This window comes from Glycomyces sp. NPDC046736, assembly GCF_040645615.1.
Taxonomy (GTDB): domain Bacteria; phylum Actinomycetota; class Actinomycetes; order Mycobacteriales; family Micromonosporaceae; genus Glycomyces.
The window spans coordinates 280,700-327,408 of the sequence record NZ_JBEYYO010000003.1 but is presented as its reverse complement, the minus strand read 5'-3'; the positions used below and the strand labels follow the sequence as shown (position 1 = coordinate 327,408).

The following is a 46,709-nucleotide window of genomic DNA, read 5'->3' as shown; positions in this document are numbered from 1 at the left end:
GCCGGGTTCGGGTTGGCGAGTGATACTTGGGCGCATGTCTGATTCGACCATCGAACTGTGCTGCACGCTGCGGGCCCGTCCCGGCCTCGAAGCCGACATGCGCGCCTACGAGGACGAGGTTCTCGCCCTGATTCCCGAGCACGGCGGAGCACTCGTCTCCCGTGTCGTCGGGGACGGCGCCGACGGGCGGCCGCACGAGATCCACGTGTACCGCTTCACCGGGCAGGCCGCCCTCGACTCCTATATGACCGACCCGCGCCGGGCCGCGCGCGCCGCAGAGCGCGACCGCGTCATCGAGTCGACCGACCTCTTCCCAGTCCAGATCGCCTGAGTCTCAAGCGAAGTACCGCTCCAGCAGTGCCGACAACCGCTCGCCCGCCTTCCCCTGCGCCGCCTGGACCGTGGCCGCCGCCAGTGCCGCCAGCGCCTCGCATTCAGTGTCCAAAGTGGCGTTGGGGACCAGGAACCGGAACCCGGTGAGCCGCCCCTCCAAGTCGACCTCCGCGGCGCACAGCTCGTCCTCGGTCATGTGCTCGAACCGCTCGTGCGAGCTCCTGGCGATGAGGTCGCGGATCTCGTCCCCCCTCGGGTCGGGGACCCGCGCGGCCAGGATCGCCGGGTGGCGCTTTTCCAGGTCGAGGACGCGCTCGGAGCGGGCCGCCTCTGCCGCCGTCCAGGCCGCCTCGATCGCCTCGGCCACCGCGCGGTTGCTCAGGCGGTCGATCGTGGGGCTCAGGGCGAGCGAGCGCAGGCGACCGGTGAGGTCGATGCGCAGCCAGGCGACGCGGTCGGCGTCGGTGCCGTCGAACTCGGCGGACTGGAGGTCCTCGGTCAGCTCGGCGGCCTCGGCCGCGAGGGCCTCGGCCTGCTCGAAGCGCTCACGCGTCGGGGCCTGGTCCAGGGCCCGCTCGACCGCGTCGCGCACCGGCCCCGCGGGCAGACTCGCGGCCGCCCGCCGGCCCTCGGTCAGGCGGGCGTCGTAGTCCTCGGGGATCTCGATCCGCTGCATCGGTGTTCCTTCCGCTCCGCGGCGGCTGCGGGCCGCCCCCTCCAGGAGGCGTTCGCGCACCCCTTGGCCGACGATCCTGCCCCGGACGCTCACGGATCGGTCACCGATCGGTCATGCTTCGGGATCGACGCCCGGCGAAGCCCTGTGGGACAATCGAACCCCCCGGTAACTTGGAGCCGGCCCGGCACCCGACGGCCGCGACCCGGCCCGTCCGCCCGGCGGTCCCTTGACGCGAAGGCGGACGAACATGCCTACCCTCGACGTGCGGTTGCTCGGCCCCCTGGAGGTCCGGATCGACGGCGCGAGCGTGGCCGTACCCCGCGGGAACACCGCCACCGTCCTGGCGATCCTCCTCGACGACGCGAACAACGTGGTCCCCCTGGAGAGCATCGTCCGCGCCGTCTACGGCCTCGACGTCCCCCAAGACCCCGAGACCCAGGTCCAGAACACCATCGGGGTCCTGCGCCGCAAGCTCGGGGCCCTGCGCGACCGCGTCGAGACCGTCGGCCGCGCCTACCGGTTCCGCATCGACACCGCCGAGCTCGACACGTTGCGCTGCAAGGCGGACGACGACGAGTCGCGCCGCCTCAAGGCCGAAGGCCGCCTCGGCGAGGCCGCCGCCGCGCTCCGCCGGGCCCTCGCCGAATGGCGCGGCCCCGCGCTCGCCGACCAGGCCGGGCCCACCGTGGAGGCCGTGCGCCGCCGCTACGACGAGCACCGCCTCACCCTCCTGGAGCGACGCATCGCCCTCGACCTCGAACTGGGCCGCCACGCCGAGGTCGTCGAGGAACTCGGCCAGATCGTGGCCGTCCACGACACCCGCCAGCGCTTCACCGCCCTGCTCATGCGGGCCCTGCACGCCGCCGGGCGCACCGCCGACGCGCTCGCCGCGTTCGAGGCCCTCAAGACCCGCCTCGCCGAGAAGCTCGGCGCCGACCCCAACCGCGAGATCACCGACGTCCACACCGGGATCCTGCGCGACGAGTCCCCGCCCCCGCCCGAGGCCCCCGCCGCGCCCGCGCCGAGGCGCGTCCCCGCGATGCTGCCGAGGGCGAACTCCCGCTTCACCGGCCGCGAGAGGGAGATCCGGCTCCTCGACGGCTTCCTGGAGACCTCCGAAGGCGAGGCCGGGCTCGCCGTCATCACCGGCATGGGCGGGGTCGGCAAGACCGCGCTGGCGGTCCGCTGGGCCCACCGGGTCGCGCACCGCTTCCCCGACGGGCAGCTGTACGTGAACCTGCGCGGCTTCGACCCGCTCGCCGCGGGCACCGACGCCGCGGCCGTCATCGGCGAGGTGCTCGCCGCGCTCGGTGTGGAGCCGCACCGCGTCCCGGCGGGCCTGAACGAGCGGATCGGCCTGTACCGCACCGTACTCGCGCAGCGGCGCATCCTGGTCGTCCTCGACAACGCCAGGGACGCGGCGCAAGTGCGCCCGCTGCTGCCGGTGGCCCCCGGGAGCTTCACGCTGGTCACCAGCCGCGACCGCCTCGCCGGGCTCGACGCCACCGAAGGCGCCGACTCGATCGCCCTCGAACTGCTCTCCGAGGCCGACGCCTGGGCGCTCCTGGTGCGCCGCATCGGGATGCAGCGGGCCCTGGAGGAGGAGAAGCCGGTCAAGCGGATCGTGGCCTCGTGCGGGCGGCTCCCGTTGGCGCTCACGCTCATCGGGGCGTGGGCCGCCGCGCATCCGGGGTTCTCGTTGGCGGCGTTGGCGGCCCGCCTGGAGTCGACCACGAACGTGTTCCGGGTGCTCACCTCCTCAGACCTCGCCTCCGACCCGCGCTCGGTGTTCGCGTGCTCCTACCAGGAACTCGGCACCCGTGCGGCGCAGGCGTTCCGGATGTTCGGGCTGCACCCGGGCACCGACCTGACGGTGCCAGCGATGGCCAGCCTCATGGGCGCCTCCACAGAGGACGCCGAGGCCGCGCTCGTCGAACTCACCGGGGTCCACCTGGTCGACCAGCTCCGCGAAGGCCGCTACTCGATGCACGACCTGTTGCGCGCCTACGCGAAAGAACGCCTGAACGCCGAGGTCGCCGCCGAGCTCCGCGAGGCCGCAGACCAGCGGCTCGTGGCCTACTTCCTGCACTCGACGCACCTGGCCGACGAACTGCTCACCCTCCACGGCGGCGGCGTCGATCTCGGTGAGCCCGCCGCGGGTGTGGCGCTGGAACCGATCGGCGACGCCAAAGAGGCCGCGGCCTGGTTCGCCACCGAATACGAGGTCCTCATCGGACTGATGAAGCGCGAGTCGACCCCCGGCGAGGGCACCCGGACCTGGCAGCTGGCGTGGTGCCTGGCCGAGTTCATGATCTCCCACGGCCTGGGCCGGGAGCTGCGCGAGGCGCAGGCCGCGGCGCTGGAGGCGGCCGAGCGGGCCGGGGACGTGTTCGGGCGCATCGTCTCCCACGGCTACCTGGCGGCGGCGATGACGCTGCTCGGTGACGTGGACGAGGCGGGGGCGCAACTGCGGCGCGCGATCGCGCTGAGCGAGGAGTACCGCGAGCCCTGGGCGAGCGGGTTCGTCTACTTCGGACTTTGTGTCGAAGCGGCGCGCCTCGACCGCGAGCAGGACGCCCTCGACGCGGCCCGCATGGCGCACCGGCATTTCACCGAGGCCGGCGACTGGTTCTGGGAGCACCGTTCACTGTGGGCGATCGGCTGGCACGCCGCGCGGGTCGGACTCGCCGACGAGGCCCGGGCCTGTTTCGAGCGGATCGCCCGGGCCGCCGAGGCGGCCGGGTTCCCCAGCGGAACCGGCCACGCGCACATGGGGTTCGGGCTCATCGCCCACCTGGAGAAGGACTTCGACGGCGCGCTCGCGCACTACGAGCGGGCCCGCTCGGTGTTCTCCGGCGCCGAGCACGAGCCGTCGGCGGCGTACGTGCGCGAACTCGTGGGCGACGTCCTGTGGACGAGAGGCGACGGCGCGGCGGCGTGCGCCGAATGGCGCGAGGCCGAACGCGTCTACATCGAACTCGGAGCCCTGCGCGAACTCGACCGAGTACGAACCAAACTCTCCGCCAGGTGACCCACCCTTTCCAGCTTCAGGGTTGGTGGTGGGGAAAGTCAAAGGCGGCAGCGACGAAGAGGCGGCGGCCCGGCGGGGTCGGTTGGCGGCCTTGGGTTTGTTGTGGGTGAAAGTCAAAGGCGGCGGCGACAACGGGATGAGTGGATGGGCGGGGTCGGTGGGTGGGGGTCGGGTGTGGATGTGGTTGGGGCGCTTGGGGTTCGGGGTCGAACGTGAGGGTCTTCTAGTCGTGTGGGTGATGACGGTCGGTGTGTCACATGGGATCATTGAGGTACGCACAGGGATATGACATTAGTGCAGGTGGCACGAGGTGTAAGCAGACTGAGACAAGCCTCTGGCCGGCGTGTACTCCGTGCATGATGTCGACTTCGTTGCTGTTGTCAGTCCTGTTTGTGCTATCGGGTTCTACATCGGGTCGCGCCTCGAAAAGCGGACTTGGGGGTGTAGGAGACGTTCGGCCGGGATCACCTCGAGCCGGATTGCGAGTGTCCTGAACGAGGCACAGAAAACAGGCTGCTGGCTCGACCCACACATCGGGCACAACCACGGCAAGCCTGCCCCAGACAACGCAAGGAACGTCTGGCACCGCAAGACAGCACCACCGCAAGACCGTAAGACGGTAAGACAGGCACCGCTCCTGCGACCGTGCCCTCATGCACGGGCACCGGGCGGGGTCTGGCACGGCACGGGCTCGACACCGAAAGGTCAGGGCCTGAGGAAGCATGGGCTGGGTACCGAAAGGTCAAGGCCCGAAGCAGGATGGGCGCAAAGCCGAAAGGCGAAGCGTCGCAGCAGCATGGGCCAGCGCCGGGAGGCACAGGGCCCGAGGAAGTGTGGGCGCGAAGCCGAAAGGCCGAGGGCCGACACAGTATGGGCTAAGACCGAAAGGGTCAAGGCCCGAAGCGGCATGGCCCGGGATCGAAACCCGAAGGCCACCAGTGAAACCGCCACCGGGCGAGGGGCCCACAGGCAGGAAGGCGAAGGGGGTGAACAGCGATGCAGCAGACCACGACCATCAGCGTGTCCGGCACGGCCTCCCACCGGGGAGACGCGACCGGAGATTCCGCCATGTCCACCGCCACGACCGCCCACACCGCCGCCACCGGCACCGCCACGGCGGGACAAACCCACACCGGCCAGGCCACGGCAACCCAAGCCGCGCCGCCCTCCACCAGCTTCCGTCGCTGCCAGCCCTAACCTCGAACCGAACGGGCCCGGCCCCGACAAACAACCCGCAGCACTCCCTCACTCCTTCGTCGCTGCCGCCCGAACCCAGGCCCAAACCGGCCCGGCCTCGACAAACAGCCCGCGACACTCCCCCACCCTTTTGTCGCTGCCGCCTGAACCCCGAATGGGACGAGCCCGCGCTCAGGCACCCCCCTCGGGCTCGGGGAACGGCGAAGGGACCGCCCCGCAGGAGCGGTCCCTTCGCGAATCCTTGCCGCTCAGGCAGTTTCGGTGTCGAAGACCGTTGCCAGCAGTGCGTCGACCGCCGGTTGGTAAGAGGTCACTGCGGACTCTGAGACGCTCGCGATGCCCAGGAACGCGTTCACGCCGTCGACGTCGACGATGAGCATCGCGGTGTCCTCGTACAGGTCGGGGGAGTACTCGCCCGCCGAGGTCCAGGAGTTGCGCCACTCGGCGAGCACGCCGGGGCGGCCGTCGACCTCGACCTCGGTGTAGGTGATCTCGCCCTGCACGTAGCCCTCGACCGAGTCGAACGCGCCGTCGAGCCACACCGCCGCCGCGCTCTCGGCGCTCGCGTTGAGGTTCGCCGGGTCGTACACCGCGGCCGCGCCCGAGTAGACGCCCGTGCCGAAGAACGAGATCCACCATTCGGTGTGCTGGATCTGGTACACCTCGGAGTCGACCATCGGCCCGTACATCGCGCCCGGCCCGCTCGCGTACTGCCACTCCGGGCCCGGGATCGGCGTGACCGCGCCCAGCGAGTTCACCGTCAGGTGCGTGCCTGAGGGCGCCGGAGGCTCGTCCTCGCCGGTCTCGCCGCCGTCGTCGCCCTCAGGGGTGCTCTCCTGGGACTGGGACGAATCGTCCGAGGCCCCCAGGTTCCCCTCGTCGCGGTCGCCGCCGAGCAGGAAGAACCCCGCCACCCCGCCCACGGCCATGAGCAGGACCACCACGACCACCAGGACCGCGGTGCCGCCGCCGGACTTCTGCGGCTGCACCGGCGGCGGCCCGTACTGGCCGTACTGCGGCGCGTAGCTCGGACTCTGCTGCCCGTAGCCGGGCTGGGCGTACGCCTGCGTCGGGTCGTACGGCTGCTGCCCGTACGCGGGCTGCTGCGAGGTCGGGTACGCGGGCCCGACCGAGCCCGGGGCATAGCCTCCCGCAGGGGGCTGCGCGCCCGGCTGCGACTGCATGTAGGGGTCACCGCCGGCCGTGCCGGGATCTTGCGGGGGGTACGTCATGATCCGATCGTATCCGGCAACGCCAACGCGCGGACCGTTCGGATTAAGTGAAGACGCTAAACCGGGACGGGTGCCGCACCCGCCCCGGTTTCAGGGATCCGATACTGATCCCCAGTATTCACGGCCTGTCAATGCCGAAACCGTGAGCGATCGATCGCACTCCGGCGTATCAGGACACGAACACCGCCACCGTGCGCCCCGGCACCCAGAAGGTGCCGCTCGCGTCCTCGAACGCCGCCTCGGCCACCAGCGGATCCACCGAATCGGCCAGCGCCGGATGCAGCGAAGCGCCCGAACCGGCCGCTTCGGCCACCACCGTGCCCGATCCCTCCGGCGAAGCGTTGAAGACGACCGTGACCGCCTCGAACTCCTCGCCCAGGCCGCTCAGGTCGATCCGCATCGCGATCACGCCCGGCTCGGCGAGCGGGAACGAGACCCGCTCGGCCACCTCCCCGGCGTCCCCGAGGCTGAACGCCGAAGTCGACGAGGCGACCTCCAGCAGCTCCAGGTACCGGCCCTGCGCCAGAGCGATGTCCTCGCACGAGGGAGCGTCGACCGCCGCGATCGCGGCCTCGGCGTACGGCCACTTCTCCTGCGAGGTCCACGCCGGGGGCAGCCCCGCGTCGAACCCGTTGCTGGAGGGCCCGAACCCTTGAGTCCCGGTGCAGTCCCAGCGGATCGCGTTGAACCAGTCCCCCGAGTCGTACGAGTCCCGGTCCAGCGACTTCGACCGCAGCAGTTCCGAACCGGCCGTGGAGAACCCGGTGCCCTGGCTGAGCACCGCCGTGGCCATGCTCAGCACCTGCATCCGCGCCCTGTCCTCACTGGACACTTCACCCAGCTTGTACGCCAAGGCGTCGAACAGGATCTCGTTGTCGTGCGCGTCCACATAGTTCACCGCCTCGCCCGGCTGATCGGTGTACCCCGCCGCGGACCCGTTGTAGTCCAGGTCCCGGCCGGTCACCGTCGAACCGTCCGAGGCGGTGAACGTGTAGTCCGCGAGGTTCCCCACCAAGCCCAGCTTGGTCAGATCCTGCGCGTGCAGCAGCGCCGCCAGGTCCGCCTCGGTCGGATCACCCGCATTGTCGTCGGTCCACAGGCCCGAACCGAACCCCTGCGTGGTGGGATCCTCGTCGAACGGCCCGCCGCCGCGCACCGCGTCCCGCATCCGGTCGTTGAACGTCCCGATGCCCGTCCCGGCCATGTTCACCTGCGTGGCCTGCTCGAACAGGGCATCCCCGGCGACCTCGCCGAAGTCCCAGCCCTCCCCGTACAAGAGCACGTCCTCGTCCATCGCGGCCTGGACCGCCAGCAGGTTCGACTTCGGGTGGTGCCCCATCAGATCGAACCGCAGACCGTCCACGTGGTACGCGTCCTGCCACAGCACCGCCGACTCCACGATGAACTTGTCGAACATCGGCGCCTCGGTGGCCGTGTTCGCGCAGCACGTCGAGTTGTACACCTCACCGTCCGCATCCAGGCGGTGGTAATACCCCGGCACGATCCGGTCCAGCACGGACTTCTCGGCGGTCCCCGACGCGGCAGTGTGGTTGTACACCACGTCGTTCACCACCCGCAGCCCCATCGCATGCAGCGAGGCAACCATCTCCCGATACTCCAGGATCCGCTGCGCCCCATCCGGATCGGTCGCATACGACCCCTCCGGGGTGTTGAAGTGCAACGGGTCGTAACCCCAGTTGTAGGCGTCATCGGCCCGCACCGCGCCCACGCACTCCTGCTGCTCGGTCGAGTTCGCCGCCATCAGGTCCATGTCGCACGCGACCTCGGCCTGCCCGGTCTCGGGGATCGACGCGATGTCGAACGTCGGCAGCAAGTGCACATGCGTCAACCCGGCCCCGGCCAGCTCCTCCAAATGCTGCACCGCCACCGAGTCCTCCTGGCCGAACGCCGCATAGGTGCCGCGCAGACCCTCGTCGACCGACAAGTCGGCGATCGAGAAGTCCCGCACGTGCAACTCCCACACCTGCGCCTCGGCCGGATCCACCTCCGCGGGCGGCACCTCAGCGTCCCAACCCTCCGGCTTCAAGTCGGCGTCGTCCAGGTCCACGATCTGGCTGTGCGTCGAATCGGCCGCCAGAGACACCGAATACGGGTCGGTCACCGAATACGACTCCACCGCCTGCGAGGCCGGATGCCACACCTCGACCGCGAACCGATAGAACTTCCAGTCCCAGTCCTCACCGCCCTCGACCGACCACACGCCCGTGCGCTCCGAGAACGACATCGCCTGCACCGCAGGCGAATCGTCCTGCGGCGAGTCGAACAGCTCCAACGCCACCGAACGCGCCGTGGGCGCCCACAACGCCACCTCCGGCACCGAACCGCGCCACGTGACGCCCAGATCCGCGCCCAGCGCCTCCGAATACACGTCGTCGATCGCGCCCGAGGCCTGCACGCCCGTCGCGTACCAGACCGCGCCCGCGTGATCGCGCTCGACGGCCACGAGCTGCCCGCGCAGGGCCTCCCGCACCCCTTCGCCGTCCGCGTCCACCGCGAACGCCCGATAACCCCAGTACTGCGGATACGCGCGCCGCTGCTCCTCGGTGAGACCACCGACCGGCGTCAGACCGATCGTGGTGAAGTCCCCGGCCACGGCGCCGTCCTCGATGCGGATCGAGCCGTCCGCGCTGGCGAGCAGCTCGAAGACCTTCCCGTCGGTCGAATCGACGTCGAGGGCGATCGTGTCGGCGTCGAGCCAGATCGCCTGCTCCTTGCCCAGGTCGAGGTCCGCGCCCCGCGAGGCCGAGGCCCCGGCCGGGCGCACGTAGCCCTCGGTCGCGGCCCGCAGCCACACCTCCTGGCCGTATTCGGCGAAGTCGAGCCGCTGGTCGGTGGGCAGGTCCTTCTCGTCGCCGCGGTGGAGGATGTACGAGAGCGCCTCGGCGTCCTCGGTCAGCTCCACTTCGAACACGAGCCCGTACGCGTCGGTGCGCACCGGCTCGAGCCCGGCGTTCCAATCCGTGGGGTCGGCCGCGCCCTCCCAGGTGTGCAGGGTCCAGCCGTCGAGGTCGCCGTCGGGGCGCTGGTAGTGGATCACGGCCTTGCCCTCGGCCGCGGCCTGCGAGGCGTGCGCCCCGGCCGCGGTCACCCAGGTCTCGCCCAGCTTCGACGGGGTGAGGAGCAGGTCGCCCTCATGGAGCTTCGTGTCTCCTGAGTGGACGATCGCGCCGAGTTCGGCGTCCACGTCGCCCACGGGGACCTGCCAGTACAGGCCCCACGCGTCGGTCCCGTCGGGCGCGCGCGGGGAGTCCCATTCGGTGGCCGCGCCTTCGGCGAGCGCGTCGCCCCACAGGTGCAGGCCCCAATCGGTGCCCTCATCTGGGGCGTGGACGGTGACGTGCCCGTTGGCCTCGGCCAGCGAATGCGCCACGTCCCCGGTCCCGGCGCTGAGCCAGATCTCGGGGGCCCGGCTCGGGTCGAAGGTCCGGTCGGCCTCGTGGTCCTTGTTGCCTTCGGCGTCGATCACCAGGTACCCGACCGAGCTCGCGCCCTCGGCGAGCTTGATCGGCGCGAAGGACCCGTACGAGTCCTCACCGGAGAACCGGTTCGATTCCGGCCAGGTGGTCACCGACTCCTCGGCCACGTCGCCCCACGCGTACAGGCCCCACTGCTCGGGGTCGCCGTCGTAGTGGACGTTTGCCCAGGCCAGCGAACCGCCCGCCTGGTCGGGAGTCGCCACGGCCGTGGCGGTCTTCGCCGAAGCCGTGCGGCCCTTGCGGTCGACGACCACGGCCTTGAACTCGACGCTCTGGTCGCCGCGCAGCCCGGCCAGGTCGTAGGCGATCCGGTGGTCGGGGCCCGGGGAGGTCCCGATGTAGGTCCACTCGCCCCCGTCCACGGACGCCGCGAACGCGACCCGCGCGAGCGGGTCGCCGCTCACCTCGGCGTTCACGTAAGCCGTGGTCGCGGACTCTTCGGCGGTGGTGAGCGTGATCTTCGGGGCGCTCCCGGTCTTCACCTTCGCGTCGGCGCGGAAGACCACGGCCGACAGCGGCGGCACGGTGATGCTCGCCGAACCGCCCGAGGCCTCGATCGAGCCGTCGCCGTAGACCGCGCTGAAGGAGTTCGAATAGGTCTCGACCTCGACGGTCTGCTCGACGGTCGCGTTCGAGACCGCCACCAGGTACTCCACGCCCTCGGCGGACTCGACGCGGGAGAACGCGAACACGCCGTCCTCGGCCGAGCGGGTCACCTGGGCGCCGTTCGCGAGCGCCGGGTGGTCCTTGCGCAGCTGCCCGAGCTCGGCGATCGCCTCGTAGATCGGGTGGGAGGTGTCGAAGTTGTCCTCGGCGTGGGTCGCGTCGGTGCCGATGAGGTCGTCGTCGAGGTACTCCGCGACCTGCGAGGCGAACATGGACTGGCGCGCGTAGTCGTCGCCGCCCTCGCCGGTGAAGCCCTGCTCGTCGCCGTAGTAGACGACCGGCTGGCCGCGGGTGAGGAACATGAGCTCGTGCGCGAGGATCGCGCGGTCGGTCCAGGTGTCCTCATCGGTGGTCTCGGCGATGGTGCGGCCGACGCGGCCGATGTCGTGGTTGGACACGAACGTCGGCATCGCCAGAGCGTCGGTGCCGCCCGAGGTGAACAGCGGGTCCGAGGCGTACAGCGTGGCCAGGCCCTGCGCCGAGGAACTCCCGGTGGTGAAGCCGGTGGCCGCGCCGTGGAACCCGAAGTCGAGCACCGCGTCGAGCTCGCCTTGGCGCACGAAGGTGCTGGTGTAGCCCGGGTCCCCGGAGTAGACCTCGCCGAACGCGAAGAAGTCGATGCCCTTCGCCTCGGCCGCTTCGCGAACGCCCGCAAGGAATTGCGGCCAGAACTCCAGGTTCACGTGCTTGACGGTGTCGATGCGAAACCCGTCCACCCCGGAATCGGCGATCCAGTCGGCGTAGACGTCGATCCAGCCGTCCACGACCTCGGGCCGCTCGGTCCACACGTCGTCGAGGCCGGAGAAGTCGCCGTAGGTGTTCGACTCGCCGCTGTAGGTCGAGTCGCCCCGGTTGTGGTACATGGTCGGGTCGTTGAGCCAGTCGGGGGACTTGAGGGTCTCCTCGCCCGCCTCCAGGACCGGCGTGTACGCCGAGGAGTCGGCGGTGACCTCGGGGAAGGCGTCGGATTCGGCGTAGTTCGCGTCCTCGAACGGGCGGCCCTCGGCGTCGGTATACGGGGCGTCCTTCTTGGACACGTACGTGTTCGCGCCCTCGGCGTACTCGATCACGTCGGCGGTGTGGTTGACGACGATGTCGAGGTAGATCTCGATGCCGCGGTCGTGCGCGGCACCGATGAGGCTCTGGAGTTCGGCGTCCGAGCCCAGGTGGGGGTCGACGGCGGTGAAGTCGGTGCCCCAGTAGCCGTGGTAGCCCGCCCCGGTCCAGGTCTCGGAGACCTGCACGGGCTGGTTGACCACGACGGGGGTCAGCCAGATCGCGGTGGTGCCGAGGCCTTCGATGTAGTCGAGGCGCTGCTCGACCCCGGCGAGGTCGCCGCCCTGGTAGAACATCCGCTGCGTGGGGTCGTAGCCGGTGGTCAGGGCGTCGCCTTCCAGCCCGCCGGTGTTGTTGGCCGGGTCGCCGTCGGCGAAGCGGTCGGTCATCACGAAGTAGAACTGCTCGGCGTCGCCGGTCGGGGTCGCGGCGAGCGCGGCGAGCTGCTTGTCGGTCGGCTCGCCGGTCCACGAGCCGTCATCCGGTGGCGGGCTGGTGCAGGCGGTGAGTGCGAGGGCCGTGACCAGCACTCCCGCCGCGATTCGGGCGGTACGCGGCATTGCGCTTCAACCTCCGGGTCGATCGGGGGGTTCGAGGCGCGCGTGTAAGCCCGCGCACCCCGTGTGCGCAAGAACATACCACTTCTGAAATTTCCTTACAACATTCTGATAATCCATTGCGACGGTGCGCGACCAGGCGTGCAACGCGAAAGGGCCCTCCGCCGAAGCGGAAGGCCCTTCGCAAGAACTTGCGTCAGTCGCGCTCGTCTTCGAGGATGCGGGTGGGCACCGGCCCGGTGTGCTCGAAGTAGACCGTGCGGGCCGGCAGCGGGAACGCGGACGTGCCGAACGGCGAGGAGGCCCCGATGATCCCGGAGGTGAACTCGCCGATCTCCAGGTGCCCGGGCTTGACGGTGCGGTTGCGGGTGGGGCGGTCGGCTTCGCGCTTGGCCAGGTTCGAGTCACTCATGACCGGGAGTGTATCTGCCCCTCTCGCGGCCCCGGAGCCGATCTTGGGTGCCTGGCGTCACGTGCCGAAAGGTGTCGATTGAGGACCGTTATGGGTATGCACCGCCCGTTATGGGTCGAACACCCGTGTATCAGGGAATTGCCAGGTTCGGCACAGGGCGCGCTCAGCCTCGTGGCCCACGGTGGGGGCCTCGGGGAATGAGGGGTTCCCGAGGGGTTATGGACCCGGTGGGGCCGTCGGACTCATCCTCCACTGACGATCGCCGCTGGCCCCACCGGGCACTCACCGGTACCGTTCCGGGTCCGCCAGGAGCTCGTTCATCGAGCCCGAGCGGAAGCCCCTCTCGTCGAGGTCCACCTGAGCGAAGCCTTCGACGCTTGCGAGCACTTCGGGTTTCGCGGCCGCCGCGGCCACCAGTTCGGCGTCGATCTCGACGCGGGCCGCGTCGCCCCCGAGGTCGCGGACCCGCAGGTTGCGCACTGGAATCGCCGCTTTCGCGAACGCGCGCCGCAAGGTCTCCTCGGCGTTCGCGACCCGCTGGAGCCCGTCCGCGGTGACCTCCACGCCGTACGCGATGCGACTGGCCAGGCACGCCGCCGCCGGTTTGTCCCAAGTGGGCAGTCCCCAGGCCTTCGAGGCCGCCCTGATCTCAGGTTTCGTCAACCCCGCGTCGGCCAGCGGCGTGAGCGCGCCCGCGTTCGCGGCCGCACGGATGCCGGGCCGGAACCCGGCCGCGAGGTCGTCGGCGTTGGTCCCGGTGGCCACCGCGGCGATGCCGCGCTCGGCGGCCAGCGGCCCGATGACGCTCATGAGCTCGGTCTTGCAGAAGAAGCAGCGGTCCCCCGCGTTGGCCCGGTAGCCTTCGCGCGCAAGCTCATCGGTGGTCGGCGCGTGGTGGGCGACCCCGAGGTCGGCCGCGAAGGCGCGGGCCCGGTCGAGCTCTGCGGGCGGCAGCGACGGCGAGAGGGCCGTGGCCGCCTCGACCCGTGCGGGCCCGAGCGCGCGCACGGCCGCGGCCAGCAGGAACGCCGAGTCGGCGCCCCCGGAGAACGCGACCATGAGCGAGGGTAGGGCGGCGAGCCGTTCGAGCAGCGCGTCGACGCTATTGCGGGGCTGGGTAGTCACGCCCCCAAACCTAACGCGCAGCGCGCGCTATTCGAGGTCGCTCGCGACGGCCCGCAGCAGCTCGGCGATCTTCGCCCCGGTCTTGCGGTCGGGCCTGCGCCCGCGCGAGAGCGGGGGCATGACCTGCTGTTCGAGCACGCCGATGAGGTCTTGGAGGAGGCTGTTGAGCTCCTCTGGCGAGCGCTTGGGCGTCTCGGCCGCCGCGGCCGGTCCGGCCGGGGGCGCGGCGAGCACGTGGAGGCCCATCGCCTGGACGCCGCGGCGGGTGTCGATGATGCTGTACTCGACCTTCGTGCCCTTGGCGAGCTCCTCGACGCCTTCGGGCAGCGCGTCGCGATGCACGAACACGTCCTTGCCGCCGTCGTCGCGGGAGACGAATCCGAATCCCTTCTCGGCGTCGAACCATTTCACTCGACCACTGGGCACCGCTGAACCTCGAACTTCTCTGCCGCTCGGAACTGATGGATCGTTCAAGCCTAGCTTGACATCGGGTGGCCGCCCCTGAACGATGGCGCGACCATCCGTTACGTCTTAAGGGATCGCGAGCCGCAGCTGGGGTACGAGCCCGAGCTCGGCCGCGCCGCCGAGCAGCCGCTCTATCGCGGTGCGGCCCTCGTCGCCGAGGTCGCGCGAGAACTCGTTGACGTACAGCTCGATGTGCTGCCTGCACACGTCGGGCGACATCTCCTGCGCATGAGCGGCGACGTAGTCCCTGCTGGCCTCGGGGTTGGCCCACGCGTAGTCGAGCGAGGCGCGGATCGCGGCCGTGATCGCCTCGGTGTCGAGGTGGGCCTTGGCCACGATCGCGCCCAGCGGGATCGGCGCCCCGGTGCTCGACTCCCACCATTCGCCGAGGTCGACGAGCTTGTCGAGCCCGTACTCGCCGTAGGTGAACCGGGCCTCGTGGATGACCAGCCCGGCGTCGAAGCGGCCTTCCCGGACGGCGGGCATGATCTGGTCGAACGGCACGACCTCCACGCTCACCTCGGGGCCGCCGAGCTCGCGCAGCCACAGGTTGAACAGGAGGTACGCGGTACTGCGATCGGAAGGCACGGCGATCTTCGCGCCTTCCAGCGCGTTCAAGCCCTTCGCTCCGGTGAGGACCAGCGGCCCGCACCCGCGCCCGAGCGCCCCGCCCGCCGGGAGCAGCCGCCATTCGTCGCCGAGGTGCGGCAGGGCCGCGTACGAGACCTTCGCCACGTCGAATTCGCCTCGGGCGCAAGCGGAGTTGGTGACGTCGATGTCGGCGAACGTCAGCCGCGTCGCCGGTCCTTCGACCAGGCCTGAGGTCCAGGCGTGGTAGATGAACGTGTCGTTGGGGCACGGGGAGTGCGCCAGGTGGAGGGCCATCACAGCTCCCTGACCGCGGCGGTGAGGGATTTGAGGGCCGAGCCCCAGTCCCAGGTGGCGACCTCGCGGTTGCCGATGTAGTTGGAGACGGTGCGGATCTCGGCGAACGGCAGGCCCGCCTGCTGCGCGGCGGTGGCCACGCCGAAGCCCTCCATGGCCTCCCCGACCGCGTCGGGGTAGCGGTGGGCGAGGTTGGCGGCCAGGCCGTCGGAGCCGGTGATCGAGGAGAGGGTGAGGATCTCGCCGCGCACGCCCTCGACCGCGACGGTCAGGACGGTGTTGCAGCCGATCCGGTTGGTGCCCAGGCCGAGTTCGTCGAGCGGCTGGAAGCGCCACGGGAGCGCCACGCCGAGTTCGGCGGCCACGGAGTCGGTGGCGATCAGGACGTCGCCGATCTTGGCGCGGCCTTCGAACGCGCCGCAGATTCCGGCGTTGATGACCACGTCGTACGCGCGGCCCATCTGGCTGTTCTGGGCGATGGTCCGCGCGGTCTGCGCGGCGGCGGCGGCGGGGCCGACCCCGCACACCAGGACGTCAAGCTCATGCCGGAGCGAGCGCCCGGCCTCCACGGCCTGCGCCTCCTCGGCCACCGCGCACACGACGAGTATTCGCATGGCATCAAACTTACCGGGTGGCTAGGGACGACGGCGACGCCGAGAGGCCGGTGTCGCGAACGCGCCCGCGCCGCGCTTCGCGGCGGGCGCGCTCGGGTTCGCGGCGCTTCGTTTCCGGCGACGCCGCGAGGGCGGTGCCATGAAGGCGCCCGGCGCCGCCGTTGCCGCGCTTCGCGACGCCTCGTTTCCGGGGCACCCCGAACACCGCTTCGACCTCTGGGAAAGGGCCCCCGGTTTCAAGCGTCGCCGAGGGGTACGACATTTCAGCCCCTCCGGAGCGGGAGTGTGGCGCATGCCGCTCTTCGGGGCGTGCACCGTCCTCGGGTTCGGGGCGCGAGCTGGCCTATGCTTGGGGGCGTGCCTGACAGCTCCACCGCAACCGCCGCCGCCAAGACCCGGACCCGCAAGCCGAAGCTGGACCGCGTCCTCGCCGATGCCGTCGACCTCGCCCGCGAGGCCGCCGAAGAGGCCGGCGAAGGGGTCGGCGAGCACCGTACGGTCGAGGCCGAGACCGACCGGGTCGTCACCCACTACTTCGAGTGCACCCTTGCGGGCTACCGCGGCTGGCGCTGGGCCGTCGTGCTCACCCGCGCGCCCCGCGCCCGCGTCGCCACCGTCTCCGAGACCGCGCTCCTGCCCGGCCCCGACGCGCTCCGCTCCCCCGCCTGGGTCCCGTGGTCCGAACGCCTCACCGGCGGCGAGGTCGGCACCGGTGAAGTCCTCCCCACCGACGAGGACGACGACCGGCTCATGCCCGCCTACCAGTACTCCGACGACGACGCCGTCGAGGACATCGCCGCAGAGCTCGGCCTCGGCCGCGAACGGGTGATGAACCGCGAGGGCCGCGCCGAGACCGCGCAGCGCTGGTACGACGGCGACAGGGGCCCCACCGCGCCCATCGCCGAGGCCGCCCCCGCGCCCGCCCGCTGCGGGACCTGCGGGTTCTTCCTGCCCCTGGCCGGTTCGATGCGCCTGGCATTCGGCGCGTGCGCGAACCTCTACTCCTCCGAGGACGCCCGCGTGGTCTCCGCCGACCACGGCTGCGGCGCGCACTCCCAGATCAGCGAATTCGTCGACACCACCCCGCAGGGCGTGGACAAGTCCGAGATCGTCTACGACGACGAGGGCTCCGAGCTCCTCTAACGAGCGCTCGGCCTTCCCGAAGTGCCGCTTGTCGGCCACCGCCATCATCGCGGTGCCCAGCAGCCCCAGCCCCACCCCGGCCAGGGCGCAGGTCGCCCACCAGCCGCGGCCGGTTGCGTCGAGGTCGTCGCGGAACACCTGGGTCAGGATAAGAGCGATCGTCCACAGCAGAGTCCCGCCCGCCGCGATCGGCGTCATCCGCATCTGGACCGCGTCGGGCGCGGGCAGTTCGGGCGAGCGACGCACGCGCTGGTAGGCCTCGCGCGGGGTCGATCCGGACGCGGCCGGAGGCTGAGAAGTTCCTTCGGTGGACACGCAGCCAATGTACGCTGCGTCAGTGCCCGCGACAATCGGTCAGGGCCACATGAAGCGGTGTCGCGTCACCCGAACCGGTACGCGGGCCTCGCAACGCTCTTTCGGGGGAAGGCGATCCTTTATCGGCTCCCCGCCGGTTGTGGTCCGCCGGTAGGGTTGGGCGTACGCTCGGATGAGCTGGCGTTGCGGTGCTGACGAGACACGCGAGGGGTGGAAGGCATGAGGCCGGTACGGTTCGTAGCCCTCTCTGAGGACGGTCATGCGCTGGTGCTCGCCGACGAACTCGGGAGGCTGCTCGCGCTGCCCATCGACGAGCGGGTCGCCGCCGTCGTGGACGTCCCCGAGGACGGCAAGGCCCTCCGCGCCAAGAACGAAGGCGCGCAAGGCAAGCCCGAAGCGCCCCGGCGGCCGGTGCCGCAGCGGCCCGCCCCCGTCAGCCTCTCTCCGCGCGACATCCAGACCCGCATCCGCTCCGGCGAGAGCGCCGAGGACATCGCCGCCTCCGCGCAAGTGGCCGTCGACCGCGTGCTCCGGTACGCCGGTCCCGTGCTCCAGGAGCGCGCGATGCTCGCCCAGGCCGCCCGCCGCTCGCGGCTGGCGACCTCCGAGCGCGGCGAGCGCATGTCCAATGTGGTCGACGTGAAGCTCGGCACCCACGGGGTCGACCCCGAGGCCGTGTCGTGGGACGCGTGGCGCACCGAGGACGGGTCCTGGCTGGTCCAGGCCTCGTGGTCCTCGGGCAAGACCACCGCGCGGGCGCGCTGGAAGCTCGACCGGGCCCGCCAGACCGTGACGCCCGACGACGAGATGGCGCAGTTCCTGTCCACGCCGCTGCCGGTCCAGGTGGCCGCGCCGAAGGAATCGGTCTCTGAGCTCGGCGTGCGCGCCGGCGACCCGGTCCGGCCTTCGCGCGACCCGCTGCACGGCCTGCGCGGATCCGAGGACGAGGGCCGCGGCGACCCGCTGCGGCGCGACCGCCTCCGCGAGGTCCTCGAACGCCCGCTCGACGACGGCCAGCGCGGCGGCAAGCGCACCTCGCAGCTGGGCCTGCCGGGCACGTCCTCGCAGGAGCAGCGCGAGACTCCCGAGGTCCCCTCGCTGGCGGTCCTGCGCCCGGCGAAGCGCTCGGCGGCCGAAGACGACCACAACACCCCGCCTTTGGCGGCGGCCGGCTCGAAGCCGCGCAACCAGCTCCCGGGCTGGGATGATGTGCTGTTCGGCGGAGCCGGAAAAGACTAGCTCAGCGGCGGAGCCGGAAAAGACTAGAGCGAACGCGACTGCGGGGCGGGCCGAATGGCCCGCCCCGCAGTCGCGTCGCGGTCCGGACCGTGATGAGGGCAGCGCTACGCGAAACGGAAAACGCTGGGCCCCCGATGCAATAACCCTGACATAAGGGTCCGACATCGGTCGCCGTGATCGTTTCGAGGGCAGCACGCATTGCCGGGCGGGCGATGGGCCCCCGTTCGACAACCCTGACATGGGGGTCCGACAGGGCTGGGTTCGAATCGTAGGGGCCGTCCCAACCCTCGGAACGGGGGGAGAGAAGTCGGTCATAGTTACTGGCTTGCCGACCGGTAAGTAAATATCATTGGGTGCAATGTCCCCGGTCATCGTGTCCCAGTTGCAGCGCACCTTCCGTGCGCTCGCCTATCCCGGCTTTCGCGTCTACGCCGCCGGGCAGCTCGTCGGCACCCTCGCGTTCTGGCTCCAGACCACCGCCGTCAGCTGGCTCGTGCTCGAACTCTCCGGGAACTCCGGGACCGCCCTGGGGTGGACCCTCGCGCTCCAGTTCGGGCCCTACCTCCTCTTCGGCCTCCAAGGCGGCCAGATCGCCGACCGCTTCGACAAGCGCCGGATCCTCCTCTTGTGCTCGCTCGGCTCGGCCGCCGTCACCGCCACCCTCGGGGCGGTGGTCCTGACCGGGCACATCGAACTGTGGATGATCTACGTCGGCATGTTCGCCTTCGGCTCCGTGGCCGTCATCGAGGGCCCGGCCCGCCAGGCCTTCTACTCCGAACTGGTCGACACCGAGGCCCTCCCCAACGCCGTGGGCCTGGGCAGCGCCATCTTCAACGTCAGCCGCATCTCCGGCCCGGCCCTCGCGGGCCTGCTCATCGCCTTCACCTCCACCGGGACCGTGATCATGGCGTGCGCGGCGATCTTCCTCGGCCCCGCGCTCGCGTGCGCCGTGCTCCTGCGCCGCGAGCTGTCCAACCCCGTGCGCCGCCGCGCCGACTCCGGCGGCGTCCGCTCGGCCCTGCGCTACACCGCCGCCCGGCCCGACATCCTCGCCGTCCTGGTGGTCTCGCTCCTGGTCTCGGGCTTCACCTTCAACTTCGCCCTGACGCTCTCGATGCTCGCCCGCACCGAGTTCGAGACCGGCGCCGACTCCTACGGCCTGCTGCTGACCGCCCTCGCCGTCGGCGCGCTCACCGGGTCGCTCGCCTCCGGGCGCCGCACCGGCCGCCCGAGCCTGAACACGATGCTGCTCTCCTCGGTCCTCCTGGGCGTCGGCACCCTCGTGGTCGGCTTCGCGCCGAGCCTGTGGAGCGCGATGATCCTCCTGGCCCCCACCGGGTTCGCCATGGTCTACTACGCTCAGGCCGCGAACCAGCGCGTCCAGATGGGCGTCCGCGCCGACTACCGCGGCCGGGTGCTGAGCCTGTACATGCTCGTGTTCCTCGGTTCGACCGCCGTGTTCGCGCCGATCGTGGGCTGGTTCATGGAGCTGTACGGGGCCCGCGCGGGCCTGTGGCTCGGCGGCCTGATCGCGATCATCGTGCCCGTCGCGGTGGCGCTGGCCAAGCGCGAGCAGATCCGCCGCCGCGCGATGGTCCTGCCCGGCAAGGCCATGCCGTAAGACTCGGGGGCGATTCGCCCGATTCACAGCGGCATCAGTTTTCCGTCGTTTCCCAGTGGTTGAACGGCGTTCACTTCAGGGCCACCACCGGTCGCCCGGCTTCTCCCCAAGCGCCCGGAACCTCCTGCGCCTCCGTCGCCTCAGCAGCGAACATGAGCGTTACGTGCACGAAATTACTGTCCCGTTCCCTGGGATTTCACTGAATGAATCACAGCGGTTGCTGCGAGGATAGGTCACATCGTGACAGCCCCCGACCACGCCGCGACGACACACCACTCGCCGCAGGCCAGCGTCACTCACCCCGAATGAGCCTCTGGAGGTAATCCAGTGAGTGCTTCCGCCACCGCGGCCGTGCAGGCCGCTCCCCAGGTGCGGACCGAGCGCCTCTTCGCCGCGCTCCCGCTTCCCGACAACGCCGTCGCGGATCTGTCAGAAGTGGTCGCCGACCTCAACATCGCGCGCCGCGGTGCGCCCAGCCGCCCCGGCTCCTCAGGCCGCCGCACCGGCCCCGGACGCCTCGTCCGCTCCTCGAACTGGCACTTGACCGTGGCCTTTCTCGGCGAAGTGCCCGCCGACCGCTGCGCCCTGGCCGCCGCGATCATGACCGAAGCGGCCGCCGAGTCGGCCCCGATGCGGCTGTGCGTCTCCGGCGGCGGCCGCTTCGGCCGCGGCCGCTACTCGGTGGTCTACGCCGGGCTCGACGGCGAGGTCGAATCCCTGGTGAGCCTCGTGCACCGCCTGCGGGCCGGATTGGTCGAGGGCGGACTGCCCGTCGACCTCAAGCAGTACCGTCCCCATGTGACGCTCGCGCGTCCGGGCGACCGGGTCACCAACCAGCAGGCCGCGCAGGACCTGCTCACCCTCCGCCGCTACTACGGTCCGAGTTGGACGGCCGGCGAGGTCGTGCTCTACAAGTCCGACTTCGGCAAGGGCCCGGTCGGCGCGCCGCCGCACTACACGCCGATGGCCTCGGCGATCCTCGGCGGCATCTGACCGAAGACTCGACGGCGGCGCGGCACCGGCCGCGCCGCCGCTTCGCGTCCCGACCGGCCTCAAGGGAGAAACCCGCTCGCGATCTGCGCGAAAGCCCGGCTCCCGGGACCGCTGGCCGGTAGAAAGAGGGCATGTCCCACACCGGCACCGGCCGTCACCACCGCGATGCGTCCCAGGCGACTCCGAACGGGTCGCGCTCGGCCAGGCCGGTCGCGCGCGTGTTCCTGCGCGCCGCCGGGATCACCGCGCTCGTGTGCTGGGCGGTCCTGCTCACCTGGGCCTCGTTCGGCACCGGAGCGTCCACCGGCTCCTCGGGCGCGTACATGATCATCGGCACGGTGTCCTCGGTGATCGTGGTCGCGCTCGTCGTCACCACCGCCGTGACCTACGCGGGGCTGCGCAAGATCATCGGGGCCCTGTTCGCCGCGGTGTTCGCCGCCGCCGCGGGCTGGGCCGTGTACTCCTCGATGCCCGAGGCCGGGCCCGACCAGTTCATCACCCACCGCGCCGGGGTCGCGGTCCTCGCCTACGGCTTCGGCGTGGTCGGCGGGGGCCTGCTCGCCCTGTCCGAGTTGGTGGTCGAAGGCTACTCGGGCGGGCGCAAACCCGCCCCGAAGGCGTTGCGCCGCAAGGTCGCCGTGCTCGCCGCCGCGATCGTGCTCATGGCCGCCGCGGCGCTCGCCCCGGCGATGTCGCGCTGGGCCGAGCTGGCGAACCAGGACGTGCGCGTCGGCGCGGTCGCCACCGAGGCCGGGCTCGACGGCCTCGCCGACCTGGCCGGGGTCGAGCGGTTCACCGACACCCCGTACGGGCTCCTGCGCACCGACCACCCCGCCAAGCCGACCCCGCAGGCGGTCACCATGCTCGACCCGGCCTCGGGGGCCGCGATCTGGTACCACCGCCGCTGGAACTGGGTCTCCTCCCAGGCCCCGGTGCTCTCGCACCCGCAGGACCTGGTGGCGCTCACGGGCCCGCGCGCCGACAACGGCGCCGACTTCCAGACCCGGGTGCTCAGGGCCCGCGACGGCAAGGAGATCGCCACCGCCGACTTCGACGGCTCCCCCGGCACGCTCCTGGCGCTCGCCAAGGACCGCCTGCTCTACGCCGAGGCCAGGGCCTCGGTCTTCCACGCCTACGACTTCGACGGCGAGCTGTTGTGGGACGCCGAGATGCCGCCGGGCTGCGAGGGCACCGCCGCCGAGATCGCCGCCTCGCGTGTGCTCATGCTCGCCGACTGCGTCCCGGCCCCCGACCGCCCCGTCGCCCGCGACTACGTGCTGGCCTTCGACCTCGACGACGGGGCGGCCGCGTGGGAGCAGGCCATCGAGGTCGGCGCCGAGGTCGTCCCCGAGTCGTTCCTGGTGACCGGCGGCGACGTGATCGTCGACAGCCGCGTCGAGCACCGCGTCACCGACGGCCCGTTCTCGGCCCGCCGCTTCGAGCACCAGCTCATCGCCTTCCAGGTCGAGAACGGCGAGGAGCACTGGCACATGGGCGGCCAGAGCTTCGGGTCCACCAACTCCTCGGCCTGCGGGGGCACCCTGCACCTGTCGCAGCCGACCGCCGAGCAGGCCACCGGCGTGGCCGCCGCGGGCGAGGCCAAGGCCCAGGTCCCGGTGGCCGAGCGGCGCACCGTCCAGATCATCGAGTGCTACACCGCCAAGGACCGGCCCGGCTCGTGGCTCGGGGTCATCGCCTACGACGCCGACACCGGCGAGCGGCTCTACCGCAAGTCGGTGCGCCTGGGCTTCACCCCGCTCGACCCCGAGGTCGCGCGCGGCTGGGGCGTCGTGCTCCCCGACAACCGGGCGATCCTCGCCGCCGACCTCTCGCTCGACCAGAACAAGCCCGACTGCCGCCTCTACCAGATCGCCGGGGGCGAGGTCGCCGAGATCGAGTTCGCGACCGAGCTCGCCGACGGGACGCAGGTGCCCGCCGCCTGGTGCCACGACGCGCAGCTGAGCGCGGTCGGCACCGGGGCGGCGATCAGCTACGTGGGCGAGGACGGGACCAGGGGCATCTCCGTGGTGTCGTGACTCGCTGTCGATCCAGTAATGATCAATCTATGTGATCGATTCACCGTCATCCGCGCATGAGTGATGCGCGAAACTGCGGTAGGGTTTCTCGCATGTGTGGAATCGTTGGATACGTCGGCCGCCGCAGCGCCGTCGACGTCGTGCTCGAAGGCCTGCGCCGTCTCGAATACCGCGGCTACGACTCCGCGGGCGTCGCGCTCGTCCCCGAAGGCGGCGGCCTGGAGGTCGACAAGCGCACCGGGAAGCTCGCGAACCTCGAAGCGGCCCTCGCCGACCACCCGCTGCCCGAGTCGTTCTGCGGGATCGGGCACACCCGCTGGGCCACCCACGGCGTCCCCTCCGACCGCAACGCCCACCCGCACCTGTCCGGGGACGGCCGGATCGCGCTGATCCACAACGGCATCATCGAGAACTTCGCGCAGCTGCGCACCGAGCTGGAGACGGCCGGCGTCGAGTTCGCCTCCGACACCGACACCGAGGTCGCCGCCCACCTCCTGGGGCTCGAGTACGCCGTGGACGGGAACCTCACCGAGGCCATGACGCGCGCGTGCGGGCGCCTCGAAGGCGCGTTCACGCTCCTGGCTGTGGCCGCCGACGACCCCGAGACCGTGGTCGGGGCCCGCCGCAACTCCCCGCTCGTGGTCGGCCTGGGCGAGGGCGAGTACTTCCTGGCCTCGGACGTGGCCGCGTTCATCGCCTATACGACCGACGCGATCGAGCTGGGCCAGGACCAGATCGTCACCATCTCGGCCGCGGGCGTGGCCGTGCGCGGCTTCGACGGCGCCGCCTCCGAAGGCAAGCAATTCCGCGTCGACTGGGACATCGCCGCCGCCGAGAAGGGCGGCTTCGAGACGTTCATGCGCAAGGAGATCCACGAGCAGCCCGCCGCGGTCGCCGACACGCTCCGCGGGCGCATCGACGAGCTCGGGCAGATCGTCCTCGACGAGGTCCGCATGTCCGACCAGGACTTCCGCGACATCGACAAGGTCTTCATCATCGCCTGCGGCACTTCGTACCACGCCGGACTGGTCACCAAGTACGCCATCGAGCACTGGACGCGCATCCCCTGCGAGGTCGAGCTCGCCAGCGAGTTCCGCTACCGGGACCCCGTGCTCGACCGCTCCACACTGGTCGTGGCGATCTCGCAGTCGGGCGAGACGATGGACACGCTCATGGCCGTGCGCCACGCGAAGGACCAGAAGGCCCGGGTGCTGTCGATCTCGAACACCGTGGGCTCGACGATCCCGCGCGAGTCCGACGCGGTGCTGTACACGCGGGCCGGGATCGAGGTCGCCGTGGCCTCCACCAAGGCCTTCCTGACCCAGCTGGCCGCGTGCTACCTCGTGGGCCTGCACCTGGCGCAAGTCCGCGGCATCAAGTACGCCGACGAGGTCTCGGCGGTGCTCGACGAGCTCGTGTCGGCCCCCGGCAAGATCGCGAAGGTCATCGAGCATCTCGACCCGGTGCGCCAGATGGCCCGCGACTGCGCCGCGGCCGGGACCGACCGGGTGCTGTTCATCGGCCGCCACGTCGGCTACCCGGTGGCGCTCGAAGGCGCGTTGAAGCTCAAGGAACTCGCGTACCTGCACGCCGAGGGCTTCGCGGCCGGGGAGCTCAAACACGGCCCGATCTCGCTGATCGAGGACGGCACCCCGGTGATCGCGATCGTGCCGAGCCCGCGGGGCCGCTCACTCCTGCACGACAAGATCATCTCGAACATCCAAGAGGTCAAGGCCCGCGGCGCGAAGGTCATCGCCGTCTGCGAGGAGGGCGACCGCATCACCAACGCCCACGCCGACCTGGTGATCGAGACGCCCGCCTCGCCCACGCTGCTCGCGCCGCTGCTCACTTCGGTGCCGCTCCAGGAGTTCGCGGCCGAACTGGCCACGGCCCTGGGCCGCGACATCGACCAGCCGCGGAACCTCGCCAAGTCCGTGACCGTGGAGTAGACGCTCCACTGAGGAACGACGGGCGGTCGCCGAGAGGCGACCGCCCGTTTCGCATACGCCTCCCGAAGCCGTTTCGATGCATGCGTATGCGGCGATATTCGCCACTTCCGATGGGGCTCGCGCAAAGCGCGCGAAAGCGCATATGCTCACGCGATGAAGAAACGCACCCTGATTTCGGGCGCCGTCGCGGTCACCGCCGCCGCCGCGCTCACCGTCGCGGGGACCGTCGTCGCTCAGGCGCAGGAGACCGGCAACGACGCGCTCGGCGCCGCGATCGACGAGATCCTCAAGAGCCCCAAGGTCACCGACTCCCAGGCGAGCATCATCGTCAAGGACGCGAACACCGGTGAGGTCGTCTACGACCACCACGGCAACCAGCGAGCCCTCCCCGCCTCGGCCACCAAGCTCGCCACCGTCGCGGGCGCCCTCGAAGTCCTCGGCGAGGACTACGCCTTCACCACCGACCTCGTGGCGGACACCCCGAACTACGGGACCGTCGAGGGCGACCTCTACCTGCGCGGCTCGGGCGACCCGTCCATGCTGGAGGCCGACTACCGCGCGCTCGCCGCCGACCTGGCCGATGCGGGCATCACCACGATTGAAGGCGACCTCGTCGCCGACGACACCGCGTTCGACACCGTCCGCCACGGCACCGAATGGGCCTGGGAGGACCTCGTCTACGGCTACGCCGCCGAGATCGGCGCGCTCACCATCGGCTCGGGCGACGACCACCTCTCCGGTTCGCTGCGCGTGTTCGTCACCCCCGGTGCCGCCGAAGGCGACCCGGCCGTCATCGAGACCGTGCCGGCCACTGACTACGTGACGATCGAGAACACCGCCACCACCGGGACCTCCACGAGCGTCTCGATCGTCCGCGACCAGCACTCGAACACGATCCGCGTGTCCGGGACCGTCGCGGCCGGATCGACCGGCACCTTCGGGACCCGCGCCGTGATCGACCCGGCCGGGCTCGTCGCCGACGTGTTCGCCGCCGCGCTCGAAGCCGAGGGCATCACCCTCGAAGGCGACGTGCGCCTGCACGAGGCCGCCCCCGAAGACGGCGACGTGCTCGCCTCGCACGCGTCCTCGACGCTCGGCGAGCTGGCCGTCGACCTCTTCAAGCCCTCCAACAACCTCTACGCCGAGGCGTTCTTCAAGGCCGCCGGGCACGCCGAGACCGGCCTGGGCACCGCCGCGTCGGGCAAGGACGCCGTCTACGGCGCGATCGAGTCCTACGGCGTGAACACCGACCCGATCCGCCAGTCCGACGGCTCGGGCCTGTCGAGGTGGAACGAGCTGACCCCGGACATGTTCACCGACCTGCTCATCGGGATCCAGGACGCGCCCTGGTTCGACACGTACTACGACGCGCTCCCGATCGCCTGCACCGACGGCACCTTGGAGAGCCGCATGTGCGGCTCCGAGGCCGAGGGCAACGTCCACGCCAAGACCGGCTCGCTCACGTCCGTCTCGGCGCTGTCGGGTTACGTCACCGACGCCGACGGCCGCGAGTACGTCTTCAGCATCCTGTTCAACGACTTCCTGACCGACAACATCAAGGGCGTCGAAGACCAGATCGCCGTCGCGATCGCCGCGCACTCCGAAGACTCCACCGAGTCCGAGATCGCCACGTTCATGACCGAGGCCGAGGAAGCGGCCGAACCGGCCGCGGAACTCCCCGCCGACCTCGAATGCTCCTGGTACGAACCGGCCATCTGCTAGTCCGAACCGAACAGAGGGCCCGGCCGAAAGGCCGGGCCCTCTTTCTATCTGCGGCCGTAGGTGAGTCGGCGCAGCAGCACTTCGGCGGGGCCGCGCGCCCCGGCGCGGGCCATCGCAGCGGCGAGCGCCACCGTCGCGGCCCAGACGAGGACCGCGATCCCGGAGGCGGCGGCGTCGGACAATCTCGCGCCGAGGTTCCCGAACATCGGGGTGAAGATCGCGGTGAAGGCCACCGATTGGAGCAGGTAGCACGTCAGCGACCGCTGCCCGCAGGCCGCGAGCGCCCGGGTGATCGGGCCGTCGGCCCGGTGGGCCGCGACGCCGGACCGCTGCGCCGCCTCCCCTGCAGGGTGCGCCGCGCTGTCGGCTCGATGCTCGGCGCGGCGGGCGGCGACGAGGCCGATGAGCGCGGCGAAGCCGAACCCGGCGGCGATGCCGGTGACCGAGTGGAGCGCGTACACGCTCACGGCCACGGGCGCTTCAGGGGCCCACAGTTGCGTCTCGGCGAGCATGAGCGGCAGGCCGCCGCTGACGCCGATCCCGATGCCCCACCAGGCGGTGCGCCGCAGCAGCGCCAGGTGGCGGCCGGGTTCGTCCAGGACGCGGCGACGGGCGGCCCAGATGCCGATCGCGAAGGCGGGCAGCACGTCGACCACGTAGACCGTGGGGGTGAGGGCCGACCAGACGGTCAGGCGCATCGCGGCGGCTTCGAGAGGGTCGGCGATGAGCGTCGGGTAGGAGTTGACGTGTCCGGCGGCCTCGGCGGAGAACCCGACCGCGGCCAGGACGGCGATGTGGAGCACCGCGAGAAGCGCGGCGGTCTTGATCAGGGTGCGGTCGCGGGCGGCGAGGAGCCCGGTGAATACCAGGCCGATGAGGCCGTAGGCGGCGAGGATGTCGCCGAAGAACAGCAGCAGCGCGTGCGCGAACCCGAATGCCAGCAGCCAGGCGCTGCGGCGGCGCACGAGGCGTCGCGCGGTGGGCCAGTCGGCCCCGGACTCCATGCGGCGGTCGGCCAGACGCGCGAGGCCGTAGCCGAACAGCGCGGCGAACATCGGCAGCGCGCGGCCGTCGACGAGCAGGACCTGGAGTCCGGCCACGACGCGGTCGAGCGCCGCGCCGTCCACGGCGTAGCCGCGGAAGCCGGTGTACTCGTGCGCGAGGAACATGTGCGCGTGGGCGAGTGCGATGAGCAGGAGCATGAGGCCCCTGGCGAGATCCGGTGCGAGGGAGCGGCGCGTGAGCGGGGTGCTCATAATTGCGGGCGGGGAGAGGGTCATCTCGACTCCAGTTTTAGGTACACGACTGTATCTAAAACAATAAGATACATGAGTGTAGCTAAGAATGGGGTTCGAGGTGTCCGAGACCGGAGGCCGCACACGCAGGCGCGGCAAAGACCTGCTCGACGCCATCTACGCGGCCGCCGTCGAGGAGGCCGCCGCCGCCGGGCCCGGCCGACTCACCATGGACGCCATCGCCAAACGCGCCGCCACCGCCCGCACCACCCTTTACCGCCGCTGGTCCGACCCCCTCGACCTCCTACTCGACGCCCTCGCCGCCCTCCACCCCGTCGAACAACCCGCCCCCGGAGCCGACGACCTCCGCGGCGACCTCCTCGCCTCGCTGCGCCTCATGGTCGACTGGGGATTCAGCCCCGCCGGACGCGCCGTCATGGCCCTCCTCGCCGACCCCGCCCGCGACCGGGCCGTCGTCGAAGCGCTCTTCACCCGCGTCTTCGACCAGAGAGGCGGCACCTTCACCCAGACCGTCCTGCGCCACTACGCCGAACGCGGCCGCATCGACCCCGCCCGCCTCACCCCCGTCACCCTCGACATCGGCGAAGCCCTCGTCACCAAGCGCATCATGGACACCGGCGCCGCCCCCGACGACGACTACCTCCAGGACATCGTCGACCAGGCGATCCTCCCCGCCGTCGGCGTCGCCCCCTGAGACCGCCGTCGACTTCGACGTGTCCACTTGCGCCCCAAACCGACCTGCCGACCGGCAGGCATTCCTCACTCGGGCGGATGAACCGTCTCGAACAGGGGCGGTCCGCCCGATCCCGTGGCACTCTTGACGGGTGATCGTCGCCGTGGGCATAGACGTAGTGGCAGTGGACCGGTTCGAGCGCGTGCTCGAACGCACGCCGCACGTCGCGGACAAGCTCTTCACCGAAGCCGAGCGCCGCGCCCCCGATGGGCGCGAAAGGCGCACCGAATCCCTCGCCGCGCGCTTCGCCGCCAAAGAGGCCGTGGCCAAAGCGCTCGGCGCGCCCGGCGGGATGCGCTGGGCCGACTGCCAGGTCCTCTCCCTCCCCGACGGACGGCCCTCCCTGTCCATCACCGGTTCCGTGGCCGCCGTCGCCGCACAGCGTGGCGTCTCGCGCTGGCACGTGTCGCTGTCGCATGATGGCGGTATCGCCACAGCGGTGGTGATCGCCGAAACGGCATGACGGCCCGCCGGGCCGGAGAGGGACAGCCATGGACGGTGCATGGACGGCCGCGGCGGTACGCCGCGCCGAAGCGCGACTGATGTCCAAGGTCCCGCCGGGGACCCTCATGCAACGCGCCGCCTCAGGTCTCGCGACCGAATGCGCGAACCTCCTCAAACGCCGAGACCCGCAGCGCCGCAACCGGGCCGGGGTCTACGGCTCCACTGTCATCGTCCTGGCCGGACCCGGCGACAACGGCGGCGACGCGCTCTACGCCGCCGCCCGCCTCGCCCGCCGCGGGGCCCGCGTCTTCGCCGTGCCCGTGATGGGCGACCGCGTCCACCCCCACGCCGCCGCCGCGCTCACCCGAGCCGGCGGCCGCCTCGTCTCCACCCCGCCGCAGCATTGCGACCTGCTCTTGGACGGCGTCCTCGGCATCGGCGGCAGGCCTGGCCTGCCCGGCCGCGCCATAGACCAGTTGGCGCGCATCGACGCCGGAGTGGTGGTCGCCGTCGACGTGCCCTCCGGAGTGGACGTCGACACCGGCGCGGTCCCCGCCAGCGCCGTCACCGCCGACGTCACGGTCGCGTTCGGGTCCCTCAAGCCCTGCCACGTGCTCGGCCGCGCCGCGCTGCTCACCGGGGACCTCGTGCTCGTCGACATCGGACTCGGGCCCTACCTCGACCAGCCCTCGGTGCGGGTGGCTGGCGAGGGCGACATCGCCGCGTGGTGGCACCGTCCCGGCCCCGACGACGACAAGTACACGAGGGGCGTGGTCGGCGTGGCCGCCGGTTCGGAGCGGTACCCGGGCGCGGCGGTGCTCGCGACCTCGGGTGCGCTGGCCGGGCCCGCGGGGTATGTGCGGTACGCGGGCGCGGCGGCCGACGGCGTGCGGCGCGGGCGGCCCGAAGTGGTGTGCACGCCGACCGTGAAGGAGGCCGGGCGCGTGCAGGCCTGGCTGGTCGGGCCCGGGATCGGGACCGACGAGGCCGCGCTCGCCGAGCTGCGGCAGGTGCTGGTCTCGCCCGCGCCCGCGGTGATCGACGCGGATGCTTTGACGCTCATCGGCGAGTACCCCTCTGAGCTGTCGCGGCGCGAGGCCCCGGTGGTGCTCACCCCGCACGACCGCGAATACGAACGCCTCTACGGTTCCCCACCGAGCGAGGACCGAGCCGCCGCGGCAGCGGCGCTGGCGAAGCGGCTCAACTGCACGGTGCTCTTGAAGGGCCACCACACGGTGGTCGCCGCAAGCGACGGCACGGTGTGGGCGAACCCGACCGGCAGACCGCAACTGGCGACGGCCGGTTCGGGCGACGTGCTCGCGGGTTTCCTCGCGTCCCTGCTGGCCTCGGGAATGGACGGCGTCCACGCGGCGGTCACGGCCGCTTATCTCCACGGCCGAGCTGCGGCGCTCGCATCAGAAGGCCACCGAACGGTCACGGCCTCGGACCTGGCGAGGGCGCTCCCGGAAGCGATAGGTGAAGTGCTGGCGCGCGGCTGATCCTCGCGGTTTCGGGGTGTGAGAGGGGCCGTCCACAGCCCCCGCCCACCACGAGAGGGGAAGGAAGAACTGGATGCGGCTCGATCGTCGCGCCGGGGTACGACAGAAATCGGCCGAAATCCGGGCCGCGAACCCGAATGTCACCCGAATGAGTGGCGCGCGTGGCCCGGAACGCGAGTGATCCGTCCGATCACCAGTCCTCGCCCGCCCGCATGATCTTCGCCGGGGCCAAGCCCGTCTCGTCCAGCAGGTAAGTGCGCATGGCTTCGAGGCCGGGTGAGTAGACGTGGAGGCTCACCGCTGGGGCGGTCGAGTCGTTGCGCATGCCGTGGATCGTGCGGTCGTCGACCGCGGCGACCTCGCCCGCTGCGAGTGTCTTTCGTTGCAGGCCTGGGAAGTCCCCGGGGCGGACCGTGAATTCGGTGAGGGTTCCCGAGACCACCGCGACCGCGGCGGCCGCGGGGCGGGCCACGCCTCCGTGGTCGTGGAGGTCGGTGCCCTGGCCGGGGAGCCAGGCCAGCAGCCAGGCCTCGTGGCCGGGGCCGGCGAGAACCCGGCGGGCCCAGCGGCTGCCCCGCGTGAAGCGCGGGCGAAGAGTGAGGTTGGCGGCGTAGAAGGCCGCGAGGGCTTCGAGACGGTCGGTGCCGAGGACGGCGGGCGCGAGCTGCGCGGGTGCGATGGTGCTCACTGAGCGAATGACTTTCGGTGCGTCGGAACGGTGGTCGGCCGAAGGCGCGCTGAGCGGCGCAGAAGCGGCTCAGCGCTGGTGACAGCGCTGACGACGACACGTCGAGAAGGTCATGCCCTCGATGGTAGCAACTCCCAGGCAACTCACAGGAGCGACACACCAACGGTGGAACCGTCGCTACGCTGCGAATTTGTCACGACCGGGGGCTACCGGCGCGTCAAGGGGCGCGCTAGGCTCATGTTCGGTCTCCTCCCGGCGCTCCAGCCGCCGGCGAGCCCCGCCCTCGGAAGCCCCGGTACGCCTCCCGACCTCCCGAATCCCGAAGGAGCACCTCCCTCGTGAAGCACTCGTCCGCCCGACGCAAGTGGACCTCCGCCGCCGTGATCGGCGGCCTGCTCGTATCGGCGGTCGGTTCGACCCCCGCCTGGGCCCAGCGGGACACCTCGGAGATCAACGACGAGATCGCTGCCGCCGACCAGGACCTGGCCGCCGCTGTCGAGGAGTACAACCGCGCCGCGCAGGACGTGGACGACAACCGCAAGCTCATCGAGGACACCGAGGAGTCCCTGGCCGCCGCCGAGGCCGAGCTCGACTCCCTGCGCGACCAGCTGGCCAACTACATCAACACGGCCTATGTGGAGCAGGGGATCGGCGACGCGGCGATGCTACTCGAATCGGGTTCCCCCGACGCGTTCGTGGAGCGCCTCGACCGGCTCAACTCGGCGAACCTCTACAACTTCGCGCTCATGGACGAGCTCAAGGACGCCTCCGAGGAGTACACGGCCCAGTACGACCTGCTCGTCGACCTCCAAGCCGACCTCGAGATCGAGGAGGCCGCGCTCCAGGCGACCGCCGACGAGCTGACCGACCGCATGAGCGACCTCGAAGAGGAATGGCAGACCGCCGCCGGTGAAGAGGTCGCCGGGTTCAGCGAGTACGACCTGCCGCGCATGACCGACGACGAGTGGACGGTCGTCAAGTTCGCGCTCGACCAGCGCGGCGAACCGTACGTGTGGGGCGCCGCCGGCCCGAACAGCTGGGACTGCTCGGGGCTGATCCTCGGCGCGTACGCCCAGCTGGGCATCACGCTGCCGCACAACGCCGCCGCCCAGTACAACTCCACGGCGAACATCAGCCGCGACGAGCTCAAGCCCGGCGACCTGGTGTTCTACAACAACCTCGCGCACGTGGGGATGTACATCGGCAACGACTTGATCGTGCACGCCCCGAACTCCTCGACCGTGGTGAAGGTCGTCCCGATCGACCACGGCAACGTCTACTACGGCGCGACCACGATCCTCCAGTAGGCAGTGAACTGAAAAGGGCCCCGCGATCTTCGCGGGGCCCTTTCCTTACTCTCTAGTGCTCGTCGCAGCGAACCACGAGGATCGCGATGTCGTCGCGCGGCGGCTCGGGCGAGAACGCCTCGACGGCTTCGACCAGGGCCGTGGCGATCTGGCGGGCGCTGGTCCCGGCCGATTCGCGCACGGTGCGCTCGATGCGGTCGCGGCCGAACATGGCCGCGCCGTCGCGCCGCTCGGTGACGCCGTCGGTGAAGAACACGAGCGCGTCGCCGGGGTCGAGGCGGACCTGCACGGGGTTGACCTTGACGTCGGGGAACAGGCCGACCGCGGTGCCCTCGGAGCCGACCCAGGCCGTCTCGCCGCCCGAGCGCAGCAGCAGCGGCCGGTCGTGGCCGGACAGGCACAGGTCGGCGCTGAGCGATCCGGCCGCGTCGCGGTCGAGCAGGGCCGAGGCGATCGTGGCGTACCGCAGGTCTCCGGGCTGTTCGAGGAGGGTGGCGTTGAGCAGTTCGATCGCGCGCGGGAGCGGGCGGCCGTCGCGGGCCATGACCCGCAGGACATCGCGGACGACCCCGGTGACGGCCGCGGCCTGCGCGCCTTTGCCGCACACGTCGCCGATGGCGACCCACAGGCGGTGGTCGGCCAGTTCGGTCGCATCGTAGAAGTCGCCGCCGACCTCGGTGCGGCTGACCGGGCCGGGGCCCGAGCCGGGCAGGCGGCGAGCGGTGGCCGGGAGGTATTCGGCCGCGAACGAGACCCCGGCGACGTCGGGGAGCGAACCGGGCATGAGCGCGGCCTGGAGTTCGTGGGCCACGGCCTGGCGTTCGGCGTGGATGCGGGCGTTGTCGAGCGCGAGCGCCGAGCGTTTGGCGAGGTCGGCGATGACGGCGCGCTCTTCGGAGGAGTGCGTGCGTTCGATGGGGCGGCCCACGGTGAGGACGCCGATGGTCGCGCCCCGCGCCGAGAGCGGCACCGCGACGGCGTCGAGGCCCCGCGGCACGGGCAGTTCCATCCCGGTCCACCCGTCCGAGGCCAGCGCGGCGGCGAGCGGGGGCGCGGCCTGTTCGAGGCGTGCGCGCAGGTGTTCCAGTTCGCCTTCCTCGGCGTGGGTGAGGGAGGCCAGGCGCAGGTCGCCGCCGTCGCCGGTGAGGTGGACGGCGGCCCAGCGGCCGAGCTGGGGGACCACGAGCTGCGGGATGAGCGCGACGGTGAGGTGCTCTTCGAGGGAGTGGGCGAGGAGCTCCCCGGCTTCGGCGAGGTAGGTGAGCCAGCCGGAGCGGCGCTGCTCGTCGGTGCGCATGCGGTCGATCTGGACGGCGAGGGCCACGCGTTCGGCCACGAGTTCGGCCAGCGGCCGCCAGTCGGGGCGGGCCTCGCCCGCGAGCATGAGCTTGCCGCACGCGGGCGCGGTGAGCGGGAGCGGGACGGCGATCGCGACACTGGCGACGTCGCCGAACTTGGCGAGGATCTGCGCGCCGGTGCCGTCGCCGGAGTCGTATTCGATCGCGCCGCCGGTGGCGCCGGTGGTGTCCTGGCAGCGGGCGAGCAGTTCGGTGACGAGCTGGTCGACCGGGAGCCGGGACTGGAGCGCGGGGGCGACGGTCAGGAGCGCGGCGAGCTGGGCGAGGTCGGGGAGCGCGGTGTCGTCGGCGGTGTCGAGGGCCGGGCGGGGCGCGGGGCGCGCGTCGGGGTCGCGGTCGATGCGGAACCAGATGGACTTGCCGGTCACGTCGTGGGTGGTCCCCCACGAGGACGCGAACCGGTCGACCAGGAGCAGGCCGCGGCCGCCTTCGGCGGTGACCTCGGGCATGGCCGCTTCGAGCGGGTCGATGCCGCCGGAGCGGTAGTCGGTGACGGTGACGCGGACGCCGATCGAGTCGGCGGCGACGGTGAGGTTGATGTCGGTCCCGGCGTGGACGACGCCGTTGGTCGCCAGTTCGGTGGTGAGCAGGAGCGTCTCGTCGAGCAGCTCGGACAGCCCGGCTTCGGCCAGGACGGCTCGCACGGCGGCCCTGGCCGCGGCGGGGGAGCGGTCGTCGGCCGGCAGTCGCAGGCGCCGGGCGGCCCTCTCGGGGTACGTCACGACCCCAAGTCTATGCCCGGCCTGCTGCCCCTCGACGCCCCAGTGAGCCCCCGAAACCCTGTGATCCGGGCCCGGTTCGCGGCATACGTCGGGCCGGTCCGGCCGGTTTCGGGTGGTGACCTCGATCGCTTTGGGCCGCTTCGCGTCCGGTTTGACCCGGCCCGTCGCGGGTAGTCCCGTGCGGGCCGGACTGTTCCGTCGCCGTAACCGATGGTGACCGAGCACAATGCCTTGAGTAACCTGCCTTCACGTTTCGCGCCGCGGTGTGACAACCTGGTAGGCACGCCTGTCTCCGCAGCTGAGGAACCACGCCATGACGGACACCGTTGCCCGGAACCCGACCGATGAGTCCGACCTGCTCCGCAGCCTGGCCGATGCGCTGGGCGCCGTCGAGCTGGGGGACTTCTCGGTGCGGCTGCCGCGGGGCGAGGGCCTCGCCGGGGAGGTCGTCGACCGCTTCAACGCGGTGGTCGAGCAGGCCGACCGGCAGACCCGCGACCTCGCGCTCATCGCCCGCCAGGTCGGCCAGGAGGGCTCCTGGAACCACCGCCTCGTCATCGAGCACCTCGACGGCGGCTGGTCCGAAGGCGCGGCCAGCGTCAACCGGCTCGTCGAAGACCTGGTCAGGCCCACCACCGAGCTCGGGCGGGTCCTGGAGGCGGTCGCCGCGGGCGACCTGTCGCAGGAGGCGGCCCTGGAGATCGAGGGCAAGCAGCTGCGCGGCGAGTTCCGGCGCCTCGGCGAGACCGTGAACCAGATGGTCGGACTCCTGCGCTCGTTCGCCGGCGAGGTCACCAGAGTCGCCCGCGAGGTCGGCACCGAAGGCCAGCTCGGCGGGCAGGCCGACGTCCAGGGCGTCTCGGGCACCTGGCGTTCGCTGACCGACGCGGTGAACACGATGGCCTCGAACCTGACCGAGCAGGTCCGCTCGATCTCCACGGTGACGCAGGCGATCGCCTCGGGGGACTTGAAGCAGAAGATCACCGTCAAGGCCTCCGGCGAGGTCGCCGAACTGGCCGACACGATCAACTCCCTCACCGAGACCCTCCAGGTCTTCGCCGGGGAGGTCACGCGCGTCGCGCGCGAGGTCGGCACCGAGGGCCGCCTGGGCGGCCAGGCCGCCGTGCCCGGTGTCTCGGGCACCTGGAAGGACCTCACCGACAATGTGAACTCGATGGCCTCGTCCCTGACCGACCAGGTGCGCGACATCGCGAAGGTCACCACCGCCGTGGCCCGCGGCGACCTCAACCAGAAGATCGCCGTGCCCGCCCAGGGCGAGATCCTCGAACTCAAGACCACCGTCAACACGATGGTCGACCAGCTCTCCAGCTTCGCCGACGAGGTCACGCGCGTGGCCCGCGAGGTCGGCACCGACGGCCGCCTGGGCGGCCAGGCCAACGTCCAGGGCGTCTCCGGTACCTGGCGCGACCTCACCCAGAACGTGAACCAGCTGGCCGCCAACCTCACCGAGCAGGTGCGCAACATCGCGAAGGTCACCAGTGCCGTGGCCGCGGGCGACCTGGGCCAGAAGATCACCGTCGACGCGCAAGGCGAGGTCGCCGAGGTCAAGACCACCGTGAACACGATGGTCGACCAGCTCTCGCGCTTCGCCGACGAAGTGACGCGCGTCGCCCGCGAGGTCGGCTCGCAGGGCCGCCTCGGCGGTCAAGCGGACGTGCCGGGCGTCTCGGGCACCTGGAAGGACCTCACCGAGAACGTCAACCTCATGGCCGCCAACCTGACCAGCCAGGTCCGCAACATCTCCTCGGTCGCCTCGGCGGTCGCCAAGGGCGACCTCAACCGCCAGATCACCGTCGACGCCCAGGGTGAGATCCTCGAACTGAAGTCCACGATGAACTCGATGGTGGCGCAGCTGTCCCAGTTCGCCGACGAGGTCACGCGCGTCGCGCGTGAGGTCGGCACCGACGGGAAGCTCGGCGGCCAGGCCAACGTCCAAGGCGTCTCCGGCATCTGGGAGGCCCTGACCGACAACGTGAACTCGATGGCCTCGAACCTCACCAGTCAGGTCCGCAACATCTCCTCGGTGGCCTCCGCGGTGGCCCGAGGGGACCTCAACCGCCAGATCACCGTCGACGCCGAAGGCGAGATCCTCGAACTCAAATCGACCATGAACGCGATGGTCGACCGCCTCTCGTCCTTCGCCGACGAGGTCACGCGCGTCGCCCGCGAAGTGGGCACCGAAGGCCAGCTCGGCGGCCAGGCCAACGTCCCGGGGGCCTCCGGTACTTGGAAGGACCTCACCGACAACGTCAACTCGATGGCCTCCAACCTCACCAGTCAGGTCCGCGACATCGCGAAGGTCACCACCGCCGTCGCCAAGGGCGACCTGAACCAGAAGATCACCGTCGACGCCCAAGGCGAGATCCTCGAACTCAAGACCACCGTCAACACCATGGTCGACCAGCTCTCCAGCTTCGCCACCGAAGTCACACGCGTCGCCCGCGAGGTCGGCGTCGAAGGCAACCTCGGCGGCCAGGCCGAGGTCGCCGGGGTCTCCGGCACCTGGCTCCTGCTCACCCGCAACGTCAACTCCCTGGCCGCGACCCTCACCCTCCAGCTGCGCGCCATCGCCAACGTCGCCCACGCCGTGGCCCGAGGCGACCTCACCCAGTCGGTCGACTTCGAGGCCGCAGGCGAGATCGCCGACCTCACCGAGTCGATCAACCAGATGATCACCGCCCTGCGGGACAAGACCCGCCAGAACACCGACGCGGACTGGCTCAACTCCAACCTCGCCCGCATCTCCTCGCTCCTCCAGGGCCGCAGAGGCGTCGAAGAGGTCACCCGCATGGTCCTCGACGAGGTCACGCCGCTCATCGACGCGCAGACCTCCACGTTCTACGTCCGCCACGAGGACGTCTCAGGCCACGTCACCTACCGCCTCAACGCCGTCTACGGGCACCCCAGCCCCGGCGAGAAGAAGGTCATCGAGGACAACGAAGGGATGGTCGGCCAGGCCGCCGCCTCCAAGCGCACCATCCACCTGCACGACATCCCCGAGGGCTACCTGGAGATCTCCTCCGGGCTCGGCCAGGCCACACCCACCGACCTGATCATCCTGCCCGTCCAGTTCAGCGACAAGGTCCGCGGCGTCATCGAGTTCGCCTCGTTCAACACCTACTCCGGGCTCCACAAGCGGTTCCTGGACGCGCTGGCCCCGAACGTGGGCGTCACGCTCGCCACGATCGAGGGCAACGCCCGCACCGAGGTCCTGCTGCGCGAGTCGCAGCGCATGGCCCAGGAGCTGCGGGCCCAGTCCAACCGCCTCCAGGAGACCAACGTCGAGCTCGAGGAGAAGGCGCAGCTCCTGTCGGCCCAGAACCGCGCGATCGAACTGAAGAACGACGAGGTCGAGACCGCCCGCAAGGACATCGAGGAGAAGGCCGAGCAGCTCGCGCAGGCCTCGAAGTACAAGTCGGAGTTCCTCGCGAACGTCTCGCACGAGCTGCGCACGCCGCTCAACTCGCTGCTGCTGCTCGCACGGCTGCTCTCGGAGAACTCCGACGGGAACCTCTCGGACCGCCAGGTCGAGTTCTCGCGCACGATCTACAACGCCGGCACCGACCTCTTGACCCTCATCGACGACATCCTCGACCTGTCCAAGATCGAGGCCGGGCGGATGGTCGTCTCGGTCCACCCCGTCGACCTCGCCGAAGTCCTCGGCGACATCGAGGCCGCGTTCCGGCCCCAGGCCGAGGACAAGGGCCTCCAGTTCGCCGTGGACGTCGGCAACGGGGTCCCGCAGCTGATGCAGACCGACGGGCAGAAGTTCCAGCAGGTCCTGCGCAACCTCCTCTCCAACGCCGTCAAGTTCACCCGCGAAGGCTCGGTGACGCTCGCGGTGCGCCGCGTCCCCGCCGACCTCCGCTTCGACGCCCCGCACCTCAACGCCGCGGCCGAGCGGATCGCACTGAGCGTCATCGACTCCGGGATCGGGGTCGCCGAGTCGAAGAAGTCGATCATCTTCGAGCCGTTCCAGCAGGCCGACGGCACCACCCGCCGCAACTTCGGCGGCACCGGCCTGGGCCTGTCGATCTCGAAGTCGCTCTCGCAGGCCCTCGGCGGCGACGTGTTCATCGAGCACACCGGCGACGCCGGATCGAAGTTCACGTTCGTGGTGCCCGTCGAGCTCGACGCCGAATCGGACTACCCGGTGGTCGGCGCCGACGTCCCGATGCCGGTCGAGGAGCACATCGGCATCCTCACCGGCGCGCCCGAGACGCCCTCCTCGTCCGCCGCGGCCCAGCACCTCGAAGGCACCGCCGTCCTCATCGTCGACGACGACATCCGCAACGTGTTCGCGCTGACCGCCGCGCTCGAACTGCACGGCATCGACGTCCACTACGCCGAGAACGGCGCCGACGGGATCGACGCGCTCCAGCAGCACCCCGGGATCGACATCGTCCTGATGGACTCGATGATGCCCGGCATGGACGGCAACGAGACCACCCGCGTCATCCGCCGCATGCCGCAGTTCAAGGACCTGCCGATCGTGTTCCTCACCGCGCAGGCCCTCGCCGAGCAGCGCGCCCAGTCGGTCGAGGCCGGCGCGAGCGCCTACCTCACCAAGCCCGTCGACCTCGACCTGCTGCTGGACACCATGTCCCAGTGGATCGCGGGCGCGGGCCCCGAGGACGCGGGCGCCTCTTCCGGACGGGACAATGGCGGACCGAACGTTGGAGGCACCGCATGAGCACCGCCCGAGTCCTGCTGGTGGACGACCGATCCGAGAACCTCCTGGCCCTGGAGGCGATCCTCCAGGGGCTGCCCGTCACCACGATCGCGGTGACCTCCGGCGAGGAGGCCCTCAAGCGGCTCCTGTCCGAGGACTACGCGGCGATCCTCCTCGACGCCCAGATGCCCGGCATGGACGGCTTCGAGACCGCCCGGCACATCAAGCAGCGCGAGAAGACCCGCCACACCCCGATCATCTTCCTCACCGCCGCCGACCGGGACGCCCACCTGGCCATGCGCGGCTACTCGGTCGGCGCGGTCGACTACATCACCAAGCCCTTCGACCCGTGGATGCTGCGCACCAAGGTCAAGGTCTTCATCGACCTGTGGGCCCAGGGCCAGGCCCTGCGTCAGAACTCCGAGCGCACCAAGGACCTCCGCGCCCGCGAGGAGCACCTGCGGGACCGCCTCTCGGCCGCGCGAGAATCGCTCGCCGACTGGGCCGAGTCCCACGGCCCCGACGCCGAACTGGAGCGCATCCTCGGGATGCTCGAACCCGACAGTCGGTGATCCTCGGCTAGGGTTGGTCCCGTGGCGCACCAGAAGCTCGACATATCGGTCCACCGCGAGGCGAACGAGACGATCGTGGCCCTGACCGGCGAGATCGACCTGCACACCGCGCCCCGGCTCTCGGCCGCCGTCGACGCCGCGCTCGCCGAGGACCCCGTCCGCGTCGTGCTCGACATGGGCGGCGTGACCTTCTGCGACTCCCGCGGCCTCGGCACCCTCGTGATCCTCGCCCGCGCGGCCGCCCGCTCCCGGGCCGTGCTGGTCCTGGCGAACCTCGGCGACTTCCTGCGGCGACTCCTGGCCGTCTCGGGGATCGGCGAGCACTTCGTCATCCGCGACAACGCTTCGGAGCCCGGCCCCGAAGGCCACGACCCCTCGACCCCGGAGCCCCCTCGATGACCTTCGTCGACTACCTGACCGACAACCCCGCCCTGCCGATCGCGGTCCTCATCGCGCTCGTCGGCGCCACACTCGCCGCGATCGGACTGCGGCGGAACCGGGCCCTGCTCGTGACCGGGACGTGCGTCCTGTTCGGCGGCGGGGCCACCGTCCTGGGCTGGGCGATCGTGGACGGCGCGGGCGCGCGGGCCGCCGCGGTGGGTCTGGTCGCCGCGCTCCTGCCGGCCCCGATCCTGGTCGGCACGTTCCTGTGGCTCGGCCGCTACCGGCGCCGCCCGTGGCTGGTGCTCGCGTTCTGCTTCGGGTGGGGCGCGTGCGTCTCCACCGCGATCTCCCTGGGCGTCAACACCGGCGCGGCCTACCTCTTGTTCCGCAACGACATGGACCAGAACCTCGCCGCCGTGGTCTCCGCGCCGGTGATCGAGGAGATCACCAAGCTCCTCGGCCCGCTCCTGGTGTTCTGGCTGGCCCGCCGCCACCTCACCGGCACCCTCGACGCGCTCGTCTACTGCGGACTTTCCGGGGCCGGGTTCGCGCTCTCGGAGAACGTCCTCTACGCCTCCGGGGCCTACGTCTCCGGCGCCGAGGCCCTCGACGCGGCCGCCGGGATCGCGCAGGTGACGCTCCTGGTGATCGTCCGCGGCCTCGCCACGATGTTCGCCCACCCGCTCATGATCGGCCTCTCGGCGATCGGCCTGGGCAAAGCCGCCCGCAAACCGGGCCGCAAGGGACTCCAGACCGTGTGGATCATCGGAATGCTCCTGTGCGGCATGGCCCTCCACGCGCTGTGGAACGGCTCCTCGCTGCTGGGCGTCGAGTGGGAGATGCCCGCGCTGTGGTTCGCGCTCTACCCCGCGTTCCTCGCGCCGCTGTTCTTCACCATGGTCGGCGCGGCCCTGTGGCTGCGCTCGGCCGACGCGCGGCGCACCCAGACCGCGCTGGCGCCGCTCGTGTCGGCCGCGCAGATCTCCCCGCCCGAGCTGGCCTCGCTCGCCACGTTCGCGCGGCGCTCTGCGGCCCGCGCGTGGGCCCGCAAGTTCGCCGGGCCGCACGGCGAGGCCGCCATGAAGGACTTCCAGCGGGCCGCCTCGGACGTGGCCGAGCAGTACGACCTCGCCTCGATCGGCCGCCCCTGGGACGAGCGGGCCTTCGCCGAGGGCATGCACCGCATGGCCGCCGCCCGCGCCGTCTACACCGGCCGCGACCCGCGCACGCCCCCCGCGCTGTGGGACGGGCGGCGCTATCACGTGACGTTCCCCGACGGCGTCTCGCGCCCGATCGAGCCGCCCGCGCAGCCGGTGATGCCGCTGCCGCTCGCGCCCGTGCCGCCGCCTCCGCCCGCGTACGCGGTGCCCTATGCATGAGGGAGCCGCCGGGCCCGCGCAGCGCGCGCCCCGGCCCCGCTGGAGGGAACCGCACCCGGTCCGCGTCGGCCCCACGGCCGCGGGCTCGGCCCTGTGCGCCCTGTGGGTGCTCATGGCGCTCCTGGCGTACGTCCGGGGCACTGACGACGTGTCCCTGACGGGGGCGGGCTTCGCCTGGGTGACTTTGGCCGCGAGTACGATCGGGGCTGTCGCCGCAGTCGTCTTGGCGCGTTACGGTGACCGCGGAGCCGCGGTCGGCGTAGCGGCGGTCGCAGGGACGGCCGCTGGCGTCGCGGGGCTCTCATGCGAGCTGTATCTTTTGCTGACCGGCGATTGGATCCTGTGGTTACATCGACCACGGGCCGCCGCATCCTTCATTAGGTCGTACTGAACGGCTGCCCGCTCGGGCCGCAGGTTCCATTGATGAGAAGACGGGGACGGATCGTGTCGTATTTCGCTGTGGCTGTGGGCCGCGAGGGCGACGAGTGGGAGGCCGCCGAGGTCGACCTCGACGCTGTTGCCGACGTCGAGGACGCGGCCGAGGTCATGCGTGAGGCTTTCCCTGACGCCGACCTGACGCTGCTGTTCGTCGACGCCGACGACGAGTACCTGACGGTGATGCGCCTCGACAAGGGCGACGACCTGCGCACCTTCGGCTCCGACGCCGAGTACGCGTCGCAGTCGCGCCTGGGCGAGGCCCTGCTGGGCGACCTCGAGCCCGAGGACACCGAGGAGATCGACACCGAGGACGAGGAGTCGATCTCCGCGCGCCCGACCGAGCTCGACGCCGAGCCGGTGGGCGAGGCGGACCTGCTCGGCGACCTGGGCGTCCCCGGTTCGACGCTGCTGGCCTTGTGCGCCAAGGAGGGCATGATGCCCTCCGACGTGGTCGCCGAGGTCGCGAAGTCCCTCGGTTTCACCGAAGCCCTGGAAGACGCCACCGGAGCCTGAACGCCCCCATGACGTCCCGCCGCGAGGTCCACGAGCAGCGAATGCGCCGCGCCCTCCAGGTGGCCCGCACCGCTACCGACCTCCCGGCACCCCCCGATCGGCCAGGCCCCCCGGCACCCGAGGCCGCCCAAGACGAACGAGCAGCCGCCCCGAAAGGGGCGGCGACCGATGCTTCCCGCGCGCGGGACGAACCCGCCGGTCCCGTGCCGGGCAACGGAAGCGGCGAACGCGCCGCTGCGCGGACGGGCCTGCCCGCGGGAGGCCGCGAGCGGGCGGACCTCCCGGTCGGGGCGGTCGTCTACGACGCCGAGGGCCGCGAACTCGCGGCCGCGGCCAATGCCCGTGAGGCCCTGGGCGACCCGACCGCCCACGCCGAGATCCTCGCCCTCCGCGAGGCCGCCGCCGTCCACGGTGACGGCTGGCGGCTCGAAGGCTGCACGCTCGTGGTCACCCTGGAGCCGTGCACGATGTGCGCGGGCGCGGCCGTGCTCGCCCGTGTGGGTGAAATCGTCTTCGGCGCTTGGGAACCCAAGACCGGCGCGGTCGGCTCCCTATGGGACGTGGTCCGCGACCCCCGCCTCAACCACAACCCCGCCGTATACGGCGGCATCCTCGAACCCGAGTCGGCGGCGCTCCTTCGATCGCACTTCGGCCGCTAGCCCGCCGCCGTCACAGCCCCCGCGGCTTCCGGCGTTTCCCGGCCCTTGCCTTCAAAACGGACATGCGAAGGACCCCCGATGCCAAGGGTGGCACGGGGGTCCGACAGTGTCGCTTTGCGATCGTCGCTCTCGTTCGGCGCGGCCTATTCGCTCGCGGCGGCCTTCTCCGTTCGCTTCTCCTGGGTCCTGGCCAGGAGTTGGGCGATGTCGATGACCTCGACGTCCTCGCGGCCCGCGTCGTTGACGCCGTCGCGGAGCATCGTGGAGCAGAACGGGCAGCCCACGGCCACCGTGGACGCTCCGGTCGCGACCGCTTCGTCGGCCCGCTCGCGGTTGACGCGCTTGCCCAGCGGCTCCTCCAGCCACATGCGGGCGCCGCCGGCGCCGCAGCAGAAGGACTTCTCGTTGTTGCGCGGCATCTCGGTGACCTCGGCGAACGAGCCGAGCAGCTCGCGCGGGGGCGAGAAGATCCGGTTGTGGCGGCCCAGGTAGCAGGGGTCGTGGTAGGTGAGCTTGCCGTCGTGCTCCTCGACCGGGGTGATCTTCCCGGCGTTGACCAGATCGTTCAAGAGCTCGGTGTGGTGCACGACCTCGTACTTGCCGCCCAGGTCCTCGTACTCGTTGCCGATGGTGTTGAGGCAGTGCGGGCAGGTCGCCACGATCTTGACCGCGCCGACCTCGTTCAAGGTCTCCACGTTCTGCTCGGCCATCATCTGGAACATGAACTCGTGGCCGATGCGCCGCGCCGAGTCGCCGGTGCAGGTCTCGGCCTCGCCGAGCACCGCGAACTTGACCCCGGCGTCGTGCAGCAGCGTCGCGACCGCGCGAGAGGTCTTCTGCGCCTTGGGGTCGTACGCGCCCGCGCACCCGACCCAGTACAGGTACTCGAACTCGGTCTCGCCGTCGGCGATCGGGATCTCGAAGTCGAGGCCCTCGGCCCACTTGAGGCGGTGCGCGGGGTTCTCGCCCCAGGGGTTGCCCTTGTTCTCCAGGTTGCGCAGCATGGTCTGTGCCTCGGCCGGGAAGTCCGACTCGATCATGACCATGTTGCGGCGCAGGTCCAAGATGTGGTCGACGTGCTCGATGTCCACCGGGCACTGCTCGACGCACGCGCCGCAGGTGGTGCACGCCCACAGCACGTCGGGGTCGATCACCGAACCGATGATGTTGATCTTCTCGTGCGGGTCCTCGCCGCCGCGCTCCTTGGCGATGGCCGCGGCCTTGAGGTACGGCGCCTGCTCGTAGAGGTGGTCGCGCAGGTCGGTGACGAGCTTCTTGGGCGAGAGGGGCTTGCCGGTGTTCCAGGCCGGGCACTGCGACTGGCAGCGGCCGCACTCGGTGCAGGTCGAGAAGTCGAGCAGGCCCTTCCAGGAGAAGTCGGCGATGGTCGCGACCCCGAACGGGTCGGTCTCGGGGTCGGCCTTCTCGAAGTCGGCCGGTTCGCCGTCGACGAGCATCGGCTTGGCCGCGCCGAGGGAGACCGCGCCGTCGGCGTTGCGCTTGAAGTAGAGGTTGAAGAACGCGGTGACGCGGTGCCAGCCGATGCCCATCGTGGGGATCAGGGCCAGCATCAGGAAGAACGTCCAGGACACGAGGATGTCGAGCCCGGCGGCGATGGTGATGCCCGTCAGCAGCGCCTCGTCGGAGACGTCGCTGAGGCCCCCCGCGAACATCGAGGCGACCGGCGAGGTCCACTCGTGTTCGATCTTGCCGAGCGCGACCTGGAAGGTGCGGACCGACATGTGCAGCACCACGATCGAGAAGATCGTGGCCTCGATGTAGAAGCCCATCCACTGCCGCGAGCCCTCGAACCGCGACGAGGAGCGCCGCTGCCCGGCCTCGGAGGCGGTCCCTTCGGGGGCCACCTTGTGCGCGCGCGGCTGGCGGACGAGGCGCACCACGAACAGGGCCAGGATGCCCAGCCCGGTGAGCACGGTGAGGATCTCCGCGCCCAGCAGCCACGGCCCCCAGTGTCCGATGATCGGCAGGCCCCACTCAGGGTTGAGGACCTCGAAGTACGACTGCGCCAGCGCCGGGACCAGCAGGAAGAACCCGAAGAACACCGCCCAGTGCGCCAGCCCCACGCCCGTCCACTGCAACATCTTGGTGTGCAGCAGCGACTCGCGCAGCATGGTCTTGACCCGCTCGCCCCGATCGCCCTTGCGGGTCCGATCGGCTGCCCCGAGCCTGATCAGGTTGAACATGCTCAGCCCAGCGCGGACGAACAACCCGATCACGAGCGCGGTGTACGCGTACGCGATCACGGTCGTAACGATTTGGACGACTCCCATGGCGACCTCTCGACGTGCGGTGTTGCCGATCACGATACATGTTACTCACCAGTAGCCATCCTGTCGAACCGGTGTCGTAATCAACCCCACCATGCGCGAAAGGGCCCGGCTCTGAATGGAGCCGGGCCCTTTCGTTGTGTCTCAGGCGCTTTGGCGGACCACTATTCTCGTGCCGAGGATGGTGACGAGGGGGCCGGCCTCTTCTCCGCGGATTCGGCCGCACAGGAGGCGGGCCATTTCTCGGCCCATCGTTTCGGTCGGCTGGTGGACCGTGGTCAGGGGCGGTTCGGCGACTTCGGCCAAAGGGGAGTCGTCGAAGCCGACGAGGGCCAGGTCGCCCGGCACACTGATGCCCCGCTCGCGGGCCACGCGGAGCGTGGCGATCGCCAGAGGGTCGGAGTTGGCGAAGATCGCGTCGATCTCGCCGGCGGCGTCGAAGAGCTGGCGGGCCGCTTTGATGCCCGAGGCCTCGTCGAAGCCTTCGGCGACGGCCACGAGGTTCTCCTCGACGGGGAGGCGGTGGCCGCGCAGGCCGTCGCGGTAGCCGTTGAGGCGGTCCACGCCCACGGCCATGTCCTGCGGCCCGGCGATGATGCCGATCCGCTTGTGGCCGCGGTCGGCGAGGTACTCCACGGCCTGGCGCGCGCCCGAGCGATTGTCGCAGTCGACGTAGGCCACGGGCCGGAATCCGACGGGCGTACCGCACAGCACGATCGGGATCCCCGCGTCCTCGAGCCGCTCGGGCAGAGGGTCACCGGAGTGGCTGGAGACCATCATGACCCCGTCGACGTGCTGGCCCATGAGGTAGGACTCCAGGTCGGCCCGGTTGCCGTCGCGAGGCGCGAACGTGAGCATGAGCCGCATGTTCTCCTCGGCGAGCTGCTCGGTGATCCCGCGCAGCACCCCCGCGAAGAACGGCTCCGACCACAGCCACTCCTGCGACTCGGTGACGACCAGCGCCACCGTGTCCGTGCGCTGCGTGACGAGGGTCCTGGCCGCCTGGTTGGGG

33 protein-coding genes and 1 pseudogene (1 of these 34 cut by a window edge) are annotated in these 46,709 nt (G+C 70.9%); 20 read left to right on the top strand and 14 right to left on the bottom strand.

From position 1 onward, the window contains the following. Nucleotides 1–34 precede the first annotated feature (34 nt). The gene (locus tag AB0B28_RS05175) at nucleotides 35–331 is read left to right on the top strand and encodes a hypothetical protein (RefSeq protein WP_360116750.1); all 297 of its coding nucleotides are present in this window, start codon (nucleotides 35–37) and stop codon (nucleotides 329–331) included. A 3-nt stretch (nucleotides 332–334) separates the two neighbouring features. On the opposite strand, the gene AB0B28_RS05170 is transcribed toward AB0B28_RS05175, so the two are convergent. Next, entirely contained in the window at nucleotides 335–1,009 is a 675-nt protein-coding gene (locus AB0B28_RS05170) for a hypothetical protein (protein WP_360116747.1), read from the bottom strand. Between the two features lie 247 nt (nucleotides 1,010–1,256). Between AB0B28_RS05170 and AB0B28_RS05165 the strand changes: the two genes are divergently transcribed. Beyond that, on the top strand, nucleotides 1,257–4,040 hold the full coding sequence (locus AB0B28_RS05165; protein WP_360116744.1) for a BTAD domain-containing putative transcriptional regulator: 2,784 nt from the start codon (nucleotides 1,257–1,259) through the stop codon (nucleotides 4,038–4,040). Nucleotides 4,041–5,036: 996 nt separating this feature from the next. Beyond that, nucleotides 5,037–5,237, top strand: coding sequence for a hypothetical protein (locus tag AB0B28_RS05160; protein ID WP_360116741.1), 201 nt, complete (start codon nucleotides 5,037–5,039; stop codon nucleotides 5,235–5,237). A 248-nt stretch (nucleotides 5,238–5,485) separates the two neighbouring features. Here AB0B28_RS05160 and AB0B28_RS05155 read toward each other — a convergent pair whose 3' ends face one another. From AB0B28_RS05155 to mqnB, 7 genes are all read right to left on the bottom strand, one after another. Continuing rightward, complete coding sequence (locus tag AB0B28_RS05155; RefSeq protein ID WP_360116738.1) at nucleotides 5,486–6,469, bottom strand: hypothetical protein; 984 nt, start codon at nucleotides 6,467–6,469, stop codon at nucleotides 5,486–5,488. A gap of 169 nt (nucleotides 6,470–6,638) precedes the next feature. Further along, nucleotides 6,639–12,248 carry a pullulanase-type alpha-1,6-glucosidase gene (gene pulA, locus AB0B28_RS05150; protein ID WP_360116735.1) on the bottom strand — a complete coding sequence of 1,870 codons (5,610 nt, stop codon included), beginning with the start codon at nucleotides 12,246–12,248 and terminating at the stop codon, nucleotides 6,639–6,641. 193 nt (nucleotides 12,249–12,441) lie between these two features. Beyond that, nucleotides 12,442–12,657 (bottom strand): hypothetical protein, encoded by a 216-nt coding sequence (locus AB0B28_RS05145; RefSeq protein WP_360116732.1) that lies wholly within the window; start codon nucleotides 12,655–12,657, stop codon nucleotides 12,442–12,444. A 282-nt stretch (nucleotides 12,658–12,939) separates the two neighbouring features. After that, complete coding sequence (gene larE / locus AB0B28_RS05140) at nucleotides 12,940–13,782, bottom strand: ATP-dependent sacrificial sulfur transferase LarE (RefSeq protein WP_360116729.1); 843 nt, start codon at nucleotides 13,780–13,782, stop codon at nucleotides 12,940–12,942. 27 nt (nucleotides 13,783–13,809) lie between these two features. Beyond that, nucleotides 13,810–14,208: a cold shock domain-containing protein gene (locus tag AB0B28_RS05135; RefSeq protein WP_360116726.1), complete on the bottom strand. Its 399-nt coding sequence runs from the start codon at nucleotides 14,206–14,208 to the stop codon at nucleotides 13,810–13,812. Between the two features lie 105 nt (nucleotides 14,209–14,313). After that, on the bottom strand, nucleotides 14,314–15,132 hold the full coding sequence (locus AB0B28_RS05130; RefSeq protein WP_360116723.1) for a 1,4-dihydroxy-6-naphthoate synthase: 819 nt from the start codon (nucleotides 15,130–15,132) through the stop codon (nucleotides 14,314–14,316). Continuing rightward, the gene (gene mqnB / locus AB0B28_RS05125) at nucleotides 15,132–15,746 is read right to left on the bottom strand and encodes a futalosine hydrolase (RefSeq protein WP_360116720.1); all 615 of its coding nucleotides are present in this window, start codon (nucleotides 15,744–15,746) and stop codon (nucleotides 15,132–15,134) included. The genes AB0B28_RS05130 and mqnB overlap by 1 nt, the downstream gene beginning before the upstream one ends. A 357-nt stretch (nucleotides 15,747–16,103) precedes the next feature. Here mqnB and AB0B28_RS05120 point away from each other — a divergent pair, with 357 nt between their 5' ends. Continuing rightward, nucleotides 16,104–16,889 (top strand): DUF3027 domain-containing protein, encoded by a 786-nt coding sequence (locus AB0B28_RS05120; protein WP_360116717.1) that lies wholly within the window; start codon nucleotides 16,104–16,106, stop codon nucleotides 16,887–16,889. Between the two features lie 48 nt (nucleotides 16,890–16,937). Here AB0B28_RS05120 and AB0B28_RS05115 read toward each other — a convergent pair. After that, nucleotides 16,938–17,135: pseudogene (locus tag AB0B28_RS05115) on the bottom strand (DUF2530 domain-containing protein); the annotation flags it as partial. A 288-nt stretch (nucleotides 17,136–17,423) separates the two neighbouring features. On the opposite strand from AB0B28_RS05115, the gene sepH reads away from it, so the two are divergent. From sepH to dacB, 6 genes are all read left to right on the top strand, one after another. After that, nucleotides 17,424–18,443, top strand: coding sequence for a septation protein SepH (gene sepH / locus AB0B28_RS05110; RefSeq protein ID WP_360116714.1), 1,020 nt, complete (start codon nucleotides 17,424–17,426; stop codon nucleotides 18,441–18,443). Nucleotides 18,444–18,801: 358 nt separating this feature from the next. Then, on the top strand, nucleotides 18,802–20,064 hold the full coding sequence (locus AB0B28_RS05105) for an MFS transporter (RefSeq protein ID WP_360116711.1): 1,263 nt from the start codon (nucleotides 18,802–18,804) through the stop codon (nucleotides 20,062–20,064). 327 nt (nucleotides 20,065–20,391) lie between these two features. Next, complete coding sequence (thpR, locus tag AB0B28_RS05100; RefSeq protein ID WP_360116708.1) at nucleotides 20,392–21,057, top strand: RNA 2',3'-cyclic phosphodiesterase; 666 nt, start codon at nucleotides 20,392–20,394, stop codon at nucleotides 21,055–21,057. A gap of 131 nt (nucleotides 21,058–21,188) precedes the next feature. Beyond that, on the top strand, nucleotides 21,189–23,093 hold the full coding sequence (locus tag AB0B28_RS05095) for a PQQ-binding-like beta-propeller repeat protein (protein WP_360116705.1): 1,905 nt from the start codon (nucleotides 21,189–21,191) through the stop codon (nucleotides 23,091–23,093). Nucleotides 23,094–23,185: 92 nt separating this feature from the next. After that, nucleotides 23,186–25,042, top strand: a complete 1,857-nt coding sequence (gene glmS, locus AB0B28_RS05090) for a glutamine--fructose-6-phosphate transaminase (isomerizing) (protein WP_360116702.1) — start codon at nucleotides 23,186–23,188, stop codon at nucleotides 25,040–25,042. 153 nt (nucleotides 25,043–25,195) lie between these two features. After that, nucleotides 25,196–26,764, top strand: coding sequence for a D-alanyl-D-alanine carboxypeptidase/D-alanyl-D-alanine-endopeptidase (gene dacB / locus AB0B28_RS05085; protein WP_360116699.1), 1,569 nt, complete (start codon nucleotides 25,196–25,198; stop codon nucleotides 26,762–26,764). A gap of 44 nt (nucleotides 26,765–26,808) precedes the next feature. On the opposite strand, the gene AB0B28_RS05080 is transcribed toward dacB, so the two are convergent. Next, nucleotides 26,809–28,044: a DUF418 domain-containing protein gene (locus AB0B28_RS05080; protein ID WP_360116696.1), complete on the bottom strand. Its 1,236-nt coding sequence runs from the start codon at nucleotides 28,042–28,044 to the stop codon at nucleotides 26,809–26,811. A gap of 76 nt (nucleotides 28,045–28,120) precedes the next feature. Between AB0B28_RS05080 and AB0B28_RS05075 the strand changes: the two genes are divergently transcribed. The 3 genes from AB0B28_RS05075 to AB0B28_RS05065 all read left to right on the top strand — a co-directional run bounded on the left by AB0B28_RS05075 (nucleotide 28,121) and on the right by AB0B28_RS05065 (nucleotide 30,696). Then, complete coding sequence (locus tag AB0B28_RS05075; RefSeq protein WP_360116693.1) at nucleotides 28,121–28,714, top strand: TetR/AcrR family transcriptional regulator C-terminal ligand-binding domain-containing protein; 594 nt, start codon at nucleotides 28,121–28,123, stop codon at nucleotides 28,712–28,714. A 130-nt stretch (nucleotides 28,715–28,844) separates the two neighbouring features. Further along, entirely contained in the window at nucleotides 28,845–29,216 is a 372-nt protein-coding gene (locus tag AB0B28_RS05070) for a holo-ACP synthase (RefSeq protein WP_360116690.1), read from the top strand. A 28-nt stretch (nucleotides 29,217–29,244) separates the two neighbouring features. Then, complete coding sequence (locus AB0B28_RS05065) at nucleotides 29,245–30,696, top strand: NAD(P)H-hydrate dehydratase (protein ID WP_360116687.1); 1,452 nt, start codon at nucleotides 29,245–29,247, stop codon at nucleotides 30,694–30,696. Nucleotides 30,697–30,886: 190 nt separating this feature from the next. Here the strand turns inward: AB0B28_RS05065 and AB0B28_RS05060 are convergent, their stop codons facing one another. After that, the gene (locus tag AB0B28_RS05060) at nucleotides 30,887–31,384 is read right to left on the bottom strand and encodes a cysteine dioxygenase family protein (protein WP_360116684.1); all 498 of its coding nucleotides are present in this window, start codon (nucleotides 31,382–31,384) and stop codon (nucleotides 30,887–30,889) included. Nucleotides 31,385–31,722: 338 nt separating this feature from the next. On the opposite strand from AB0B28_RS05060, the gene AB0B28_RS05055 reads away from it, so the two are divergent. Then, nucleotides 31,723–32,691 (top strand): NlpC/P60 family protein, encoded by a 969-nt coding sequence (locus tag AB0B28_RS05055; protein ID WP_360116681.1) that lies wholly within the window; start codon nucleotides 31,723–31,725, stop codon nucleotides 32,689–32,691. A gap of 52 nt (nucleotides 32,692–32,743) precedes the next feature. On the opposite strand, the gene AB0B28_RS05050 is transcribed toward AB0B28_RS05055, so the two are convergent. Next, nucleotides 32,744–34,771, bottom strand: coding sequence for a SpoIIE family protein phosphatase (locus AB0B28_RS05050; protein ID WP_360116678.1), 2,028 nt, complete (start codon nucleotides 34,769–34,771; stop codon nucleotides 32,744–32,746). A gap of 313 nt (nucleotides 34,772–35,084) precedes the next feature. Between AB0B28_RS05050 and AB0B28_RS05045 the strand changes: the two genes are divergently transcribed. The 6 genes from AB0B28_RS05045 to AB0B28_RS05020 all read left to right on the top strand — a co-directional run bounded on the left by AB0B28_RS05045 (nucleotide 35,085) and on the right by AB0B28_RS05020 (nucleotide 43,409). Then, entirely contained in the window at nucleotides 35,085–39,485 is a 4,401-nt protein-coding gene (locus tag AB0B28_RS05045) for a HAMP domain-containing protein (RefSeq protein WP_360116675.1), read from the top strand. After that, nucleotides 39,482–40,036 carry a response regulator gene (locus AB0B28_RS05040; RefSeq protein WP_360116672.1) on the top strand — a complete coding sequence of 185 codons (555 nt, stop codon included), beginning with the start codon at nucleotides 39,482–39,484 and terminating at the stop codon, nucleotides 40,034–40,036. The genes AB0B28_RS05045 and AB0B28_RS05040 overlap by 4 nt, the downstream gene beginning before the upstream one ends. Nucleotides 40,037–40,057: 21 nt before the next feature. Beyond that, nucleotides 40,058–40,435, top strand: a complete 378-nt coding sequence (locus AB0B28_RS05035) for an STAS domain-containing protein (protein WP_360116669.1) — start codon at nucleotides 40,058–40,060, stop codon at nucleotides 40,433–40,435. Continuing rightward, nucleotides 40,432–41,799, top strand: a complete 1,368-nt coding sequence (locus AB0B28_RS05030) for a PrsW family intramembrane metalloprotease (protein ID WP_360116666.1) — start codon at nucleotides 40,432–40,434, stop codon at nucleotides 41,797–41,799. Before AB0B28_RS05035 ends, AB0B28_RS05030 begins: the two co-directional genes overlap by 4 nt. Before the next feature lie 444 nt (nucleotides 41,800–42,243). Further along, a complete protein-coding gene (locus tag AB0B28_RS05025; RefSeq protein WP_360116663.1) occupies nucleotides 42,244–42,750 on the top strand; it encodes a tRNA adenosine deaminase-associated protein in 507 nt (168 codons plus the stop codon). Nucleotides 42,751–42,998: 248 nt separating this feature from the next. Continuing rightward, nucleotides 42,999–43,409: a nucleoside deaminase gene (locus AB0B28_RS05020; protein WP_360116937.1), complete on the top strand. Its 411-nt coding sequence runs from the start codon at nucleotides 42,999–43,001 to the stop codon at nucleotides 43,407–43,409. A gap of 143 nt (nucleotides 43,410–43,552) precedes the next feature. Here the strand turns inward: AB0B28_RS05020 and AB0B28_RS05015 are convergent, their stop codons facing one another. Together AB0B28_RS05015 and AB0B28_RS05010 are read right to left on the bottom strand one after the other, a co-directional pair. Then, entirely contained in the window at nucleotides 43,553–45,700 is a 2,148-nt protein-coding gene (locus tag AB0B28_RS05015) for a (Fe-S)-binding protein (RefSeq protein WP_360116660.1), read from the bottom strand. A gap of 141 nt (nucleotides 45,701–45,841) precedes the next feature. Further along, nucleotides 45,842–46,709, bottom strand: partial view of a LacI family DNA-binding transcriptional regulator gene (locus tag AB0B28_RS05010; protein ID WP_360116657.1) — the 3' portion only. Its footprint extends 209 nt past the window's final position; 868 of the gene's 1,077 nt are visible here — the last part of the coding sequence; its start codon lies beyond the right edge, outside the window; it ends in the stop codon at nucleotides 45,842–45,844.

Excerpts from the sequence above, each read along its gene's own strand:
- AB0B28_RS05165 (WP_360116744.1), top strand. The coding sequence starts at position 1,257 with ATGCCTACCCTCGACGTGCGGTTGCTCGGCCCCCTGGAGGTCCGGATC.
- AB0B28_RS05095 (WP_360116705.1), top strand. The coding sequence starts at position 21,189 with ATGTCCCACACCGGCACCGGCCGTCACCACCGCGATGCGTCCCAGGCG.
- mqnB (WP_360116720.1), bottom strand. The coding sequence starts at position 15,746 with ATGCGAATACTCGTCGTGTGCGCGGTGGCCGAGGAGGCGCAGGCCGTG.
- glmS (WP_360116702.1), top strand. The coding sequence starts at position 23,186 with ATGTGTGGAATCGTTGGATACGTCGGCCGCCGCAGCGCCGTCGACGTC.
- AB0B28_RS05175 (WP_360116750.1), top strand. The coding sequence starts at position 35 with ATGTCTGATTCGACCATCGAACTGTGCTGCACGCTGCGGGCCCGTCCC.
- AB0B28_RS05030 (WP_360116666.1), top strand. The coding sequence starts at position 40,432 with ATGACCTTCGTCGACTACCTGACCGACAACCCCGCCCTGCCGATCGCG.
- sepH (WP_360116714.1), top strand. The coding sequence starts at position 17,424 with ATGAGGCCGGTACGGTTCGTAGCCCTCTCTGAGGACGGTCATGCGCTG.
- dacB (WP_360116699.1), top strand. The coding sequence starts at position 25,196 with ATGAAGAAACGCACCCTGATTTCGGGCGCCGTCGCGGTCACCGCCGCC.
- AB0B28_RS05145 (WP_360116732.1), bottom strand. The coding sequence starts at position 12,657 with ATGAGTGACTCGAACCTGGCCAAGCGCGAAGCCGACCGCCCCACCCGC.
- AB0B28_RS05155 (WP_360116738.1), bottom strand. The coding sequence starts at position 6,469 with ATGACGTACCCCCCGCAAGATCCCGGCACGGCCGGCGGTGACCCCTAC.
- pulA (WP_360116735.1), bottom strand. The coding sequence starts at position 12,248 with ATGCCGCGTACCGCCCGAATCGCGGCGGGAGTGCTGGTCACGGCCCTC.
- AB0B28_RS05040 (WP_360116672.1), top strand. The coding sequence starts at position 39,482 with ATGAGCACCGCCCGAGTCCTGCTGGTGGACGACCGATCCGAGAACCTC.
- AB0B28_RS05065 (WP_360116687.1), top strand. The coding sequence starts at position 29,245 with ATGGACGGTGCATGGACGGCCGCGGCGGTACGCCGCGCCGAAGCGCGA.
- AB0B28_RS05130 (WP_360116723.1), bottom strand. The coding sequence starts at position 15,132 with ATGGCCCTCCACCTGGCGCACTCCCCGTGCCCCAACGACACGTTCATC.
- AB0B28_RS05015 (WP_360116660.1), bottom strand. The coding sequence starts at position 45,700 with ATGGGAGTCGTCCAAATCGTTACGACCGTGATCGCGTACGCGTACACC.
- AB0B28_RS05105 (WP_360116711.1), top strand. The coding sequence starts at position 18,802 with ATGTCCCCGGTCATCGTGTCCCAGTTGCAGCGCACCTTCCGTGCGCTC.
- AB0B28_RS05045 (WP_360116675.1), top strand. The coding sequence starts at position 35,085 with ATGACGGACACCGTTGCCCGGAACCCGACCGATGAGTCCGACCTGCTC.
- AB0B28_RS05080 (WP_360116696.1), bottom strand. The coding sequence starts at position 28,044 with ATGACCCTCTCCCCGCCCGCAATTATGAGCACCCCGCTCACGCGCCGC.
- AB0B28_RS05170 (WP_360116747.1), bottom strand. The coding sequence starts at position 1,009 with ATGCAGCGGATCGAGATCCCCGAGGACTACGACGCCCGCCTGACCGAG.
- AB0B28_RS05160 (WP_360116741.1), top strand. The coding sequence starts at position 5,037 with ATGCAGCAGACCACGACCATCAGCGTGTCCGGCACGGCCTCCCACCGG.